The sequence below is a fragment of the Cellulosimicrobium sp. SH8 genome, assembly GCF_025818875.1.
GTDB lineage: Bacteria > Actinomycetota > Actinomycetes > Actinomycetales > Cellulomonadaceae > Cellulosimicrobium > Cellulosimicrobium cellulans_D.
Genome location: NZ_JAMXMH010000002.1, coordinates 113,865 through 170,917, shown reverse-complemented (window position 1 = coordinate 170,917; position 57,053 = coordinate 113,865). Strand labels below are relative to the sequence as shown.

Sequence of the window (57,053 nt, the reverse complement as noted above, 5' to 3'; positions counted from 1 at the left end):
GCCGTGCTCGCCGCGGCCGTCGCGGCCCGGACCGAGCGCATCCGCGTCGGCAGCGGCGCGGTGCTGCTCAGCACGACGAGCCCGCTCGTCGCCGCCGAGCAGTTCGGGACGATCGCCGCGCTGCACCCGGGCCGGGTCGACCTCGGGCTCGGGCGGGCCTTCACGCCGCCGAAGGGGACCGGCGGCTCCGACGGTCCGCTGCGGGCCGCGCGGTCCGTCCCGACCGGGCCGCGCGTCGTCGAGGGGCTCTACGTCCCCGGTGCGCCGCCGTCGAACCTCAACGACTCCGTGCTGCGCGAGCGGATCCTCGCGCAGAAGCGCATCGTCGGGGCGTCGCGCACGCCGGTCAGCTTCCGCGACGAGCTCGACCTCGTGCTCGGCCTGCGTGCCGGGACGTACCGCGACGAGCACGGGACGCCGTACGTGAGCCCGCCCGTCGAGGGCGCCGACTGGGACCTGTGGGTCCTCGCGTCGAGCCCCGGCGAGAGCGCGCGCGTCGCGGGCGAGCTCGGGCTGCCGATCGCCGCGAACTACCACGTGGCGCCGTCGGCGACGATCGACACGGTCGCCGCCTACCGCGAGGCGTTCCGTCCGGGCGTGCTCGACGAGCCGTACGTCGTCGTGTCCGCCGACGTGCTCGTCGCCGACACGATCGAGCGGGCCCGCGAGCTCGCGACGCCGTTCGCCGACTGGGTGCTCTCCATCCGCAGCGGCGCCGACGGCGCGATCGCCTACCCCGAGCCGGGCACGTCGCCCGCGTGGGAGGACCGCCCGGAGGCCGAGCGCGCGCTCGTCGCCGACCGCGTCGACACGCGGATCGTCGGAGACCCGGAGACGGTCGTGCGGCGGCTCGAGACCCTGCGCCGCGCGACCGGCGCCGACGAGCTGCTCGTCACCACCGCGACCCACGACGCCGACGACGCCCGCCGCTCGTTCGAGCTGCTCGCCGAGCACTGGTTCGCCGCCGGCTCCACCGCCACCACCGACGTCGTCCCTGCGCTCGCCACCACCCGCTGACGACCCACCTCGAAGGAGACACCATGACCACCCCGCCCCTCCAGACCGCGGCCGACGCCGCCACCAAGGTCGCCGACGGCGCCCTGCTGATCGACGTGCGCTCGGCCGGCGGCCGCGCCGCGCACGGTGAGATCCCCGGCGCGACGCTCGCCGACCGCCACGACCTCGACGCCCTCTTCGGCCCCGCCGACAACCCGGCGATCTCGCTCGACACGCCCGTCGTCGTCGTGTGCGGCTCGCCGAACGGCTCCGGACCCGTCGCCGAGGCGCTCGCCCAGCGCGGCTACACGAACGTCTCGCACGTCGACGGCGGGTTCCCGGCCTGGAAGGACGCCGGCCTCCCGGCGTCCGACCCGGTCGACGCCCCCGCGGAGCCGACGGCACCCGCCCGGTCCTGAGCCCACCGACCCCACCCGCACCACCACACCCCACGGAGAACCCTCATGCCCGTCGAGTTCCTCGGCATCGCCACGACCAACGACGCCTCGGAGACCACCGAGCGCACGACCGCCGCGTTCGACCCTGCCTACCTCGAGCACATCGTCCGCGCGCACGAGGACAACGGCTGGACGCGCGTCCTCTTCGCCTACGGCTCCTCCGGTCCCGAGCCCGCCGCCCTCGCCGCCTACACCGCGGCGCGCCTGCAGTCGATCGAGCTGCTGCTCGCGCACCGGCCCAACGTGTCCTACCCGACCTACGCCGCCAAGACGTTCGCCACGCTCGACCAGCTCTCCGGCGGGCGCCTGTCCGTCCACTTCATCACCGGCGGCAACGACCACGAGCAGGGCCGCGAGGGCGACACGCTGACCAAGGACGAGCGGTACGCGCGCACCCACGAGTACATCCAGATCGTCAAGCGGGCGTGGGCGAGCGCCGAGCCGTTCGACCACCACGGCCCGTTCTACGACTTCGACGACTTCGTCCTCGACGCCAAGCCGTTCGAGGGACGCACGCCGACCATCTCGTTCGGCGGGTCGTCCGACGCCGCGTTCCGCGTCGGCGCGGCCGAGGCCGACATCTACGCCGTCTGGGGCGAGCCCCTCGACCGCACCGCCGAGCAGATCGCGCGCGTGCACGCCGAGGCCGCCGCCGCGGGCCGCGCGACGCCGCCGCGTATCCACGCCGCGTTCCGGCCGATCGTCGCGCCGACCGAGGAGCTCGCCTGGGAGAAGGCGCACCGCGTCCTCGACCGGATCGAGGCGCGCAAGGCGGCCGCGGGCGGGCAGCTCAGCCGTCGGCACCCCATCGACAAGCCCGAGAACGCCGGGTCGCAGCGACTCCTCGAGATCGCCGCCCAGGGCGAGCGCTTCGACACCGCCCTGTGGACCGCGACGGCCAAGGCCACCGGCGGCGCCGGCAACTCCAACGCGCTCGTCGGCACGCCCGAGCAGGTCGCGGAGGCCCTCCTCGCGTACTACGACCTCGGCGTCCGCGTCATCTCCGCCCGCGGCTACGACCTGCTCGACGACGCGATCGACTTCGGCCGCTACGTCATCCCGATCGTCCGCGAGGAGGTCGCGAAGCGCGACGCCGCGACCGCGGAGGCCGCCGCGGCCTGACGGTCCGCGACCGAGATCGGCAGAGAAGGACGAGGTCGGCAGCCCCGGCCGAGATCGGCACGTGCACGTGCCGACCTCGACCGGCGCTGCCGATCTCGGTGGCGCGCCCGCCCGGCCCGACCACGAACGACGACAGCAAGGAGCAGGACCGTGCGGTTCCAGGTACTCGACATCGTGTTCAACCCGCCCCATCCGGTGACCGGGGAGGCGGTCGCGCCGTCCGACCGGTTGAACCGGGTCGTGGAGACGGCGGTGCTGGCGGAGGAGCTCGGGTTCGACTCGTTCGCGGTGGGGGAGCGGCACGCGGGGGAGGTGCTGTCGTCGGCACCGACGGTGATCCTCGGGGCGGTCGCGGCGCGGACGTCGCGCATCCTCCTGAGCACCGGCGTGACGGTGCTCTCGCTGCTCGACCCGATCCGCGTCGCCGAGGACCTCGCGACGGTGGACCAGCTCAGCCGGGGGCGGCTGGAGATCGTCATCGGCAAGGGCAACGAGGTGCTCCAGTACCCGCTGCTGGGGCTGGACATCGACAAGCAGTACGAGTACCTCCAGGAGAACTACGAGCTCCTGCGGCTGCTGCTGTCCGAGGAGGACGTGAGCTGGACCGGGCGGCACCGGCACGCGCTGGAGCACGCGACGACGCTGCCGCGTCCGTTCGCGGGGCCGTTCCGCATCTGGCACGGGTCGGCGACGTCGCAGTTCGCGGTGGATCTCGCGGCGCGGTACGGGGACCCGATCGTGAGCGCCAACGCGCTCCAGCCGCGCGAGAACTACCAGGTGCTCATCGACCGCTACCGCGAGCAGTACGCGGCGCACGGGCACGACCCGGCGTACGGGTTCGTGGGGTCGGGCTCGGGCGGGCTGTTCCTCGCGGACACGACGGAGGAGGCGATCGAGCAGTACCGCCCGATCTACGAGGGCCAGGTCGCCGCGGCGGCGCGTCGCGGCTACGGACCGGACGCCGTGGGGAAGGCGCCGAGCTTCCGGACGGTCGAGGACGCCGTCGAGCGCGGGCCCGCGCTCGTCGGCTCACCCGAGCGCGTGGCGGAGAAGATCCTCGACTACCACGCCTCCTACGGGCACGACCTCCAGTCCGTCTCGGTGAACCACCTGATCCCCGCCACGCAGCAGGAGGACGTCCTGCGCCGGTTCGCGGAGGAGGTGGTCCCCGTCGTGAAGGCCGAGGTGAAGACCGACCTGTGGGGCCCGGCCGACGCCCGCCGCGCGGCGGGCTTCACCGCTTCCTGACGCGGGCCCACCGGTTGTGGGCGGGAAATGGGCCCGGTTCCCGCGGCGGGACCGGGCCCATTTCATGCCCACAGCGAGTGGGGAGGCGCCGTTGCGGGAAACATCCGTCCGGCAGGCGGGACGGTCGTCTCGAAACTTGACTCAACCGGTCGGGATTGTCTTTCCTGCTCCCAGGTGACGAGCGTCAGCACCCAGGCCCGGCTCGCTGACCAGCAACCCTTCGACGTGACGGGGTGCTCCGGGAACGACCTGACCGCGTGGCTCCCGCCGCGCGGTAAGCACGGCACCCCGGTGGGTTCCCCCGCCGCACCGGCCCTCGGCCCGGCGCGGACGACCACCGGCGCCGGACGACCGCCGGTCCTCAGCCGGCACACGAGGAGAGCAGCACGACATGATCCCCACACCTCACCGACGCCGGTCCCTGACCGTCGCCGCGGCGGCCGCCGCGACGGGCCTCCTGCTCAGCGCGTGCGCGGGCGGCGGCTCCGGCGCGTCCGACGGCGACGGGTCGCCGAGCCCGTCCGGCGAGCCCGTGGCGGGCGGCGACCTGACCTTCGCGATCACGGTCGACTCGCACTGCATCGACCCGCAGCAGGTCGGCAACAACGACGCCATCGCCGCGGCCCGCCAGACCGTCGCGTCGCTCACGGCGCAGGACCCGGAGTCGGGCGAGATCCTGCCGTGGCTCGCGGAGAGCTGGGAGGTGAACGACGACGCGTCGAGCTACACCTTCCACCTGCGCGACGACGCGACCTACGCCGACGGCACGCCGATCGACGCCGAGTCGGTCAAGACCAACTTCGACGCGATCGTCGCCCTCGGTGCGACGGCGTCGCTCGGGTCGCAGTACCTCGTCGGCTACGAGGGCACGACGGTCACGGACCCGCAGACCCTCACGGTCGACTTCGCGGCGCCGAGCGCCCAGTTCCTCCAGGCGACGTCCACGTTCTCGCTCGGCCTGCTCGCGCCGTCGTCGGCCGACCTGAGCGTCGAGGACCGTTGCGCCGGCAAGTTCGTCGGCTCCGGCCCGTTCTCCGTGAAGTCCTACACGCAGGACCAGGAGATCGTGCTCGAGAAGGTCGCGGGCTACGCGTGGGGCTCGGAGGCGAACGACCACCAGGGCGAGGCCTACCTCGACACGGTGACGTTCAAGGTCATCCCCGAGGCGAGCGTGCGCAGCGGCAGCCTGGTCTCCGGCCAGATCGACGCCACCGCCGCGATCTCGACCGTCGACCTCCCGCAGTTCGACGGCAACGGGTTCTGGCTCGAGTACCGCGCCAACCCGGGCGTCGTGTTCAACCTGTTCCCCAACGAGTCGAGCCCGCTCGCGGGCGACGAGGCCGTGCGGACGGCGATCCTCAAGGGCATCGACCGCGAGCAGATCGCCGACACCGTGCTCAGCGCGCAGGACGAGCCGGCCACCGGCGTCCTGTCCCACTCGACGCCCCTCTACGAGAGCATCGCGGACGAGCTCGCCTACGACCCGGAGGGCGCGAAGAAGATCCTCGACGACGCGGGCTGGGTCGAGGGCGCCGACGGCGTCCGTGAGAAGGACGGCCAGAAGCTCTCGACGACGGTGACGTTCTGGCAGGTGCCGGAGCCGCTCGAGCTGGTCCAGCAGCAGCTCGCGCAGATCGGCGTGGACCTCCAGCTCCAGCACGTGACCGTCGCGGAGTCGCAGGCGATCAAGGAGAGCGGCGACTTCGACTTCGACTACTACAACCTCACGCGCTCCGACCCGGACGTGCTGCGGACGATCTTCTCGGCCAACGCGCGCAACATCAACCAGCGCGACGCGGAGGAGGTCGACGACCTGCTCGACGCGTCGGCCGCGGCGACCGACCCGGCCGAGCGCCAGGAGCTCGTCACGGAGGCGTCGCGCCTGCTGGTGCAGAAGGGGCACGCGATCCCGGTCTACGAGCTCTCGACGACCATCGCGGCGGCCGACACGGTCCACGGCCTGACGTTCGAGGCGTCGTCGCGCCTCGACTTCTACGACGCCTGGGTCACCCAGGGCTGACCCGACGGGTCCGCCTGCCCGACGTCGCGGCGTCGGGCAGGCGGACCGTCTCCCCACGGAAGGAGGACCGACCCATGGGCCGGTACGTCCTGCGTCGCGCCGGGCAGGGGCTGTTCGTGCTCTGGGCGGCGTTCACGATCTCGTTCTTCGTCCTCTACCTGCTGCCCAGCGACCCGGCCGCGCTCATGGCGAGCGGCGGGGGCGAGGCGGACCAGGTGGACCCCGCGCTGCTCGACGCGCTGCGCGCGCAGTACGGCCTCGACCGGCCCGTGCTCGTGCAGTACGCCGACGCGCTGTGGCACGCGCTGCGCCTCGACTTCGGCACGTCGTACTCGTCGGGCGCGCCCGCGACCCAGCTCGTGCTCCAGGCGCTCCCCGAGACGCTCCGGCTCACGGCCGCGGCGCTCGTCCTCGCCGTCGTGGCGGGCGCAGGCATCGCGATCGCGAGCACGTTCCCGCGCGCGGCCTGGCTGCGCCACGCGCTCGCGTCGCTCCCGCCGCTCGGCGTCGCCCTGCCGCCGTTCTGGCTGGGCCTGCTGCTCCTGCAGTGGTTCTCCTTCCAGCTCCCGGTGTTCCCCGCGATCGGCAACGAGGGCGCGATCAGCCTCGTGCTGCCGGCGATCACGCTCGCCGTGCCGGCGAGCGCCGCGCTCGCCCAGGTGCTCGCGCGGAGCCTGCGGGGGACGCTCGGCGAGCCGTACGTCGAGACGGCGCGCGCGAAGGGCGCGAGCCGGGCGCGCGTGCACTTCGGCCACGCGCTGCGCAACGCCGCGATCCCCGCGCTCACCGTGCTCGGGGTCCTCGTCGGCGGGCTGCTCGGCGGCACGGTCGTCACGGAGACGGTGTTCTCGCGCGCGGGCCTCGGGCGGCTCACGGTCACGTCGGTGGACGCGCAGGACATCCCCGTGGTGCAGGCGGTCGTCGTCCTCTCGGCGCTCGTGTTCGTGGTCGTCACGCTCGTGGTCGACCTGCTCTACCCCCTGCTCGACCCCCGGATCGATGCACGACAGAAGGCGGTGGCCGCATGAGCACCAGGCCGGGAGTGCGCATCGTGCTCCGGGACGAGGCCCGGGTCGCGGACCGTGCCGTGGTGGCCGACGCGCCGCCCTCGGGCACGCTCGCTCCCGAGGCCCCGCCCACCGACGCGCCCGAGGTGCGCACGCCCGAGGAGATCGAGGTCGCGGACCGCGAGGACGCCCGCGCGATCATCCGGTACGGGCGGGTACGCGGCGCCGGCCCGGCGGGCCGGTGGCGCCGCGGGGTGCGGTACGCCGTGCGGCGTCCCGGGCTGGTCGTCGCCGTGCTCGTCGTCCTGGTCGTCACGGCGTGGGCGGTCGTCCCGCAGCTCTTCACGTCGTACGACCCCCTGACGGGCGTGCCCGCCGACCGGCTGCAGCCGCCGTCGGGCGCGCACCTGTTCGGCACCGACCACCTGGGACGCGACGTGTACGCGCGCGTCGTCCACGGCGCGTCGGCCTCGCTGAGCGCGACCGTGATCGCGGTCGCGGTCGGGCTCGTCGCCGGTTCGCTGCTCGGCCTGCTCGCGGGGTTCGTGCGCGGGTGGGTGGACGACGTCGTCGGCCGGTTCGTCGACGTGCTGCTCGCGATCCCCAGCATCCTGCTCTCGCTCGCGATCATCACGGCGCTCGGGTTCGGGACGGTCAAGGTCGCGATCGCCGTGGGCATCACGAGCGTCGCGACGTTCGCGCGCGTCATGCGGGCCGAGGTCCTGCGGACCTCGACGTCGGTGTACGTCGAGGCGGCCCGCGCGTCGGGCGTGCGCTGGTACGGCGTGCTCGGGCGCCACGTGCTGCCCAACTCGACGGGACCGGTGCTCGCGCTCGTCGCGCTCGAGCTCGGGACGGCCGTGCTCGCCATCTCGGCCCTGAGCTTCCTCGGCTACGGGACGCCGCCGCCCGCGCCCGAGTGGGGGTCGCTCGTCTCGGGCGGGCGCGACTACCTGGCCACCGCGTGGTGGCTCACGACCATGCCGGGCCTCGTGATCGTCGCCGTCGTGCTGTCGGCGAACCGCATCGCGCGGGCCCTGGAACGGACCGGAGGGGACGCATGACCGCCACGACGCCGACCACCCAGGAGCGTCCCGGCCCGACGCCGGCCGAGGTGCCCGCGCTCGAGATCCGCGGGCTCGAGGTCGCCTACCGCACGCGCGACGGCGGCTCGTACGCCGCCGTCCGCGGCGTCGACCTCACGGTCGGGGCGGGCGAGGTCGTGGCGCTCGTGGGCGAGTCCGGGTCGGGCAAGAGCACGACGGCGCACGCGGCGCTGCACCTGCTGTCGCGCGGGGGAGCGGTGACGGGCGGGACCATCCGGCTCGGCGGACGCGACGTCGGCGACCTCTCCGAGAAGGAGTGGCAGCAGGTGCGCGGCCGCGACGTCGGCCTCGTGCCGCAGGACCCGACGGTCTCGCTCAACCCCGTCACGCGCGTGGGCGACCAGGTCGCGGAGGTGCTCGTCATCCACGGGCTCGCGCGGCGCAAGGAGGCGCGCGAGCGGGCGGTCGAGCTGCTGCGGCAGGCCGGGATCGACGACCCGGAGGCCCGCGCGCGGCAGTACCCGTCGCAGCTCTCCGGCGGGATGCGCCAGCGCGTGCTCATCGCGATCGCGGTCGCCGCGCGCCCGAGGCTCGTCGTCGCCGACGAGCCGACGAGCGCGCTCGACGTGACCGTCCAGCGCCGCATCCTCGACCACCTCGACGGCCTCGTGCGCGACCTCGGCACCGCGGTGCTGCTCATCACGCACGACCTCGGGGTCGCGGCGGACCGCGCCGACCGGATCGTCGTCCTGGAGCGCGGGGTCGTCGTCGAGGAGGGCACGGCCGAGCAGGTGCTGAACGACCCGCGCCACCCGTACACCCAGCAGCTCATCGCGGCCGCGCCGAGCCTCGCGAGCTCGCGCCTCGTCGCGGGCAGCACCCCGGAGGCGGCGCCGGGCGACGGCGTCGTCCCGCGCGCTGACGCGAGCCGCGCCGCGGTCGCGAGCCGCGCCGCCGACCAGCGGCTCGCGGTGCCCGACGGCGCCGGCCCGAACACCGCGAGCACGCCGGTCCTCGCGGTGCGCGACCTGCGCAAGGAGTTCACGCTGCCGCGGGGCGCCGCGCACCGGACGCTCGTCGCGGTGGACGGCGTGAGCCTCGCCGTCGGGCGGGGCGAGACGTACGCGCTCGTGGGGGAGTCCGGCTCCGGCAAGAGCACGACGGCGCGGCTCGCCCTGCGCCTCGAGCGCCCCACCGCGGGCACGGTCGAGTTCGCGGGCGAGGACATCACGACCGCGCGCGGCGAGCGGCTGCGGTCGCTGCGTCGCGGCTTCCAGGTGGTCTACCAGTCCCCGTACGCGTCGCTCGACCCGCGGTTCACCGTCGAGCAGATCGTCACCGAGCCGCTGCGGGCGTACCGGGTCGGGTCGCCGTCCGCGCGGGCGGACCGGGCACGTGCGCTCGTCGAGGACGTCGCGCTCCCGGCCGACGTGCTCCGACGGGGACCACGCGAGCTCTCGGGCGGGCAGCGGCAACGCGTCGCCATCGCGCGGGCGCTCGCGCTGAACCCTGCGCTCGTCGTGCTCGACGAGCCCGTCTCTGCGCTCGACGTGTCCGTGCAGGCACAGATCCTCGAGCTGCTCGTGCGGCTCCAGGCCGAGCACGGGCTCGCGTACCTGTTCATCTCGCACGACCTCGCGGTCGTGCGGCAGGTGTCCGACCATGTCGGCGTCATGCACCGCGGGCGCGTCGTCGAGCAGGGGGCGGCCGAGCAGATCCTGCTCGACCCGCAGGAGGAGTACACGCGCGAGCTCGTCGCGGCCATCCCCGGCCGACGCGCGCTCCAGGACGCGTCCCGGGCGTCGTCCACGACCGCAGGGAGCGCACGATGACCGTCGCCGCCGCACGACCGGCAGCACCCGGCGACCGGCCCGGAACCAGGCCGACACCCGGGCCGCACGTGCTCGCGGATCCGGCTCCCGCGCCGTCGCGCACCGAGCTCGCGGGACGCACGACCGAGCTGCTCCAGGCGATGATCCGCAACGCGTGCGTCAACGACGGCACCGTCGGCTCGGGGCACGAGGCGCGCAACGCGCGCGCCGTCGCGGACGCGCTCGACGGCCTCGACCTGGAGGTCGAGTGGGTCGAGCCGCGCCCCGGCCGCACGTCGCTCGTCGCGCGCCTGCGCGGCACCGACCCGGACGCGCCGTCGCTCGCGCTCGTCGGGCACACCGACGTCGTGCCCGTCGAGCCGGAGGGATGGACGCGCGACCCGTTCGGCGGCGAGCTCGTCGACGGCTGGGTGTGGGGCCGGGGCGCGATCGACATGCTCGGGCTCACGTCGGCGTTCACGGTCGTCACGCGCGCGATCGCGGCGAGCGGGCGGCGGCTGCGCGGCGACCTCGTGCTCGCCGCCGTCGCCGACGAGGAGCACGGCAGCACGTGGGGCGTCGACTGGATCACGCAGCACCAGTACGACCTCGTGGACGTCGACGCGGTCCTCACGGAGTCGGGCGGGGTCCCGCTGGGGTCCCGCGGGAGCCGCACGATCGCGGTGGGGGAGAAGGGCGGCGCCGGGCGCCGGCTGCGCGTCGTCGGGCGTCCGGGGCACGGGTCGGGGCCGTACGGGTCGCTCAACGCGATCGTGCTCGCGGCCGAGGCCGTGCGGCGGATCACCGCGCACCGCGGGCCGGTCGTCATCGGCGACCTGTGGCGCCGCTACGTCGACGCGCTCGACCTCGCGCCCGACGTGCGGGCCGCGCTGCTCGACCCCGCCCGGATCGACGACGCGCTGCCCGAGCTCGGTGCCCTCGCGTCGGTCGCGCACGCCACGACGCACACCACCGTCGCGCCGACCGTGCTGCACGCCGGGTCGAAGCCCAACGTCATCCCCGGGCTCGCCGAGGTCACGCTCGACATCCGCGTCCTCCCGGGCGCGACCCCGCAGGACGTGGCCGACCTGCTCGACGACGCCCTCGGCGACCTGCGCGAGCACGTGCACGTCGAGGGGGACTGGTTCGGCGAGGCGTCGCAGTCGCCCACCGACGGCGCGGCGTACGCGGCGATCGAGCGGGCGGTGCGCGCGCACGCGGGCGCCGACGTCGTGCCGGTCCTCGGCACCGGCGGCACGGACGGGCGCTTCTTCCGCCGCCGCGGCGTGCCGGCCTACGGGTTCGGCCTGCTCAGCGAGCAGTGGGACCCCGGGGTCTTCCGGTCCCTGTTCCACGGGAACGACGAGCGCGTCGACGTCGAGTCCCTCGGCCTCACGGCCACCGCGCTGCACGACGTCGTCACGAGCTACCTCGGGTGAGCGGTCGTCCGGGTGACGGTCTGCCGTGGCGGTGACGGCGGACGGTCGGGCGTCGCGGGCCGTGCTGCGGGTCTGCCTCGCGACCGGGTTCGTCACGCTGCTCGACTCGGCGATCCTCACGGTCGCGGCACCGGCGCTGCGCAGCGAGCTCGGAGCGACGACCGCGCAGCTCCAGTGGATCCTCGCCGGGTACTCCCTGACCTTCGGGCTCGCGCTCGTCCCGGCGGGCCGCCTCGGCGACCGGCTCGGTCGCGGCGGGCCGCTGGCCGTCGGCCTCGCCCTGTTCGCCGTGGGGAGCCTCGTCGGCGCGACGGCCGCCGACGCCGACGTGCTCGTCGCCGCACGCCTGCTCCAGGGCCTCGGGGCCGGGACCGCGAACCCGCAGGTCATCGGGCTGCTCCAGGACCACTACGCCGGACCGGCCCGCGCGCGTGCGCTCGGGGCGTACGCCTCGACGGGCGCGTTCGCCATGGTCGTGTCCCCGCTCGTCGGCGGCGGCATCCTGTCCGCCGTCGGGCCGCCAGCGGGGTGGCGCGCCGCCGTCGGGCTCGCCGCGCCCCTGGGGCTCTCCGTGGCCGTCGTCGCCCTGCGCGTGCTGCGTCGCGGCTCGACGCGAGCGGGTGGCCTGACCCCGCCCGGCGCGCCCGGTCGCGACGGCGGTGCCGGGGACGGCCGGGCAGCAGGTCGTCGGGCCGGCGGGGGCCTGTCCGCGAGCCGCGCCCGCGGTGGCCGCGTCGGCGGCGGGTTCGACGCCGTCGGGCTGGTGCTCGTCACGCTCGTGACGCTCGGGCTGCTCGTCCCGTTCGTCGCCGAGGGGCCGCGAGCCGTCGTGCTGCCGCTGTCGCTCGGGGTGCTCGTGGCCGCCGTCGGGGCGCTCGTCGTGTGGGAGCCGCGCTACGCACGGCGCGGCCGGACACCGGTTCTCGCGCCCGTCCTCCTGCGTTCCCCGACCTACGTGCTGGGCTGCGTCGTCGCGGCGTTCAGCTTCGGGGCCGCGCTCGGGTACTCCGCCGTCCTCATGCTCTTCCTCCAGGACGGCGCGGGCCTCAGCCCGGTCCAGGCAGGCCTGGTCACGACGCCGGGCGCGATCGCCTCGGTCGTGGCGGCGAACCTCTCGTGGCGGCTGTTCCGCCGGTTCGGCCGCCGCGGCGTGACCGTGGCCGTCGGCGCGAAGGCGCTCGTGGCCGCGGCCACGGCCCTCGCGGTGGCGGTCGCGCCCACGGCGGCGGTGGTCGCCGTGCTCGTCCTGTCGCAGGTGCTGACGGGCGTCGTCGCGGGGCTGACGATCTCGCCCAACCAGACGCTGACGCTCGAGGGTGCCCCCGGCACGGAGCGCGGCGTCGCCGGCGCGGCGCTCCAGCTCGTGCAGCGCGTCGCCGCGACGGTCTGCATCGCCGCGATGACGGGCACGTTCGTGGCCCGGACCGGCGGCGCGGTCCCGGGCGTCCTCGACGCCCACCGCGACGGACTCGTCGTCGTGAGCGCCGCCGTCGCGGCACTGGCGCTCGTCGCGTGGGCGGCGTCCCTGCTCGACGAACGGCTCGCCCGTCCTTCGACGAGGTAGAGCCGCAGGTCGCGAGGTAGAACACCAGGGGTTCTACCTCGCGACCTGCGGCTCTACCTCGCGCGGCCGGGCGGGTCAGGCCTCGCGGTTCTCCGAGGAGAGGAACCAGGCCTGCTTCTCCAGGTCGGCGATGATCTCGTGCAGGATGTCGGCGCTCGTCGGGTCCTCGGCGTCGACGCCGTCGTGCACCTCGCGCACGACCTCGACCGTCTGGGCGAGGCGCTCGACGATGGCGTCGACCGTGTCGCCGACGGAGACGAGGCCCGCCGGGTACGGCGAGAGGTCGGTCGTCGTGGCGACGGTCTCGGTGCGGCCGTCGGGCACGACCTGGAGCGCGCGCATGCGCTCGGCGACGGTGTCGCTGTGCTCGCGCGCGACGTCCACGACGTCGTCGAGCTGGAGGTGCAGGTCGCGGAACCCGCGGCCCGTGACGTTCCAGTGGGCCTGCTTGCCCTGGACGTGCAGGTCGACGAGCGCGACGAGCACGCGCTGGAGGTGGGAGCGGAGCGCCTCCGACGCCTCGAAGCGGGCGGTGGCGCGGTGGATGGTGGGTGCGGACATGGTGCTCCTCGCTCTCTCGGGGGTCTCCCGGAACGTGCGGCGGTCACCCGGCTTCCGTCGGTGCCGACTCGTGACTCGTTCTCTTGAACGATTCCAGACTAGGCACCATTCCCCGTCCCCGCCAGCAAGGACAGGCGTGCCTGACCTGCGCCGACACGTGTCGGCGGGCACCGCGGCGGGGGGCGCGTCACGTTCTCTCGCCAGGTGAGAGGACCGGCCCTCGCTCTTGCCGCGGGGCGCTCGCGGTGGTCCGCTGGCGGCATGACCGACGACCTCGCCCCCGCCGCCCCGCACCTCCTCCCGCCGCGCACGCTCGGCTCCGGGGACGCCGCCCTCACCGTCTCGGCCGTCGGGTTCGGCGGCATGTCCGTCACGGACGCCTACGGACCGGCGGACGCCGTCGAGGCGGAGGCCGTGCTGCGCCGGGCGCTCGAGCTCGGCGTCACGCTCGTCGACACGGCCGACGTCTACGGGCACGGCCGCAACGAGGAGCTCATCGGCCGGGTGCTGGGCGCCCACCGCGACCAGATCGTCCTCGCGTCGAAGTTCGGGCTTCCCCCGGCCGGCGGCCACCCCGACGGCCGTCGCGTCGACGGGCGCCCCGAGTACGTGCGCGCCGCGATCGACGCGAGCCTGCGCCGCCTCGGTACCGACCGGCTCGACCTGTACTACCTGCACCGCATCGACCCGCAGGTCCCGATCGAGGAGACGGTCGGGGCGCTCGCCGAGCTGGTCGAGGCGGGCAAGGTCCGGACGATCGGGCTCTCGGAGCCGTCGGCGGCCACCGTGCGCCGCGCGCACGCCGTCCACCCGGTCACGGCCGTGCAGAGCGAGTACTCCCTGTGGACGCGCGACCCGGAGGACGAGGTGCTGCCCGTCCTGCGCGAGCTCGGCATCGGGTTCGTGCCCTTCTCGCCCCTGGGCCGCGGCATCCTCACGGGCACCGTGGACGCGACCGACGGCTTCGCCGAGGACGACGTGCGCCGTTCCCACGCCCGCTACGCCGGCGAGGCGTTCGAGCACAACCGCGGCCTGGTCCGCTCGCTCGAGCAGCTCGCCGCCGAGCGTGGCGTCACGACGGCGCAGCTCGCGCTCGCGTGGCTCCTCGCCCAGGGTGACGACATCGTCCCGATCCCCGGCACCAAGCGCCTCGCGTACCTGGAGCAGAACGTCGCGGCCGCCTCGGTCGAGCTCACCCCGGACGACGTCGCGGCGATCGGAGCGGCCATCCCGCGCGGGGCCGTGCAGGGCGTCCGTCACCCGCAGCCGGACCTGCTCGCGGGATGAGCGCCGACGCTGTGCCCGTGCCCGCGACACCCGCGCCCCCGCCCGACGAGGCGGCCGCCCGCCGCCCGCTCGCCGTGCACTGGTTCCTGCCGACGTCGGGCGACGCACGGGGGATCGTGGACGGCGCGCACGCGAAGGACACTCCCGGCCGGGCGACCGGGTTCCGCGCGCCGTCGCTCGACTACCTGGAGCAGGTCGCGGTCGCTGCCGACCGCCTCGGCTACGAGGGCGTGCTCACACCGACGGGCACGTGGTGCGAGGACGCGTGGCTCGTCACGTCCGCGCTGATCCGCAGCACGGAGCGGCTGAAGTTCCTCGTCGCGTTCCGCCCGGGCCTCGTCTCGCCGACGCTCGCGGCGCAGATGGCCGCGACGTTCCAGCGCCTGTCCGGTGGGCGGCTGCTCCTCAACGTCGTCACGGGCGGCGACGAGAACGAGATGCGCCGGTTCGGCGACTGGCTCGAGCACGACGAGCGGTACGACCGCACGCGCGAGTTCCTCGAGGTCGTGCGCGGCGTGTGGGACGAGGCGCCGCTCTCGTACGAGGGCACGCACTACCGGATCGCCGACGCCCGGGCGTCCGCGCCGCCGGACCCGCGCCCGGAGATCTACTTCGGTGGCTCGTCGGAGGCCGCCCTGCCCGTCGCCGCGGCGCAGGCCGACGTCTACCTCACGTGGGGCGAGCCGCCTGCGCAGGCGCGCGAGAAGATCGAGCGCGTGCGCGAGCTCGCCGCCGCGCAGGGGCGCACGATCCGCTTCGGGGTGCGCCTGCACGTCATCACGCGCGACCGGTCGGCCGACGCGTGGGACGTCGCGCAGCGGTTCCTCGACGACCTCACGCCCGAGCAGATCGCGGGCGCCCAGCGGCTCCTCGGCTCGTCCGGGTCGGTCGGGCAGCAGCGCATGGTCGCGCTCCACGGCGGCGGAGACCTCGCGGCCGCCCGGCGCGCGCGGGACCTGGAGATCCACCCCGGGCTGTGGGCAGGCGTGGGGCTCGTGCGCGGCGGCGCCGGGACGGCGCTCGTCGGCAGCCACGAGGAGGTCGCCGACCTGATCGAGGAGTACCGCGCGGCCGGGTTCGACGAGCTCGTCCTGTCTGGCTACCCCCACCTCGAGGAGGCCTACTGGTTCGCGGAGGGCGTGCGCCCGTTGCTCGACGCGCGCGGTCTCACCGCTCCCGCCACGCGCACCGGCAGCGCCGCGTCACGCACCCATGCCGTGCCGTTCTGAGCCGGTTGCCGGCCCCGTCGGCGAGGTCCGCGCGACGCCGTCGGGTGCGCCCGGACGGCGCGCCCGGACGCCGACGAGCGCCAGGACGAGCTGGGCGACCCAGAGCAGCAGGACCGCGGGCACGACGACGGCGCTCGCGACCTCGGCGGCGTGATAGCCGCGCGGGACCGGGACGGCCACCGGTATCGGCTGGGTGTACGTCAGGAGGAACCCGACGGGGATCGCCACGATCCACAGCGCGACGGTCACGACGGCGTAGGGGAGCGGGACGTCGTCGGCGGACCGCATGCGCCCGACCCACGTCCCCAGCAGGGGAGCGAGCGCGAGCAGGCCGGCGATCGGGATCGCCGCGACCACGAACCCTGCCATGAGCAGTCCGCCGCCCGCGGCGACGGCCCCAGCCACGAGGCACAGCGGGAGCACGAGCGCCGCCCAGAGCTGGCCGCGGAACGCGATCGTCCGCAGCCGTCGTGCTGTCGCCACCGGTCGCCCCCTCGTCGCCCTGACCCGCGTCGTCGCAAGCCGTCGTCGGCATGGTACGGCGGCAGCGCCGTCCGGGGGATGGTGAGCGCGACCCATGGCTCACGGCGTCGTGCGGACCTAGACTGGAGAGGTCCGGTGGGTCTCCCCGCGCAGAGGTCGGCTCCGATGTCGTGGCTGCTGATGGTCTGGTGCGCGACGGCGTGCACGGTCGCCGCCGCGTGGTGGGTGCTGCGCCGCGCCGGACGGCCCCCGAGCCACCGGACGACCAGCCGACCGCACCTGCTGCGGCGCCGCCCGTCGGCCCCCGACCCGCTCGCGACGCTCGCGCTCCAGGTCCGGCTGAGCGAGCTCGCGGCGGAGATGCGGCGCATCGAGGCGGACCCGGACGTCTACGCCCGTGCCCACCACTATCTCGCGGTCCAGGGCGCCTACGACGCGCTGCTCCGGGAGGCGTGCCGGCTCACCGGGCTCTCGGTCGAGGACGCCCCGCTGCGGGCCGGGTTCCGCACGGGCGACGACGAGCGCTTCCGCGAGGAGCTCGAGCTCAGCGCGCGCGGCTGGAGCTGGTGACCGGTCCACCCGTGCGGGGCGGCGCGGGACGGGCGAGGGGCCCGACGGCGGTGCGTCCGCCGTCGGGCCCTTCGCCCGTGGTGCGCCCGCAGCGTGCGGGTCAGAGCGCCGAGTGGTCCCCGATCCGGTGGTAGGTGCGGTCGTGGTAGACGAGGGGCGACGCCGTGTCGGTCGCCCCACGCAGCGGGCCGGTGTCCGTGCCGACGCTCGACGCGAGCGCCCGCAGCGAGACGAGGTAGGAGTCGCCCACCGGCGTGCGCTGGACCACGCGGCCCCGGACCCACGAGAGGGCCCCGTCGATGACGGGTTCCCCGGTGCCGAGGCGCGACCAGCCGCCGTCGGCGAACCGGTCGATGCCGCTCGTCGCGAAGCGTGCCGAGACGTCGTCCTGATGGTCGGCGAGGAAGCTCACCGTGAGCGTGCGTGCCGCGGAGACCGCGGGCCACGACGACGACGTCGACGCGAGCGAGAACGCGAGCAGCGGGGGCGCGGCCGAGACGGAGATGACCGACGTCGCGGTGAACCCGACGAGGCGGCCGTCGTGCTCGAGCGCGATCACGGCGACCCCGGCGGGGTGGCCGCGGAACACGGACTTGTACTCGTCGGGGGAGAGCTGCGGCTCGTCCTGCTCTGCCAGGAGGGCCTCCAGGTGGGTGAGCTCGGCGGTCATCGGGCCACCCCCGCGAACGCGTCGGCGACGGCCTGGTCGGCGGGCGGCGGGTCGCCGCCGTCCACCCCGGGGAGCGGCGTCGCGGCGCGGCGCAGCGCGCCGCCCTCGCGGGCGAGCCACGCGTCCACGACCGGCCCCAGGTCCGCGAGCTGCGGCTCGGTGACCGTGAGGGAGCGGGTCGGGACGACGGCGCCGAGCTCGACGAGCACGGGCCGCAGGTGCACCTCGCCGACGAGCGCGTGGGCGGGGTTGCCGGACACGACGAGCGGCACGACGACGACGCCCGCGAGCCCGTCCGGGCCGTAGAGGTCGAGGAACGCCTTGAGGAGCCCGGTGTACGAGGCCTTGTAGACCGGTGTCGCCACGACGGCCACGGTCGCCGCGGCCAGCCGGTCGCGGGCGGCGTCCGCGCTGGGGTGCTCGGGGCCGAGGATCTCGCTGCCGAACGCCGCGAGGTCGATCGTCGAGACGTCGGTCGTGCCGAGGAGGGCGGCGACGCGGTGCGCCACGGTCTCGGCAGCCCCCAGCGTCCGCGAGCCGGGTCGCGGGTTGCCGGAGACGGCGAGGACCGTCGGGGAGAGGGAGCGGTGGGTCATGTGTACCTCGCAGTAGTCGTCGATCACGCTTGCCGCGCGGCCGTCCCGCGGGTGCGGGGCCGGTCGCGCGCGGCCTGGTCATCTCCCGGAGCACCCCGCCGTGACAGGGGGTTGCCGACCAGCGAGCCGGGGCTTGGCGCTGGTGCTCGTGACCTGGGGACGGGTATAGCAACGGCTTCACGAAAACCGCACCAGATCGATCGGGTTTCTCAGTGGGTGGACGGTTGTGTCGTCCGCAGTGCGCTCCTGGCGGGCTCGGGCCACGCCCTGGGCCGCGCACCGGACCTCCGGCGCGCCGTCCCCGGGTGCGCAGGGAGTGAGACGGCGGTACGGGAACTTCTGGCACAGGCGTACCGTCAGCAGGAGTTTCCGCGAGTCCAGACGAGGAGAGCCCATGGACAGCCGACTGCAGTCCGTCTACGACGAGGTCCTGCGTCGCAACCCCGGCGAGGCCGAGTTCCACCAGGCCGTGCGCGAGGTCTTCGACTCGCTCGGCCCGGTGCTGCGCAAGCACCCGCGCTACGTCGAGGCGGCCGTCCTCGAGCGCGTGTGCGAGCCCGAGCGCCAGATCATCTTCCGGGTCCCGTGGGTGGACGACTCGGGCCGCGTGCAGATCAACCGCGGCTTCCGGGTCGAGTTCAACTCGGCGCTCGGCCCGTACAAGGGCGGCCTGCGGTTCCACCCGTCGGTCTACCTCGGGATCGTCAAGTTCCTCGGCTTCGAGCAGATCTTCAAGAACTCGCTCACCGGCATGCCGATCGGCGGCGGCAAGGGCGGGTCGGACTTCGACCCCCGCGGCCGCTCCGACGGCGAGGTCATGCGGTTCTGCCAGTCGTTCATGACCGAGCTGTACCGGCACATCGGCGAGAACACCGACGTCCCGGCCGGCGACATCGGTGTGGGCGGACGCGAGATCGGCTACCTGTTCGGGCAGTACAAGCGGATCACCAACCGCTACGAGTCCGGCGTCCTCACGGGCAAGGGCATCTCGTGGGGCGGGTCCCTCGTGCGCACGGAGGCCACCGGGTACGGCACCGTGCTCTTCGCGCAGAGCATGCTCGCCACGCGCGGGCAGGACCTCGACGGTCGGCGCGTCGTCGTCTCCGGCTCGGGCAACGTCGCGACCTACGCGACCGCCAAGGCCCAGCAGCTCGGTGCGAACGTCGTGGCGTTCTCCGACTCCTCCGGCTACGTCGTCGACGAGGCCGGCGTGGACCTCGACCTGCTCCGCCAGGTCAAGGAGGTCGAGCGCGGCCGCGTCGCCGACTACGCGGCCCGCCGCCCGGGTGCGCGCGTCGTCACCGACGGCTCCATCTGGGACGTGCCGTGCGACGTCGCGCTCCCGTGCGCGACGCAGAACGAGCTCGACGAGAGCGCGGCCAAGCAGCTCGTCGCGAACGGCGTCGTCGCGGTCGCCGAGGGCGCCAACATGCCCACGACGCCCTCCGCCGTCGCGCTCCTGCAGGAGGCAGGCGTGCTCTTCGCGCCCGGCAAGGCCGCGAACGCCGGCGGCGTCGCGACCTCGGCGCTCGAGATGCAGCAGAACGCGTCGCGCGACGCGTGGTCGTTCGAGTACACGGAGGAGCGGCTCGCGCAGATCATGGCGGGCATCCACGACCGGTGCGTCGAGACCGCCGACGAGTACGGCGCGCCCGGCAACTACGTGCTCGGCGCCAACGTCGCCGGCTTCACCAAGGTCGCCGACGCGATCCTCGCGCTCGGCGTCATCTGACCGTCGTCTACCCTGGCCGACGGCCGCCGTCGCGCACGCAGCGCGACGTGACGGCCGCCGGACCGGACGACGGGAGAACGCAGTGACGACCACCGACCCCGAGGGCCCCGCCGCGCGCGCGGGCCGCGACGTCGTGCTCGAGCTCGCGGTGCAGGACCCGGAGGGCGTCCGGGTGGCCGCCGCCGTGGACGCTCGGCGGGTCGAGCTGTGCGTCGGCCTGGGCGCGACGGGCGGGCTCACGCCGAGCGCCGGGCTCGTGGAGGCGGCGGTCGTGGCCGCTGCCGACGCTGCGAACGGCGGTCCCGCCGTCGAGGTGCACGTCCTCGTGCGACCGCGCCCGGGCGGGTTCGTCCTCTCGGCCGCCGACCTCGACGTGCAGGTCCGCGACGTCCGGGCCGCGGTCGCGGCGGGTGCGGCGGGCGTCGTGGTCGGGGCGTTGACCCCGGACGGCCTCGTGGACACCCCCGCCGTGCGCGCCCTCGTCGAGGCCGCAGACGGCCGCGAGGTGACGTTCCACCGCGCGGTCGACGTCGTCGCGGACCCGCTGGCGGCCCTCGACGCGCTCGCCGCCGCCGGGGTGGTCCGCGTGCTCACGTCGGGCGGTGCGGCGCGCAGCATCGACGGCGTCGAGCGCCTGCGGGCCATGGCGGCGCACGCCCGCGGACCCCTGGGCGGCCGCGTCCAGGTCATGGCCGGCGGGGGAGTGCGGCCCCAGGACGTCGGCGCGCTCGTGGCCGTCGGCGTGGACGCCGTGCACCTCTCCGCGAAGCGCGTCGTCGCGGACGACGCCGGGCCCGGGGGCGGCGGCGACGCCGGCTACGAGGTCACCGACCCCGAGGTCGCCGCGGCGGCGCGCGCGGCGATCGACGCCGCGCTCTAGCGACCTCTCCGGCCGGTCCCCGTCACGCGGGGGCCGGCCGTCGCTGTGCCCGAGGGCGGCCCGGATCGGGCATGTCTCAGTTAGGTAACTTTCCTGTCGTATTCGTCGATGGCCTCGCATCGATTAGTTAGTGTTCCTGCCACACGCCTCCGGGCGCACGACGAACGACGCGACGACGCGTCGTCCACGCGAAAGGACCGATGATGATTCGAAGCACGGCGCGCAAGCGTCTGCTCACGGCGGTTGCGCTCGTGACCGGCGTGACCCTCATGGCGACGGGCTGCTCCGGCTCCGGGAACGGCGACGGCGACGAGACCGCCGACGGTGGGCGCACGCTCAACGTGTGGGCCGGTACGCAGACGCCGATCGTCGCGAACTTCAACCCGTACTCGCCGAACCCGCTGCACGCGGCGAACGGTGCGATCTACGAGCCGCTCTTCTACTACAACAAGGCGCAGGCCGGCCCGCCGGAGCCCCGCCTCGGCGAGTCGTTCGAGTGGTCGGAGGACGGCACCGAGCTCACGGTGAAGCTCCGCGAGGGCGTCAAGTGGACCGACGGCGAGGACTTCGACGCCGACGACGTGGTCTTCTCCCAGACCAACGAGGCCGCCAAGCGCGACTTCGTGATCTCGGTCGAGGCCGTCGACCCGTACACCGTGACGTGGACGTTCGACTCGCCGCAGTTCACCTCCGAGGTCCAGATCCTCGGCACGTCGCTCGTCGTGCCGGAGCACATCTGGTCCGAGGTCGACGACCTCGTGACGTTCGCGAACGAGAACCCGGTCGGCACCGGCCCGTTCAAGGCCGACGCGGTCACCGAGGCGGCCTACACGGTCGTCGCGAACGAGGACTACTGGGACGGCGCCCCCAAGGTCAAGAAGGTCCGCTACCTCGGCATCGACGCGAACCAGAGCGCCGAGGACCTCATGACCACGGGGAAGGTCGACTGGACCGCGATGTTCGTCGCGGACCCAGACCGCATCACCGAGGACGGCCGCCTCACGATGCTCAACACGCCGCAGGACCCGACGACGATCTACACCTGCGTGTCGGTCGACCTCGGCTGCACCGGACCGCAGACCGACGTCGCGGTGCGCCAGGCGATCAACCTCGCGATGGACCGTCAGGAGATCAACGAGAAGGCGTTCGCGGGCCTCGCGGCGACGGCGTCCCCGACGTTCGCGCTGCTCGGCCGTGACGACCGCTGGATCTCGCCCGACGTCGAGGCGGAGAGCCCGCAGACGGCCGACGCCGCGGCGGCGTCGAAGGTCCTCGAGGACGCCGGCTACACCAAGGGTGCGGACGGCATCTACGAGAAGGACGGCCAGAAGGTCGAGCTGACGCTCATCACGGTCGACGGCTGGAACGACTACAACGCCGTCGGCGACCTGCTCGTCGAGCAGGCGAAGGCCGCCGGCATCTCGATCGTCCACAACAAGGTCACGCAGCAGGAGATGTCGGACGCGCGCGTCGCGGGCACCTACCAGCTCATGGTCGGCGGCATCACGGGCCCGTCGCTCGACGACCCGTTCAGCATCTACCGCCAGTGGATGACGACGGACTACACGCGTCCGGTCGGCGAGGTCATGGAGTCCGGCCTCTTCAACTACGTGCGCTACACGAACCCGACGGTCGACGCCGCGGTCGAGGCGGCCGCCTCGACGAACGACGAGGCCGCGAAGCAGGAGCAGTACGCGGTCATCCAGGAGGAGATCGTCCGCGACCTGCCCTACATCCCGGTGGTCGTGAACGCCTCGCAGACGTTCATGGACACGAAGGACTTCACGGGCTGGCCGACCGAGGACGACCTCTACGCCTTCCCGCCGTCGTGGAGCACGGTCTCGCTGGGCGTCGTGCTCTCGAAGCTCGAGCCGACGAGCTGATGCGACCGCGCCGAGGAGGAGGACCGGGGAACGAGGGACACGCATCATGAGGTACTACGCACGACGGATCACGTTCTACGTGATCACCCTCTGGGCAGCGGTCTCGCTGAACTTCCTGATCCCGAAGCTCATGCCTGGCGACCCCAAGCAGATCTTCATCGACAAGTTCCTGCGCAAGGGCGGCGAGCTGACGCCCCAGATGCAGAACAGCATCGACCTCCTCTTCGGCGCGGACGGCGACGCCTCCCTGTGGGACCAGTACGTGGACTACTGGGGGCGTCTGTTCCAGGGAGATCTCGGGATCTCCATCACGTACTACCCCCAGCCCGTCACCGAGCTGATCGGCCAGGCCCTCCCCTGGACGGTCGGGCTCGTGGGACTCGCGACGATCATCTCGTTCGTCCTGGGTGTCGGGCTGGGGGCGTGGGCCGGCTGGAAGCGCGGCACGTGGGTGGACAGCATCATCCCCGCGTCGACGCTCCTCCAGGCGGTGCCCTACTTCTGGCTCGCCCTCATCCTCGTCTCGGTCTTCTCGGTCTCGACCGGGTGGTTCCCGCGGATCGGCAGCTACGACATCTTCGGCTTCGACAACGGACCCGAGTGGTCGTGGGCGTTCGTCGGCAGCGTGATCTACCACGGGTTCCTGCCCGCGCTGACGATCGTGCTCTCGTCCGTGGGGGGCTGGCTGCTCGGGATGCGCAACATGATGGTGTCCACGCTGTCCGAGGACTACGTCACGACGGCCGAGGCCAAGGGCCTGCGCCGCATGCGCGTCGCGATCACCTACGCGACCCGCAACGCCGCGCTACCGTCGTTCGCCGGGTTCGGCGTCGCGCTGGGGTTCGTCGTGGCGGGGTCGGTGGTCATGGAGCAGGTGTTCAGCTACCCGGGTCTGGGCAAGCTCCTGTTCAACGCGGTCCAGGCGAGCGACTTCGCGCTCATGCAGGGCACGTTCCTCGTGATCACGCTCGCCGTGCTCGCCGCGAACTTCCTCATGGACATCATCTACGGATTCATCGACCCGAGGGCGCGCGCCAATGTCTGACAACATCCGCGACACGGAGATCGTGACCCCCGCCGCCGACGCGGCACCCGTGGCCACGGTCGTGGCCGACGGCCTCGCGCCGGCGACGACGACCGAGGGGATCGTCCCGGACGTGCGGGACGTTCCTGCGGCGCTCGACCAGGACGCCCCCGCCGCGCCCGCGCGCCGGGGCCTGCGGGCGATGCTCCCGCGCCGGTCCGGCAAGCTCACCGCGGGGATCGTCCTCGTGGTCGGCATCCTGCTGTTCACGTTCGTCGCGCCGTTCTTCACGCAGGACCCGCGCTCGACGGCGAACGCGCGGTTCCTGCCGCCGAGCGCCGAGCACCTGCTCGGCACCAACCACATCGGGAACGACATCTTCGCCCAGGTGGCGTACGGCGGGCAGGGCTCGCTCATGGTGGGTCTCGTCGCCGGAGCGATCGCGCTCGTGCTGTCGATCGTGTTCGGCATCGTCGCGGGGTACCGCGGGCGGTTCACCGACGAGGCGCTCTCGCTCGTCACGAACATCATGCTCGTCATCCCGGGCCTGCCGCTCATCATCGTCATCTCGGCGTACCTGCAGACGAGGTCGCTCATCATCGTGGCCGTGATCCTCGGCCTGACGGCCTGGCCGGGCGCGGCGATCGTCCTCCGGATGCAGGCGAAGTCGCTGCGCGCCCGCGACTACGTGTCCGCGGCGCGGGTCGCGGGGGAGAAGACGCCGCGGATCATCCTCGTGGAGATCTTCCCCAACCTCCTGCCGCTGCTCACGGCGCAGTTCCTCGGCGCGGTGCTCCTCGCGATCCTCGCCGAGGCGGGGCTGTCGTTCCTCGGGCTCGGCCCCTCGGGCTCGATCACGTGGGGCACGATCCTCAACCAGGCGAGCGCGAACAACGCGCTGAGCCTCGGCATGTGGTGGTGGTTCGTCCCGCCGGGCCTGCTCATCGCGCTCTTCGGCTGCGGGCTCGCGCTCATCAACTTCAGCCTGGACGAGATCATCAACCCCCGGCTGCGCCTGGGCCCGGCCGCGGTCAAGAGCGTGCGCAAGGCCCGCAAGGCCGGCCTCGCCGCGGACGCGGACCCCGACGGCGCGGGTTCGGACGCCACTGGCGCCGACGGCGGCGACCCTGACGGCACGGACACCGACGCCGACGACGCGAAGGAGACGGTGGGCGCATGACCGCCACGACCACGGCTACCGGGCCGCTGACCAGCGCGGGCCACGCCGCCTACCTCGTCGGCAAGGAGCCGGTGCTCACCGCGCGGCACGTCTCGATCGACTACGAGGTCGAGCCGGTCGTCCACGCCGTCAAGGACGTGTCGCTCACGCTGCACCGTGGCGAGATCCTCGGCCTCGCGGGCGAGTCGGGCTGCGGCAAGACGACGCTCGCATACGGGATCAACCGCCTCCTCAAGCCCCCGGCGCTCCTCACGTCCGGGACGGTGACGTTCCACGACCAGGACGGCGACGACGTCGACGTCGTCGCGCTCTCGGGCGACGCCCTGCGGGCGTTCCGGTGGGACAAGGTCTCCATGGTGTTCCAGGGCGCGATGAACTCGCTCAACCCGGTCATCAGCGTGCGCGACCAGCTCGGGGACGTGCTCAAGACCCACCGGCCCGGGATGTCGCGCAAGGACCGGTCGACCCGGTCCGCGGAGCTCCTCGAGCTCGTGGGGGTCGACCCGCTGCGCCTCGACAGCTACGCGCACGAGCTGTCGGGCGGCATGCGGCAGCGCGTCATGATCGCGATGGCGCTCGCGCTCAACCCGCAGGTCATGATCATGGACGAGCCGACGACGGCGCTCGACGTCGTGGTCCAGCGCGGGATCCTGCGCGAGATCATGCGGCTGCGCGAGCAGCTCGGGTTCGCCGTCGTGTTCATCACGCACGACCTCCCGCTCCTGCTGGAGATCAGCGACCGCATCGCGGTGATGCTCCGCGGCGAGATCGTCGAGATCGACACGGCGGAGTCGATCTTCGAGGGCGCCCAGCACCCGTACACGCGACGCCTGCTGGGCTCGTTCCCGAGCCTCACGGGCGACCGCGGCTCGTTCGTCCGCACGGGCGAGGGCACCGGCGAGAGCCAGGAAGGACCGCACGCATGAGCACCCTCGAGGTCCGCAACCTGGTCAAGGACTTCTCGATCCGCAAGGGGCTGCGCCGCACGCGCCTGCGCGCGGTGAACGACGTGTCGTTCACCCTGGAGCCGGGCAAGACGATCGCGGTCGTCGGGGAGTCCGGCTCGGGCAAGTCGACGGTGGCGCGCATGATCGCCCAGCTCGAGACGCCGACGTCGGGCGAGATCCTGCTGGACGGCACACCGTCCGCGACCCGCGGCCGGGGCCTCGACGCCTACCGGCACGACGTGCAGATGGTGTTCCAGGACCCGTTCGCGTCGCTCAACCCGTTCCACACCGTGGGCCACCACCTCGAGCGGCCGCTGCGCCTGCACAAGGTCGCCCGAGGCCGGCAGGCGCTCGACGCGCGGGTCCACGAGCTCCTGGAGCGCGTGAACCTCACGCCGGCGCCCGTGTTCGCGGCCAAGCAGCCGCACGAGATGTCGGGCGGGCAGCGCCAGCGGGTCGCGATCGCCCGGGCACTCGCGCCGGGTGCGCGCTTCCTCGTGGCCGACGAGCCGGTGTCGATGCTCGACGTGTCGATCCGGCTCGGGGTGCTCAACCTGCTGGCCCGGCTCCAGCGGGAGGAGAACCTCGGGGTCCTCTACATCACGCACGACCTCGCGACCGCGCGGCACTTCAGCGACGAGATCCTCGTGATGTTCCGCGGGAACGTCGTCGAGCGAGGCCCGTCGGACCAGGTGATCCTCGACCCGCAGCACGACTACACCAAGCTGCTCCTCGGTGCGGCGCCCGAGCCGCAGAATCACGGGAAGCTGCGCGAGGAGGTGCGCCGCGAGCTCGCGGCGGCCGCGGCGGGGTCGGGCGACGGCGCCGACCGCGACCGGTTCGGCACGCGCGGCATGTGAGACCGGCGCACCCGCCGCCCGCTCGATCCGGGCGGCGGGTGTCGCCCCGACCGTACGCGTCGGTGGTGGCGCGTACCCGTCGCGCGGGCCAGGTCTGTCGGACGCCCTGGCCCGCGCGCCCTCCTGCGCGCTCGCCGTGGTCCCCGACCCGGACGTGGCGGCCCCGAGGAGACGACCGGCGGGAGACCGCCGGGCGGCGGATGGGTAGGGTCGGGCTCGTGCCCGCCCGTCATCTGCGCCTCGCCCGCCCCGCCGAGTCCCCTGCGCCGTCGCCCTCCGTGGACCCGGCCGCCACCGTGACCGGCGCGCTCGCGGCGCTGCGCCGCGAGATGGAGGTCCCGGAGTCGTTCCCCGCCGCGGTGCTCGCCGAGGCGGAGGCCGTCGTCCGCGACGGCGGCGTCGGCGTCGGCGACGGCCGTGTCGACCTGCGCGACGTCCCGTTCGTGACGATCGACCCGCCCGGGTCGATGGACCTCGACCAGGCGCTCCACCTCGAGCACGCCGGGGACGACCCGGCAGGTCCCGCGGGCGCGGCCTTCGTGGTGCACTACGCCATCGCGGACGTCGGCGCGTTCGTCGCGCCGGGCGGGGCGATCGACGCCGAGGTGCACGAGCGCGGGACGACCCTCTACGCGCCCGACGGCCGCACCCCGCTCCACCCCGCCGTGCTCTCCGAAGGTGCGGCGAGCCTCCTGCCGGACGAGGAGCGCCCGGCGGCGGCGTGGCGCGTCGTGCTCGACGCGCGGGGCGAGATCCTCGACGCGACGGTCCGCCGCGCCGTCGTGCGGTCGACGCGGCGGCTCACGTACGACGAGGCCCAGGCCGCGATCGACGCGGGCGGGTCCGAGGACGCGGGCGGGGCCGCGCTCCTGCTGCTCCGGGAGGTCGGCGAGCTGCGCCTCGCGCGCGAGCGCGAGCGCGGGGGAGTGTCCCTCGAGGTCCCCGAGCAGGAGATCGTCCCGCTCGACGACGGCACGTTCGGCCTCGTGTTCCGCTCGACCCTCCCGGCGGAGGGGTGGAACGCCCAGATCTCGCTGCTCACGGGGATCGCGGCGGCGCGCCTCATGCGCGCGGGCGGGGTCGGCGTCTTCCGGGCGCTGCCCGAGGCCGACCCGCGCGACCTCGCGCGCCTGCGGCGCACGGCGCGCGCCCTCGGGATCAGCTGGCCGCGCGAGACGGCGTACGCCGAGCTCGTGCCGACCCTCGACTCGCGCGTCCCGCGCCACGCGGCGTTCCTCAACGAGGCGACGTCGCTCTTCCGCGGCGCGTCGTACGAGGCGTTCGGGGGGACGGGGCAGGAGCCCGGCGTGCCCGACGACGCCGCCCACGCCGCGATCGGTGCCGAGTACGCGCACGTCACGGCGCCGCTGCGGCGGCTCGTGGACCGGTACGGCACCGAGGTCTGCCTCGCCCTGTGCGCGAGCGAGGACGTGCCGCGCTGGGTGCTCGACGCGCTGCCCGGCCTGCCCCGCACGATGGCGCGGACGGGCCAGCGCGCGGGCTCGTACGAGCGCGCGATCGTCGACGTCGTCGAGGCGGCGCTGCTGAGCGGGCGCGAGGGCGAGGAGTTCGACGGCGTCGTCGTCGACGTCGAGGACGACCGGGAGCGTGGCCGGCGCCTCGAGCGGGAGGGCGGTGACGCGTCGGGTGCGCGGCGCGGCCAGGTGGTGCTCACCGACCCCGCGGTCCGCGCGCCGGTCGAGAGCACCGAGGGCGCCGACCTCCCGCTCGGCGACCCCGTGCGCGCGACGCTGCGCGAGGCGTCGGTGGTGGAGCGCCGCGTCCGGTTCACCGTCGGCTGAGGGTGGGCGGGGCGACCTAGGCTGGTCCTCGTGCCTGCCCGACGACGTACCGACCCGGCCGCCGGCCGCCTCGCCCTGGCGGCGTGGCGCGCCGACCCCGCCGACCGCAAGGCCGTGACGACCGCGGTGCGGTTCACGCTCGAGGAGCTCGCGGACGTGGCGCCCGGGCACACGGTCGAGGTGCGCGTGCCGCCGGCGGGCGCGGTGCAGGCGGTCGAGGGCCCCCGGCACACGCGCGGGACGCCGCCCAACGTCGTGGAGACCGACCCGCAGACGTGGCTCGGCCTCGTGACCGGCACGCTCGCGTGGGCCGACGCCGTCGCGGCCGGCCGTGTCCGGGCCTCGGGCGAGCGCTCCGACATCTCGTGGCTCCTGCCGCTCCAGGCAGCACGCCCTCGCTGAGGTCGCGGTCCGGACCGTGCGTCCGGGACCGGCGTGTTACCGGTGCGTAACGTTCTCGCCCCCAGGTCTGGCGGCGCGCGACGCGGAGGGCTAGCGTCCGATGATGATCGGCCGCCGTCCGTGCGGGCGCTCGCGGCACGACGACGTGCGGCGACGTTCTCGCGGCGGTGACGTGGCAGCAACCGCCCGTTCATCCAGGTGGGGTGCGATGTCCTGCGGAGGCAGGGCGTCGACCCGTCCGAGTCGTGGACTGGATCGACGGACGCGCGACTGCTGCCCGGCCGTCCGCACGAGATGAAGGAGTCAGCGTGACCGACCACCAGCACCTGCGGCGACGGAGGGTGGTGGCGGGCACGTTGACCGTGGCCCTCGCCGCGCCGCTCTCCGTCGCGGCGGCCACCGCCGCGAGCGCGGCACCCGACGGGTCGGGCCTCGTCATCAACGAGGCCTACCTGAGCGGCGGCAGCGCCAACGCCCCCTACACCCACAAGTTCGTCGAGCTGTACAACCCCACGCAGGCGGCGATCGACCTCTCCGGCATGTCGCTCCAGTACCGCTCGGCGACGGGGACGGGCGCCTTCACCGGCGTCACGCCGCTGACCGGCACGGTCGCGCCCGGGGGCTACTTCCTCGTGCAGGGCGGCTCCAACGGGTCGACCGGCGCGGCGCTGCCGACGCCGGACGCGACCGGGGGCCTCAACCCGTCGGGCACGACGGGCACCCTCGCGCTCGTGCGCTCCACCTCGGCGGTCACGCTGCCCGCGGGCAACGCCGCGGGCGCCGCGAACGTCGTGGACCTCGTCGGGTACGGGACCTCGAACACGTTCGAGACCGCCGTGAGCCCCGCGCCGTCGGCCAACAACGTGCCGGCGTCGATCAACCGCACCGGGTTCGCGGACACGGACGACAACAGCAAGGACTTCACGCTCTCCAGCACCGTCACCCCGCAGAACAGCGGTGACGACGGCGGCGGCCCGGGCCCCGAGCCGGGCGAGGTCGTCCCGATCGCGGAGATCCAGGGCACGGGCGCGGCGAGCCCGCTCGTCGGCCAGACCGTCACGACGCGCGGCGTCGTCACCGCGACCTACCCCACGGGCGGCTACGACGGCTTCTACCTGCAGACCGAGGGCACGGGCGGCGACCTCGACGCCTCGCACACGGCGTCGGACGCGATCTTCGTCTACTCCAAGGCGGGCGCCGCGGCCGTGCAGGTCGGCGACCACGTCGAGGTCACGGGCGCCGTGTCCGAGTACTTCACGCTGACCCAGATCACGCCCGCCGCGGGTGGCTGGACGGTCCTCGACGAGGCGGCCGAGGCGGTCAAGCCCGCGAACGTCGCGTTCCCCGCGACCGACGCCGCGCGCGAGGTGCTCGAGGGCATGCTCGTGCAGCCCGCGGGCGACTACGTCGTCGCGGACAACTACGACACGAACTTCTACGGCTCGTTCCTGCTCGCCGCGGGCACGGAACCGTTCGTCCAGCCGACGTCGGCCGGGCGACCGGGCAGCGCGGAGGCCGCGGCCGCGGTCACCGACCGCGCGGCACGGGCCGTCGTGCTCGACGACGGGGCGACGACCAACTTCAACAACACGGCGAACAAGGGCATCCCGCTCCCGTACCTCACGGGCGGGGCACCGGCGCGCGTCGGTGCGGGCGTGTCCTTCACGACGCCCGTCATCCTCGACTACCGGTTCGACGCGTGGACGTTCCAGCCGCTCACGCAGCTCACCGCCGGTGACGGCGGGAACACCGCCACGGTGCAGCCGGCCACGTTCGCGAACACCCGCGAGGACGCCCCGGCCGAGGTCGGCGGGGACCTGTCGGTCGCGACGTTCAACGTGCTCAACTACTTCACGACGACCGGCGACCAGCTCACGGGCTGCACGTACTACACCGACCGCGCGGGCAACCCGATCACGGTCAACCGTGGCTGCGACGCCCGCGGCGCGGCGAACGCCGAGAACCTCGAGCGCCAGGAGACCAAGATCGTCGCCGCGATCGACGCGCTCGACGCCGACGTCGTCGCGCTCATGGAGATCGAGAACTCGACGCCGTTCGGCAAGGACCGCGACCAGGCGCTCTCCGACCTCGTCGACGCGCTCAACGACGCCGCAGGTGCCGACGAGTGGGCCTTCGTCCCGTCGCCGGCCGCGCTGCCGGACGAGGAGGACGTGATCCGGCTCGCGTACATCTACCAGGTGGACGCGGCCGAGCCGGTCGGGGACTCGCGGATCCTGCTCGACGACCCGGCGTTCGTCAACGCGCGCGAGCCGCTCGCGCAGGTGTTCCAGCCGGTCGGCGGGATCTCCGAGGGCGACGACGCGGCGAGCGACGACGTGCTCGTCGTCGCGAACCACCTCAAGTCGAAGGGCTCCGGCACGCCCGTGCTGCCCGGCGACGAGGACTCGGGCGACGGCCAGGGCGCGTTCAACGCGTCGCGCGTCGCGCAGGCGACGGCGCTCGTCGGCTTCGCCGAGGATGTCGCGGCGGACGCGGGCACGGACAAGATCCTGCTCGCGGGCGACTTCAACTCGTACTCCCAGGAGGACCCGCTCGAGGTCCTCAAGGACGCGGGCTACACGGACCTCGGTGAGACGACCGGGGAGCACACCTACCTGTTCGACGGGTACGTCGGGTCGCTCGACCACGTGTTCGCCTCGGCGGGCGCGGCGAGCGCCGTCACCGGCACGGACGTGTGGAACATCAACTCGGTCGAGCCGATCGCCAACGAGTACAGCCGGTACAACTACAACGCGTCGATCCTCTACGACACGACGCCGTTCCGGTCCTCCGACCACGACCCGGTCCTCGTCGGCCTCGCGCTCGGCGACGCCGGGCCGGGCACGACGCAGCTCGACCTGCTGGCGATCAACGACTTCCACGGTCGCATCGACGCCAACACCGTGAAGTTCGCGGGCACGATCGAGCAGCTGCGCGCGGCGAACCCCGACGGGACGGCCTTCGTCTCGGCGGGCGACAACATCGGCGCCTCCCTGTTCGCGTCGGCGCTCCAGCAGGACCAGCCGACGATCGACGTGCTGAACGCGCTCGACCTCGCGGCCTCCGCCGTCGGCAACCACGAGTTCGACCAGGGCTTCGCGGACCTCACCGGCCGCGTGAGCGACGAGGCCGACTGGGCCTACCTGGGCGCGAACGTCTACGACAAGGGCACGACCAACCCGGCCCTGCCCGAGTACCAGGTGGTCGAGATCGACGGGCTCGACGTCGGCTTCGTGGGCGTCGTGACCGAGGAGACCCCGACGCTCGTCACGCCGTCGGGCATCGCGGACCTCGACTTCGGGGACCCGGTCGAGGCGCTCAACCGCGTCACCGCCCAGCTCCAGGACGGCGACCCGGCGAACGGCGAGGCGGACGTGGTCGTGGGCCTCGTCCACGAGGGTGCGTCCGCGGGCACGCCCGACGGCGCGACGCTCGAGGAGGAGGTCGCCGCGGGCGGCGCCTTCGCGGACATCGTCAACGAGACCGACGCGCGCGTCGCGGCGATCTTCACGGGCCACACCCACAAGCAGTACGCGTGGGACGCGCCCGTCCCGGGCGTCCCGGGCAAGACCCGCCCGATCGTCCAGACCGGGAACTACGGCGAGTTCATCGGGCACGTGTCGCTCACCGTGGACACCGCGACCCACGAGGTCACGGCGTACACGGCGCAGAACGTCGCGCGCACGACGACCGACGACGCGACGCTCGTCGCGACGTACCCGCGGGTCGCGGCGGTCAAGACGATCGTCGACGCGGCGCTCAAGCAGGCCGAGATCATCGGCGCGCAGCCGGTGGGCGAGGTCACCGCGGACATCACGACGGCGTTCGCTGGCGGCTCCTACACCGGTCCCGGCGGGACGTACGTGGGCTCGGGCCCGCTGCCGACCACGGGCCGCGACGACCGCGCCTCCGAGTCGACGCTGGGGAACCTCGTCGCCGACTCGCTCCTCGCCACGCTGTCCGACCCGGCGCGTGGCGGGGCCGACATCGGCGTCGTCAACCCGGGCGGGCTCCGCAACGAGCTCTTCCACAACGGCGACGGCGTCATCACCTACGCCGAGGCCAACGCGGTCCTGCCGTTCGTCAACAACCTGTGGACCGTGACCCTCACGGGCGAGCAGGTCGTCGAGATGCTCGAGCAGCAGTGGCAGACGAACCTGGACGGCACGCGCCCGTCGCGTCCGTACCTCGCCCTGGGGCTCTCGGACAACGTGTCGTGGACGGCGGAGACCGCCGACCCGCTCGCGGCGCCCGGGAGCAACGTCTCGTCGGTGACGATCGACGGTGAGCCGATCGACCTCGCGGGCGAGTACCGCGTGGCGACGTTCTCCTTCCTCGCGACCGGCGGCGACAACTTCCGGGTGTTCACCGAGGGCACGGACCCGCGCGACTCCGGTCTGGTCGACCGGGACGCGTGGATCGCGTACCTGCAGCAGAGCTCGCCCGTGTCGCCGTCGTTCGACCGGTCACGCGTGGTGGTCGACGCGCTGCCCGGCACCGTGACCGCGGGCGACGACGTGAGCGTGGGGCTCTCGGGCCTGAACCTCACGTCGCTCGGGTCGCCGGCGAACACGACGGTGGACGGCTACCTCGTCGCGGCGGACGCCACGTTCGACCCGGCGAACCCGGGCACCCCGGCGGGCACCGCCACGGTGACGGGCGGGGCGGCGACGCTGACGGCGACGGTCCCGGCCGACGCCGCGGCGGGCGACTACGACCTCTGGGTCGTGGCCGCGCCGAGCGGCACGACCGCCCGGATCCCGGTCACGGTCGAGGCCGCGACCCCGACGGTGGTGCTCGAGAACCTCGAGGCTTCTGCCCGCTGCATGGGGAAGTTCGTCCACGTCGCGGTCCGGGCGACCAACGGCGAGGACGTCCCGGTCGAGGTCGTCGTCGAGACGCCCTACGGCTCCAAGCGGTTCCCGAACCTCCAGCCGGGCAAGAACGCGTACCAGTCGTTCAACACCCGGGCCACGTCGGTCGAGGGCGGGACGGTGACCTTCACCGCCACGCTGGACGGCGTGACGCAGGAGTACGAGGTCCCCTTCCAGGGCCAGACCTGCGGCTGACGGTTCGCTGACGCCGTGCGGCGCCGCCCACGAGGCGGCGCCGCGTCCCGCGACCCGGGTCCCGTCCGACGGGCCCGGGTCGCGGTGCGTGCGGGACCGACGCCGTGGGCCGCCCGTCCCGCTCCCCGAGAGACGGAGCTCCCAGCAACCGCGGGTAGGGTCGTGGCCGTGAGCTCCGAGCAGTCCCCCGTGCCCGACGACGGCGCCCCCGACCGGTCCACGACGCCGGACACCGCCGACGACACCGCCAACGACACCGCGTCAGACGCCGCGCCCGACGCGGTGCGTGAGGCCGTGCCGACGGTGCCCGCCGAGGCGTCCGACGACTCTGCCGAGGCGTCGGACGAGGTCGAGCTCGAGACCGTCGTGGACCCGACGACCGTCCGCCGCGCGCCGCGCTACGGGGCGTTCTTCACGGTCGGCGTGGTGCTGGGCACGGTGCTCGGCCTCGGGATCGGCGGCGCCTGGCTGCAGTCGCCCGCCGCCGCCCCGGTCTTCAAGCCGGGCGTGTACTTCACCGTCATCGTCGTCACGTGCGCCGCGCTCGGCGCGGCCGTCGCCGGCCTGTGGGCGGTTCTCGCAGACCGGCGGAGCCTGCGCGGGCGTCGCTGACCCGTCCCGTCACCGGGCGCCGCGCCCGGGCGTCAGCCGGGTCCGTCGTCCCCCACGTGCCAGCGCTCGCGCACCCGGGCGCGGTAGCGCGCCGCCCGCGCCACGCCGACCACGACGACGCAGAGCGCCGCGAGGGTCACGGTGACCAGGACCGCCGCCGTGGCGACGAACGGCACCCCGTCGACCAGGAGCGCGACGCCGCCGCCCGCGAGGCCGGCCAGGACGGAGGGCGCGAGCATCCCGGAGCCGGCCAGCAGCACGAGGGCGACCGTCGTGGACGCCGACCACGGCGACAGGAGCTCCCGGACGACGTCGTCGGCGGGCGGCGCGGACGGCTCCGGGGAGCGCAGGAGCACGAGCCCCGCGCGGCGCTGCCGTCCGTGTCGTGACACCGGGAGCAGCAGCCACACCGCGCCGAGGAGCAGCGCAGCCCCGACCAGCGCACCGCCCACGCCGACGAGGACGTCGATCGACACCTCGCCCACCGGCCCGAAGTGCCGGTCCGGGCCGAACTTGCGGGGGTGTCGCATCCACAGGCCGATCAGGAACAGGACGACGCCGAGCATGCCGGCGCCGCCCAGCACGGCGGCCGTCCGGTCGTTCCGCAGCGCGACCCGCCCGTCGGGCCGCGCGGGCGCGGACGGGCCGAGCGCGGCGCGCCGACGACGCTCGGCCTCCTGGGCGAGGCGCACCTCGTTCGGCCCCCACGTCGTGCGCACGACGTCCTGCCAGGCGGACCAGCGCGCGCGCAGCCCGGGCAGGAGCAGCAGGCCGGTCGCGCTCACGACCCCGACCACGGCGGAGACCACGACGGTCGGGGTGCGCTCGGCGTCGTCAGGGTCCATCGCGAAGAGCCCGACCGCTCCGGCGAGGAGCGCGAGCACGAGGTACGTCCAGACGAGCCCGGCGAGCGCCCCCGCCGGGCTCGACTCCGCCACGCGCCGCCGCACCGAGTGCGGTGGGACGTCGGTGCGGGGTCGCCCCTCGCCCAGCAGGGTGTGGGTGACGGCGAGCGTCGCCGCAGCGTGCACCGGCACGAAGACCGGCACGGCGACCGCGAGGACCAGGACCCACCAGCCGATCGTCGAGCGCAGGACCTCGTCGGCCTCGTACCGCCCGCCGGAGACCAGCTCACCACCGACGAGCCCGAGCCCGAGGAGGACGAGGAACCCGAGGACCGTGCCGACGAGGAACGCCCCGGCGCCTGCCGTGAGGCCGTCGAGCCGGGCCGGGCCCGCGGCGGCGCGGACCTCCACGAACCGGTAGGCCGCCCGCTCGCGGCGGTGCCGAGGTCGGTCGTCGCGGTCCCGGCCGTCGCCGTCCCGAGGGGAGCGGTCGACGCGGGAGGGAGCCACGCGGGCAGGATAGCGAGCGGTTCGTGGCGTCGGGGCGGCACCCGGGCCGCGACGGGGCCGCGTCGGGCCCCGTCGGGGCGGTGCGGGAGCGCAGGGTCAGCCGGGGACCGACGCGCCGACCGGTCGGGGAGCGACGGACGTCGGCGCGCCCGCGGCCGGGGCGAGCCGGACGGCGACGCCCGGCGCGAGACCCAGCGTCCGGGCCTCCGCGCGGGTCACGACGACGGACACCACCTCGTCCTCGGTGGCCACCTCGGCGCGCACCTCGAAGCCCACGCGCGTCGTGCGAGTCACGACCCCGGTCACGGGGCCGCCCGGACGGGACGGCACCGCGCCGTCCGGGGTGCCCTCCGTGGCGCCCTCGGGCAGCACCTCGACGTGCACGTCGTGGGGTCGCACGAGCACGCCGCCGAGGCGCGTCACCGGCCCGAGGAAGCTCATCACGAAGTCGTTCGCGGGGCGGTCGTAGAGGTCGTCGGGCGTGCCGACCTGCTCGATGCGGCCCTCGTTGACGACGACGATCTCGTCGGCGACCTCCAGCGCCTCCTCCTGGTCGTGCGTGACGAACACCGTGGTCACGGGGATCTCGTCGTGCAGGCGGCGCAGCCAGTCGCGCAGCTCCTTGCGGACCTTGGCGTCGAGGGCGCCGAACGGCTCGTCGAGCAGGAGGACGCTCGGCCGGATCGCGAGGGCGCGCGCGAGCGCCATGCGCTGGCGCTGCCCGCCGGAGAGCTGCGACGGCAGCCGGTGCGCGAAGCTCTCGAGGTGCACGAGCCGCAGCAGCTCGTCGACGCGCTCGGCGATCTCGGCCTTCGGCGTGCGGCGGATCTCGAGCCCGAACGCCACGTTCCGTGCGACGGTCAGGTGCTTGAACGCGGCGTAGTGCTGGAAGACGAAGCCCACGTTGCGGCGTCGGGCCGGCAGGTTCGTCGCGTCGCGGCCCTCGATCTCGATCTCGCCGGAGTCGGGCACCTCGAGGCCGGCGACGACGCGCAGGAGCGTCGACTTGCCGCCGCCGCTCGGGCCGAGCAGCGCGGTGAGGCGACCGGTGGGGACGGACACGGAGACGTCGTCGAGCGCGACGAAGTCGCCGAAGGTCTTGCGGACGTTGCGGATCTCGATGCTCATGCGTCGGCCTCCGTGGTGGCGGCGGTTCGGGGGGCGGGGCGGCGGGTGCGGTGGCCGGCGGCGTCGTCCGAGCGCAGGAAGGTCACCGCGACGATGCACGCGACGGACACGGACGCGAGGAGGAACGCGACCGCGTAGGCCGTGCCCTGCTCGAAGTCCTGGTAGCGCTGCTCGACGAGGAGCGTGGACGTCTGGGTGCGGCCCTCGAAGTTGCCGGACACCACCTTGACGGCACCGAACTCGCCGAGCGCCCGGGCGAGCGTGAGCACGACGCCGTAGACGACCGCCCACTTGATCGCGGGCAGGGTGATGCGCCGGAAGGTCTGGAACCAGCTCGCCCCGAGGCTCGTCGCGGCGAGCTCCTCGTCGGTGCCGAGCTCGGTGAGCACGGGCACGACCTCGCGGATCACGAGCGGGAGGCACACGAACGCCGTCGCGAGGACGATGCCGGGCGGCGCGAAGATCACCTGGAGCCCGGCGTCCTCGAGCGCGCCACCGAACCAGCCGTTCTTCCCGTACACGAGGACGAGCGAGAGCCCGACGACGATGGGGGAGACCGAGAGCGGGAGGTCGAGCAGGGCGTTGAGGAGGGCCTTGCCCGGGAAGTCGTAGCGCACGATGAGCATCGAGATCCCGACGCCGAAGACCGTGTTGACGAGCACCACCTGCACCGCGACGGCCGCGGTGAGCTGGAGGGCGAAGACCACGGACGGATCGGTGAGCGCGCGCTGGAAGGTCTCGAGGCCGTCCGCGAACGCGCCGCGCACGACGAGCGAGACGGGCCACCCGACGAGCAGCACCAGGTACACGACGACCACGGCGCGCAGCGTGCGGCGCACCCAGGGGGAGCTATCCACGGCGGGCCACCCTTCGCTGGAGGAGCTGGATCGTCGCGATGACGAGGAGGGACACGAGCAGGAGCACCGACGCGACGGCCGCCGCCTGCTCGGGCTGGCCGTTCTCCAGGTAGCTGAGGATGCGGACCGAGCCGACCTCGGTGCGCATCGGCAGGTTGCCGGAGAGCAGGACGAGCGCGCCGTACTCGCTGATCGCGCGCGCGAACGACAGCGCCGCGCCTGCGGTGATCGCGGGGGCGAGCGCGGGGAGGACGACGCGGCGGAAGGTCGTGAAGCGGGTGGCGCCGAGCGACGCGGCGGCCTCCTCGACGTCGCGGTCGAGCTCGGCGAGCACGGGCTGCACGCTGCGGACCACGAAGGGGAGGGTGACGAAGAGGAAGGCGAGGAAGACCGCGGCGCGCGTGTTGGCGACGTCGATCCCGAGCGGGCCCGACGGCCCGTACAGCGCGAGCAGCACGAGCCCGGCGACGATCGTCGGGAGCGCGAACGGGATGTCGATGAGGACCTCGAGGAGCCGCTTCCCGGGGAACCGGTCGCGCACGAGGACCCAGGCGATGAGCGTGCCCATGACGACGTTGACGGCCGTCACGGCGAGCGCCTGCGTGACGGTGAGGGTCAGCGCCGCGGCGGTCTGCGGCTGCGTGACCGCGGCGACGAAGGCGGGCCAGCCGCCGACCGACGTCTCGACGAGCACGGCGATCAGGGGTATGAGCGCGAGCGCCGAGAACCACACGAGCGCGACCCCGAGCCCGAGGCCCGAGGCCGCGGTCAGGCGGTAGGGGCCGTTGGGCGTCCGACGTGCCCGGCGGACCCGGCGGGGCCGGGACGCGGCCGGAGCCGGGCGGCGCTCGCGCGCCGCCCGGCCCGGTCGTTCAGCGAGGGTCGAGGACACGGGTCACTGCTTCCCGGTCTCGGCCTGGATCTTCGTCACGAGGCCCTCGTCGCCGAAGAACTTGTCGTTGGTCGCGGACCAGCCGCCGAAGTCGTCGGCGATGGTGAGGAGCGTCGGGACGGCCGGGAACGGGTCGCTCGGGTCGTTGGCGCCCTCGACATCGAAGTCGACGTCGCCGGTCAGGGGGCGGAAGCCCACGTGCGCGAACGCCTCCTGGCCCTCGGGCGTGAGCACGAAGTCGAGGTAGCTCTGGGCCTTCGGGTCGGCGTCGACCGTCACCGCGGCCGGGTTCTCGATGAGGAGCGTCTGGTCCGGGACCACGTAGTCGAACGTCTCGCCGTTCTGCCGCGCGAGGATCGCCTCGTTCTCGTAGGAGAGGAGGACGTCGCCCGTGCCAGACGTGAACGCGGTCGTCGCGTCGCGACCGCTGCCCGGGAGCGCGACGGCGTTGGTGAAGAACTTCCGCAGGTACTCGGTCGCGTCCTCCTCCGAGCCGCCGTTCGCGATGACGCTGCCCCAGCCGGCGAGGATGTTCCAACGGGCCGAGCCGGACGAGCCGGGGTTGGGGGTGACGATCTCGACGCCGGGCTGGACGATGTCCTCCCAGCTCTGGATGTTCTTCGGGTTGCCCTCGCGCACCACGAGCACGACGACCGACTGGCTGACGATGCCCTTGTTCTCGCCCGCGTTCCAGTCCTCGGCGACGAGGCCGGCGTCGACGAGGCGCGTGACGTCGCCCTCGAGCGAGAAGTGCACGTAGTCGGCCTCCAGCCCGTCGGCGACGGCGCGGCTCTGGTCGCCGGAGGCGCCGTACGACGTCTCCCACGTGACGCCCTGGCCGTCCTCGGTCTCGCCCCACAGCTCCTGCGCGGCGTCGTTGCCCGCCTTGGGCACGGCGAAGCCGACCAGGGAGAGGGTCGTGGGCTCGACGTCGGAGCTCGCGTCGCCGCTCGCGTCACCACCGCCGGACCCGTCGACGACGGTCGGCGCGCAGGCGGTGAGGACCAGGGCGGTGGCTGCCGCGGCAGCCGCGAGGGTGATCGTCGTCCGGAGGCGTCGCATGGTGTCGTCCTTCGTCGGGGTCCCGGGGAAGCCGGGAACGGGTGGTCGTGCAGGGGCGGAGCGGGTGCTCGGTCAGGTGATCGAGCGGGACGGCCGAGGCAGCCTGCGCGATACTCGACTGCCGCGGTCGGGTAAGTCGAGATTCAAGCGCGGCGTTCCCACGCAGCGAAACCCCTGCCCGACAGGTGGGACGACGTAACGCCTCCGTGAACGCCTGCCCGACGGCACCGCGGTCGCGCGCGGGGGCCTGCCGTCCGCATGACCTCGCGCTTCGGTCCCGACGCGCCTGCTGTGGGACACTGAGGTACGTGGCCCCCCGCGGAGATGGACTTCTCAACCACGACCTCATGCCCGGCGAGAAAGGCCCCCAGGACGCCTGCGGCGTCTTCGGTGTCTGGGCGCCCGGCGAAGAGGTCGCCAAGCTCGCCTACTTCGGGCTGTACGCGTTGCAGCACCGAGGCCAGGAGTCGGCCGGCATCGCCACCAGCAACGGTGAGCAGATCCTGGTCTACAAGGACATGGGACTCGTCTCCCAGGTGTTCGACGAGACGGCCCTCAACGCCCTGACGGGGCACATCGCCGTCGGGCACTGCCGGTACTCGACCACGGGCGGCGTGACGTGGGAGAACGCCCAGCCGACGCTCGGCGCCACCGCGTCCGGGACCGTCGCGCTCGGGCACAACGGCAACCTCACCAACTCCGCGGAGCTCGTCAACCTCGTCGCGGAGCGCTACGGCAGCCAGCGCCGCGGCGAGCTCGCGCGCGGCAACACCACGGACACGGCGCTCGTCACCGCGCTCCTCGCGGGCGACGCGGACCACACGCTCGAGGCCACGGCGCTCGAGGTGCTGCCGCGCCTGCGCGGCGCCTTCTCGCTCGTCTTCATGGACGAGCGCACCCTCTACGCCGCACGCGACCCGCAGGGCGTGCGCCCGCTCGTCCTCGGCCGCCTCGAGCGCGGCTGGGTCGTGGCGAGCGAGACGCCGGCGCTCGACATCGTCGGCGCGTCGTTCGTGCGCGAGGTCGAGCCGGGCGAGCTCATCGCGATCGACGCGGACGGTCTGCGCTCGCAGCGCTTCGCGCCGGCCGAGCGTGCGGGCTGCGTCTTCGAGTACGTCTACCTCGCGCGCCCCGACACCTCGATCAACGGTCGCTCCGTGCACGCCGCGCGCGTCGAGATGGGCCGCCAGCTCGCGCGCGAGCACTCCGTCGAGGCCGACCTCGTCATCCCCGTCCCCGAGTCCGGCACGCCCGCCGCGGTGGGCTACGCCGCCGAGTCGGGCATCCCGTTCGGCCAGGGGCTGACCAAGAACGCCTACGTCGGGCGCACGTTCATCCAGCCGTCGGACACGCTGCGCCAGCTCGGCATCCGGCTCAAGCTCAACCCGTTGCGCGACGTCATCCGCGGCAAGCGCCTCGTCGTCGTCGACGACTCGATCGTGCGCGGCAACACGCAGCGCGCGCTCATCCGCATGCTCCGCGAGGCCGGTGCGGCGGAGGTGCACGTGCGCATCAGCTCGCCGCCCGTGAAGTGGCCGTGCTTCTACGGCATCGACTTCGCGTCGCGCGCCGAGCTCATCGCCAACGGCCTCTCGCCCGACGAGATCGGGCAGTCGCTCGGCGCCGACAGCCTGGGCTACATCTCGACCGAGGGCATGATCTCGGCGACCGAGCAGCCGTCGTCGCAGCTCTGCACGGCGTGCTTCACCGGGAAGTACCCCATCGAGCTGCCGCCGGACGACCAGCTCGGCAAGCACCTCCTCGAGCAGGCCGAGCTCCCGCTCGGCGCGCCCGAGGACGGGCTGCGCAGCCTGGCGGTGACCGCCGGCGGGGCCGGCGCGCTCCAGCACCCGTGAGCTCACCCCTGATGCCGAACCGAGTCCACCCGCACCACCGGCGCGTGCGCCGCGAGACCTCCTTGGAGCCGACACCGTGACTGCCGACTCGCCCCAGACGGGCCTCACCTACGCCGCCGCGGGCGTCGACACCGAGGCCGGTGACAAGGCCGTCGAGCTCATGAAGGACGCCGTGCGCCGCACCCACGGGCCGCAGGTGCTCGGTGGCGTCGGTGGCTTCGCGGGTCTCTACGACTTCTCCGAGGTCGCGACCTACCGCCGCCCCCTGCTCGCGACGTCGACCGACGGCGTGGGGACCAAGGTCGCGATCGCCCAGGCGCTCGACGTCCACGACACCATCGGGTTCGACCTCGTCGGCATGGTCGTGGACGACATCGTCGTGGTGGGCGCCAAGCCGCTGTTCATGACGGACTACATCGCGTGCGGCAAGGTCGTGCCCGAGCGCATCGCGGGCATCGTCCGCGGCATCGCCGCGGCCTGCGAGGTGGCGGGCACCGCGCTCGTGGGCGGCGAGACCGCGGAGCACCCTGGTCTGCTCGGCGCGGACGAGTACGACGTCGCCGGCGCGGCGACGGGCGTCGTCGAGGCCGACAGGCTGCTCGGCCCCGAGCGCGTCCGCGAGGGCGACGTGCTCGTCGCGATGGCCTCGTCGGGCCTGCACTCGAACGGGTACTCGCTCGTGCGCGCCGTGCTCAAGCACGCGGGCTGGGGCCTCGAGCGGCACGTGGACGAGCTCGGGCGCACGGTCGGCGAGGAGCTCCTGGAGCCCACGCGCGTGTACGCGAGCGACTGCCTCGCGCTGGCCGCCGACGACGCCGCGCAGGTCCACGCGTTCACGCACGTCACCGGCGGCGGGCTCGCCGCCAACCTCGCGCGCGTGCTGCCCGCCGGGCTCGTCGGCGTCGTGGACCGCGCGAGCTGGGACGTCCCGCCGGTCTTCCGCCTCGTGCGCGAGCTGGGTGGCGTGCCGCGCGGCGACCTCGAGAACACGCTCAACCTCGGCGTCGGCATGGTCGCGGTCGTCGGCGCCGACGGCGTCGACGCCGCGCTCGCCCGCTGCGCCGCGCTCGGCGTCCCCGCCTGGGTGCTCGGCGCGGTCGAGGCCTTCGACCCGGCTGCTGCCCAGGACGTCGCGGACGGCGACCTCGTCGCCGGCACCAAGGGTGTCCAGGCGGGCGCCGTGCGCCTCGTCGGCGACTACCGCGCCTGAGCTCCGCTCTCCCCGGGCGGGTCCGGCACCTGTCTACCCGCTCGGGGATGTCGTTCCGCGCCGGGTCGCGACGACGTCAGGGCATGACGACGGCCACGGTGCGGAGACCTCGGGGCGGGGCGCTGGTCCGGTGCGCGAGAGCGCGCGGGTCACGAACGACGACCGCGCCGTCGCCTACCGAGGGCAGGGGACGGCGCGGTCGAGGTCGAGACGCTTCCGCGCGAGATCGCGGAGAGGAAGGAGGTCGACGACCGTCAGCGGTCGTCGGACCAGTCGTTGTAGCGCTGGTCGTAGCGCTCGAGGTCGTCCGACGACTCGGCGCCGAAGCGCGAGTCCGTCACGACATCCGTGTGGCTGTGACCGGTGAGCTCTTGCTCGAGCGCACTGTAGTTCGTCTCGGGGCTGTAGTACTTCAGCGCGCGAGCGACCTTGGTCTGCTTTGCCTTCTGACGGCCGCGGCCCATGGCTCCGACCCCCTCAACGTAGAAGCGGGGCGGCTACGTGCTCAGACGTGCGGCCCCGGGGTGTAGTTTCGTCTGTTCAGGGTCCAACGGTACATGCTCAGGGCCTATTCCATCCACTCAGAGGACCGCGACGGGCTGCGGACGTGCCCACCGTCACAGAGTCTCCACGAGCGGGGGTACGTGCCCGCGTCCGGAGGGGCCCTGCGCGTGGTCGAGGAGCCCGGGCCTCGCACGGCTCGTAAGCCGCACGAGCGCCTATCCGGCCGATCCGACCATAGGCGGCCTAATTCACCCGTCCGTCAAGTCGCCCGAAATCCGCATGCTGCGACAATGGAGGGTACTGGCGTCGTGCTGTCGTCGTGATCCGGGGTATCTGCCGGACCAGCGCGTACCAGGAGGAGGTGTCGTGATGTCCATGCACGGAGAGTCCGAGGTTCTGCTCACGCCCGCCGAGGTCGCCAGCCTGTTCCGCGTCGACCCCAAGACGGTCACCCGCTGGGCGAAGGCGGGCAAGCTCTCGTCGATCCGCACGCTCGGGGGGCACCGCCGCTACCGCGAGTCCGAGGTCCGGGCGCTGCTCGGCGCCGCCAGCGAGCCCGCGGAGGGCACCGACAAGTCCTGAGCCGTCCTCGCGCCTGCGCCGCCGGCACGGCCGGCGCGACGGACACGGCACGGCACGTCCTGACGGGTTCGACCTGGAGGACGTGCAGGGAAGTGCGCTAGGAGCGCCGCCGCAGGATCGCCGCGGCGACGAGCGCGACACCGGCCACGACGGCACCCAGCAGCAGCTTGACGTTGCGCGAGCGGTCTGGGTCCTCCTCGGGCAGCCCGCCTCCCGTGAGGAACGCCCCCGTGTCGGTCGCGGCCTGCTTGGCCTGCTGCGCCGCCTGCTTGGCCTGGACGCGCGGGTCCAGGCGCGTCGTGAGCTCGTCGATCGTCCCTGCGAGCTCGGCGCGCGTGCGGGCGATCTCGTCCTCGAGCTGGGACTGGGTCAGCGGGGGCACCGGGGCCCCGTCGGTTCCGCTCACGGGCGCAGCCCTTCCTTGATGGTCGCGACGTCTTCCTTGATGCTGTCGACCGCCCCGGTCGGGGTCGGAGGGACGCCTCGCTGGAGCTGCTTGACGCCGACGAACGCGAGCGTACCGGCGACGAGCACGAGCACCAGGCCGACGATCAGCGCGGCGAGCCACAGCGGCATCACGGTCGCCAGGCCCTCCATGGCGGAGTGGAAGAGGAAGCCGATGCCGTAGAGGACGAGCACCCCGCCCACCACGAGGAGCCCGATGCCGATGCCGGCGTGCTTGGCCTTCGTCGTGAGCTCGGCCTTCGCGAGCGCGATCTCGGACCGGACGAGGCGGGTCGCCTGCTCGGACAGCCGCTCGACGAGCTGCCCGACCGTCGGCTTCTGCTCCTCGGGCGGGATGCGCCCGTCGATCCAGTCGCTCATCTCTCCGCCTTTCCGCAGGTGACCCCACCACTCAACCGGCACCCGGGTCGGTGCGCAACTTCCCGAGGGCCTGCGGCGCACGCGGGGGGAGGGGCGCACCACGTCGTCGGTGGGATGCAGAAGACCCCCGCCCGGATCCCGGGCGAGGGTCTCTTCGGTGGCTCCGACCGGCGTCGATCCGGTGACCTTTCGATTTTCAGTCGAACGCTCTACCAACTGAGCTACAGAGCCATGGGGGAAGAGCCCGGCCGGCCGATGCCGACCGGGCTCTTCGCCTCACGCGACCCTGACGGGACTTGAACCCGCGACCTCCGCCGTGACAGGGCGGCGCGCTAACCAACTGCGCTACAGGGCCTTGCTGTTCTTTCGCGAGACACACCCTAACACCAGGGGACCCGGTGGTTTTCACCAGTGAACCTGGTGGTGTGGTGGCCCGCTTTCGAACCGAGAGGATCGTACCGTACCGAGGAGCCGATTCGTAAATCCGCTGGTAGCCACCGCTCCCGGTGCGATCACGCGTACCCCCAACGGGATTCGAACCCGTGCTACCGCCGTGAAAGGGCGGGGTCCTAGGCCGCTAGACGATGGGGGCTCAGGAACGTGCGCCAGTGTACAGCGGCGCGACCGTGACCTCCCGGTCGGAACGTGGCGGCCTCCTCGGCCGGGTCTCCCGGTGGCCGGCGCCGCCGAGGGTGCCGCCGACAGGGGAGGATGGTCGCGTGGTGGAGATGACGCGGGCCGAGTTCGAGGACGCCGTGCGCGACGGGCTGGACCTCGTCCCGCCGGACCTCGCGGCGCAGATGGACAACGTGGTGGTGCTCGTCGAGGACGACGCGCCCGCCGACGACCCCGAGCTCCTCGGTCTCTACGAGGGGGTGCCCCTCACGGAGCGCGACCACATGTGGGCGGCGGGGGCGCTGCCCGACCGCATCACGATCTTCCGCAACCCCACGCTCGCGATCTGCGAGACGCGCGAGGACGTGGTCGAGGAGGTCGCGGTGACGGTCGTCCACGAGATCGCGCACCACTTCGGCATCGACGACGACCGCCTGCACGAGCTCGGCTGGGACTGAGGTCGCGCGGCGCGCGGGCGCCGATCGCTACGATCGGGTGGTGACGACGAGCGCCGCGAGCGACCCCCGGCACGACGGCGCGCACGACCACGAGGCGGTCGCGCGGCTGCTCCACGCGCTCGCCGACCCGAGCCGGCTCGCGATCGTGCACCTGCTGACGGGCGCCGAGCGACGCGTCGTCGACGTCACGCGCGAGCTCGGGCTCGCCCAGTCGACGGTCTCCGCGCACCTGACGACCCTGCGCGACGTGGGCGTCGTCGCCGTGCGGCGCGAGGGGCGCTCGTCCTGGTACCGCCTCGTCCGGCCCGAGGTGGCGCACCTCCTCGCCGACGCCGAGCACGTCGCGCTCGCTCCCTGACCCCACCTCGTCCCCGGCGCCCTCGGTGGGTGCCGCCGTGCGACGGAGCAGGGCTGGTATTCATCGCTGGTGACCGATATCATCGCCAATGAACGATGAATAGGAGGGGTGATGGGAGCCGGTCACGACCACGGTGCGGGGGACGTCGCCGCGCCCGACCACCGCGCACGGCTCGCGGTCGCGTTCGGGATCACCGCGACGATCCTCGTCGCGCAGGCCGTCGGCGCGGTCCTCACGGGGAGCCTCGCGCTCCTCACGGACACGGCGCACATGCTCACCGACGCGACGGGGCTCGCCGTGGCGCTCGTCGCGGCGTCGCTCGTGCTCCGGCCCGCGACCAAGCGCCGCACCTGGGGCTTTCGCCGCGTCGAGGTGCTCGCGGCGCTGGCGCAGGCGACGCTCCTCCTCGCCGTGGGCGCGTACGCCGTCGTGGAGGGCGTCCGGCGCCTCTTCTCCCCGCCGGAGGTCCCCTCGTCGGAGCTGCTGGTCTTCGGGATCGTCGGCCTGGTCGGGAACGTCGTCGCGATCGCCGTCCTCGCGTCCGGGCGCCGGGCGAACCTCAACCTGCGTGCGGCGTTCCTGGAGGTCGTCAACGACGCGCTGGGCTCGGTCGGGGTGATCGTGGCCGCCGTCGTCATCGCGACGACCGGGTACCAGCAGGCGGACGCGATCGCCGGCCTGTTCATCGCGGTGCTCATCGTGCCCCGCGCCTTCCGGCTCCTGCGCGAGGCGACCGCGGTCCTCATGGAGTTCACGCCCGCGGGGCTCGACCTCGACGACGTCCGGGCGCACATCCTCTCGCTCGACCACGTCGAGGACGTGCACGACCTCCACGCGTCGACCGTCGCGACCGGCCTGCCGACCATCTCGGCGCACGTCGTGGTCGACGACGCGTGCTTCCGGGACGGGCACGCGCTCGAGATCACGGAGCGCGTCCGTTCGTGCGTCGCGCACCACTTCCCGGTGTCCGTGGAGCACTCGACGTTCCAGCTCGAGACGGCCACACTCCGCGACCGCGAGGCGCACGGTCACGCGTAGGAGCGCACGGCGGGCGAGCCGTGCGGCCCCACTAGGGTGGGTGCCATGACGATCCTCGTGACCGGCGGAGCCGGGTACATCGGCGCGCACGTGGTGCGCCTCCTGCAAGAGCGCGGCGAGAAGGTGGTCGTGGTCGACGACCTCAGCACCGGTCGCGCGGCCCGGGTCGGCGACGCGACGCTCGTCGAGGTCGACGTGGCGTCCCCGGAGGCTGTGGACGTCCTGACGCGCGCCCTCACCGAGCACGACGTGCGTGCGGTGATCCACTTCGCGGCGCGCAAGCAGGTGGGGGAGTCGGTCGAGAAGCCCGCGTGGTACTACCAGCAGAACGTCGGCGGGTTCACGAACCTCGTCACGGCGATGCAGGCGGCCGGCGTCGACCGCCTCGTGTTCTCGTCCTCGGCGGCGACCTACGGGATGCCGTCGGTCTCGCTCGTCGAGGAGAAGCTGCACGCCGAGCCGATCAACCCGTACGGCGAGACCAAGCTCGTCGGCGAGTGGCTGGGCCGCGCGGCCGGTCGCGCGTGGGGCCTGCGGTTCGTCGCGCTGCGCTACTTCAACGTGGCCGGCGCGGGCTGGCCGGAGCTCGGCGACCCCGCCGTGCTGAACCTCGTGCCCATGGTGCTCGACCGCCTGGAGCGCGGCGAGCAGCCCAAGATCTTCGGCGACGACTACCCGACGCCGGACGGCACGTGCATCCGTGACTACATCCACGTCCTGGACCTCGCGCACGCGCACCTCGCGGCGCTCGGGTACCTCGACGTCGAGGAGCGCCCGTTCGACGTGTTCAACGTCGGGACGGGGCAGGGGTCGTCGGTGCGGGAGGTGATCGACGAGATCGGGCGCGTGAGCGGGCTCGACGTCACGCCGGAGGTCCTGCCGCGGCGTGCGGGCGACCCGCCGCAGCTCGTCGGCGACCCGCGCCGGATCAACGAGCTCTTCGGCTGGACCGCGACGAACGGGCTGCCCGAGATCATCGCGTCGGCCTGGGAGGCCTGGCAGGCGGGCCCGCGGCGCATCGAGGTCGCGGCACCCGACGGCGCGGAGGACGCTCCCGAGGTGTGAGTTTGCGCGTCTCGTGCGACCCTACATTCCTCAGCATGCTGAGGAATGACCGGGGAGGTGCCCCGGCGACGGGAGACGGGACCACCAGTGCGCGACGAGAGCGACCCGGCACGGCTGTACGACCTGACCGCCGCGCGCACGAGCCGGGTCGTGCTCGCGTCCTACTCGACCTCGTTCGGGCTGGGCGCGCGCCTGCTCGACGCGCCGACACGCGACGGGATCGACGCCGTCTACGGCCTCGTCCGCATCGCCGACGAGGTCGTGGACACGCGCCGCGGCGACGGCGCGGCCGATCTCCTCGACGAGCTGGAGACCGAGGTGGCGCGCGCGCTCGACCGCGGGTGGTCGACCAACCTCGTCGTGCACTCGTTCGCGCTGACCGCCCGCCGGTGCGGCATCGGCCACGGCGAGGTCGACCCCTTCTTCGCGTCGATGCGCACGGACCTCACGGTGCGCGTGCACGACCGCGAGAGCTACGAGCGGTACGTGTACGGCTCGGCCGAGGTCGTGGGCCTCATGTGCCTCGCGGTCTTCCTCAACGCGCGCCGCCGCGCCGGCGAGCCGCCCCGGGTCGCGGACCCGGTCCTCGTCCGCGGGGCGCGGGCGCTCGGCGCCGCGTTCCAGAAGATCAACTTCCTGCGCGACCTGCGCACCGACCACGACGAGCTCGGGCGCGCCTACCTGCCCGGCGTCGTCCCGGGGCGGCTGCGCCGTCGCGACGTCGAGGCGTTCTGCCACGAGGTCGACGAGGACCTCGCCGCGGCGCGCGCGGCGCTCCCAGGGCTCCCGGTGCGGCCGCGGATCGCCGTCGCGGCGACGGTCGCGGTCTACGAGCGGCTCCTCGCCCGCCTCGCGGCGACGCCTCCGGAGGACATCCTGCGGGCGCGCGTGCGCGTCCCCGACACCGTCAAGGTCGCGCTCGCGGCCCGCGCCGCCGGCGGACAGCTCCTCGGCCAGGTGGCGTCCGGCCGGTCCCCGCGCCCGCGGAAGGTGCTCGCGTGAGGGCACCCCGCGTCGTCGTCGTCGGGGGCGGGATCTCGGGGCTGGCCACCGCCGCGCTGCTCGCGCGCGGGGGTGCGACCGTCACGCTGCTGGAGCGGCACGAGGACCTGGGCGGCCGGGCGGGCACGCTCGAGCTGGACGGGTTCCGCTTCGACACCGGCCCGTCCTGGTACTTCATGCCGGAGGTGTTCGAGCACTTCTTCGCGCTCCTCGGCGCGCGCGTCGACGACCACCTCGACCTCGTCCCGCTCGACCCGGCGTACCGCGTGTTCTTCGAGCCCGACGACCCGGGCGGTGCGCCGTCCACGTTCGAGCTCTCGGCGAGCCCGGGCGTGAACCGTGCCCGGTTCGACGCGATCGAGCCCGGGGCGGGCGACCGCGTGGCCGCGTACGCGGCCGAGGCGAGCGAGGCGTACGGGCTCGCGCTCGACCACTTCCTCTACACCACGTTCGAGCGGCCCGACCGCGCGCTCGCCCCGCAGGTGCTGCGCCGTCTCCCGCGCCTCGCGGCGCTGCTGCGCGCGTCGCTCGCGGACCGCGCCGCGCGCGCCGTGGAGGACCCTCGGCTGCGACAGCTCCTCGGGTACCACGCCGTCTTCCTCGGCTCCTCGCCCTACCGCGCCCCCGCCCTGTACTCGCTCATGAGCCACCTCGACCTGGTCGACGGCGTGCAGTACCCGCGCGGCGGCATGCACACGCTGATCGAGGCCGTGGCCCGCCTCGCCCGCGAGGAGGGCGCGGAGCTTCGGACGGATGCCGACGTCTCCGGGATCGAGGTGGTCCCCGGTGCCCGACGGCGCGGGCGCGTCACGGGCGTCCGCCTCGCCTCGGGGGAGGTGGTCGCGGCGGACGTCGTCGTCTCGGCCGCGGACCGGCACCACACCGAGACCGCCCTCCTGGACCCGGCGTGGGCCGACCTGCCCGCCGCGTCGTGGGAGGACAAGGGGCCGGGGATCTCGGCTCTGCTCGTGCTCGCGGGGGTGCGGGGCGAGCTGCCCGAGCTCGCGCACCACTCCCTCTTCTTCACGCGCGACTGGCCCGCGAACTTCGACGCAGTGCTCGGCACCGACCGGCGCAGCGACCCCGCGGGGCTGCGCGTCCCCGACCCCGCGTCGCTCTACGTGTCGCGTACGTCCGCGACCGACGGGCCCTCGTCGGACGCGCCCGCCGCCCCGCCGGGGCACGAGAACCTCTTCCTCCTCGTCCCGTTCCCCGCCGACCCGGCGCTCGGCGGCGACGCCGCGTCGCGCCGCACGCTCGACGCGCTCGCGGACCGCTACCTCGCCCAGGTGGGCCGATGGGCGGGCGTCGCGGACCTCCCGGGCCGGGTCGTCACGCGGCGCGTGCTCGGGCCCGCCCACTTCGCGACCGAGCTCTCGTCGTGGCGCGGCGGCGCGCTCGGCATGGAGCACACGCTCCGGCAGTCCGCCCTGTGGCGGCCCGGCACCGCGTCCCGCCGTGTCGACGGGCTCTACCACGCGGGCGGTGGCACGATCCCGGGAGTGGGACTGCCGATGTGCCTCATCAGCGCCGAGCTCGTCGCGAAGCGCCTGCTCGGCGAGACGTCGTCGCGCCCGCTGCCGACGCCGCTGCGCCCCGGCTTCCTCGCGGCGAGCCGACGGCCCGAGCGGGTCCGGCCGTCTGGTGCGCGACCGGTCGAGGTCCGCCGGTGACGGGTCTGGTCTACCTCGGGGCGCTCGCGGTCTCGCTCGCCGGCCTCGCGGTGCTCGACCGGCGCTTCCGCCTCGCGTTCTGGGCGGACCCGCGTCGCGCCGCGCTCACGGTGGGGCTCGGCGTCGTGGCGTTCCTCCTCTGGGACGCCGCGGGGCTCGTGCTCGGCATCTTCGCGCGCGGGGAGAGCCCGTGGATGACGGGTCTCCTGCTCGCGCCCGACCTCCCCGTCGAGGAGGCGGTCTTCCTGACCCTCCTGTGCTACACCGCGCTGCTCGTGTGGCGCGGCGCCGAGCGCGCGCTCGCCGCACGACGGAGCCGGGCGGAGGACGGCGCGTGACGAACCTCGTGCTCAACGTGACCGTCCTGGCGGTCCTCGTCGCCGTGTCGTGGCGCGTGCTGCGGCGCCTGCGGCCCGGCCCGCTCGTGGTGACGGCCGTCGTGCTGTGCGTGCTCACGCTCGTGTTCGACACGCTCATGATCGCCGCCGACCTCTACGTCTACGACCCGGACAAGATCCTCGGCGTCTACCTCTGGGGCGCGCCGCTCGAGGACTTCGCCTACGCGCTCGCCGCCGCGCTGGCGATGCCGGTGCTGTGGACGGTGCTCGGGTCGCGCGGCCGCGCCGCCCGTGACCGCCGACCGGACGAGGAGGCCCGGTGAAGGACGTGCTGGCCGCGTCCCGGCCCTTCTCGTGGATCAACACGGCCTACCCGTTCGCGGCGGGCTACCTCGTCGCGACCGGGGGCCGGGTCGACCTCGCGCTCGTCGTCGGGACGCTGTACTTCCTGGTCCCGTACAACCTGCTCATGTACGGCGTGAACGACGTCTTCGACTACGCCAGCGACCTGCGCAACCCACGCAAGGGCGGGATCGAGGGGGCCCTCGCGGACCCCGCGACGGCGCGCGTGACGCACCGGCGCGTCCTGCGCGCGTGCGTGGCGACCAACGTGCCGTTCCTCGTCGCCCTCGTGCTCCTCGGCGACCCGCTCGCCGGGCTGGTCCTCGCCCTCGTCGTGCTCGGCGTCGTCGCCTACTCCGCCCCGGGGCTGCGGTTCAAGGAGCGCCCGTTCCTCGACTCGTTCACGTCGGCGATGCACTTCGCCGGGCCGCTGCTGTACGCGCTCGTCCTCGTCGACGCGGACCTGTCGGCGCGCTCGGTGTGGCCCGTGCTCGTGGGCTTCGTCCTGTGGGGCATGGCGTCGCACGCGTTCGGCGCCGTGCAGGACGTGCGCGCGGACCGGGAGGGTGGCATCGCGTCCGTCGCGACGGCGGTCGGCGCGCACGCGACCGTGCTCGGCGCGGCGGCGGCCTACGTCGCGGCCGCGGCCGTCCTCGCCGTCCTGCCCTGGCCCGGCGTCCTCGCCGCGCTCCTGCCGCTCCCGTACGCCGCCAACGTGCTGCGGTTCCGCGACGTGCGCGACGACGACTGCGAGCGCGCGAACGCCGGCTGGCGCACGTTCCTGTGGCTCAACCTCGTGACGGGCTTCCTCGTGACGATGCTGCTCGTCGCGACGGCGCTCGCCTGACCCGCGGCGGGACCCGACGGGCGGCGGTCGGCGGCGGCGTCGCCGTCCGGGGACGACGACGGCCCCGGTCCGCGAGGTCGTCGCGGCGCCGGGGCCGTGGTCGGGGGAGCGGGAGCCTCAGGAGAGGTCGCCGTACTCCCAGTGCCAGGGCTCGTTCTTCGAGCCGCCGGCGCGTGCCCACTCGGGGTTGTCCCAGCCGTAGGCAGGTGCGTTGGCGCGCATCCACTCGTACTGCGCGGTGCCGTACCCCTGGATGCCGCCGCCGAGGTCGAGCGCGAGCGCCCAGCCGTGGTTCGACATGCCGGGGGGTGCCGCGAAGTAGCCGCGCGACGCCTTGACGGCGACCTGCGAGGCGTAGGAGCGGTAGGAGTCCGTCACGGAGAGATTCACGCCGAACGTCTCGACGAACTTCTGGTTGAGCGCCTCGATCTGGTGCGCGGCGTCGCAGCGGAGCTGCTCGCCCGGCGCGAACGACAGCTCGCACAGCGCGCTCGCGGGGATCTGCCCGTTGCCGAAGCCGGCCGTGGACGCGGCCCACTGGTCGAGCTGGGCCGCGACCTCCGCGGCCGACGGCGGACCGGGCACGACCTGGACGGTCACGCCCGAGCCGGCCGCGTCGAGCAGCGTGGCGAGCTCGGCCGTCAGCGCGGCGATCTCCTCGGTGGACCCCGCGGGCGCCGGCGTCTCGGCGGCGTCGGTGGCGGCGTCCGTCGCCGTCCCGGTGGTGAGGTCGGGCGACGCGGTCGCCGAGTCGGCAGCCGCGGCGTCCTCCTCGGGGGACTCGGTCGAGGTGTCAGCGCTCGTCGCGGCGTCGTGCGCCGCCGCCGTCCCCGCCTCGTCCGAGGACTCGTCCGACGCCGTGGCCAGGTCCGGCACGGTCGGCTCGAGCGTCGGGAGGGCGGCGAGGTCCTCGAGGGACGTGCGGGCCGAGGACCGGCTCGCACGGTCGGAGCCGCGCTCGGCGAGGTGCGGCACGCTCGCTTCGAGGGTGTCGGACGCGGTCAGCAGCGCGTCGCCCTCGGTGTCGACCGCGGCGTTGTCGTCGGCAGCCTCGTCGTCGGCGGTGTCGGCCGCCGTGTCGTCCGCGGTCCCGCCCAGCCCGGAGTCGGCGAGCGCGGGCAGGCCGGCGAACGCCGACGAGCCGTCGGTCGGGGAGGCCGCGGTGACGGCCGTGCTGAGCCGGGTGCGCGCGTCCTCGATCTGGGCGATCTGCTCGGGAGTCAGCCCGGCGGCGCCCTCCCCGGTGAGGAACTGTGCCCGCACGAGGGCGTCGCCCGCCGCGTCGACGGTGGCGGGGTCGGCCGCGATCGCCCCCAGGGCCACGGGCGTCGTGCCGGCAGGGGTCGACGTGGTCGGTGCCGCGGACGAGGAGTCGGCGGGCACAGCCGCCGACGGCGCACCGCCGTCGGCGAAGGCGGCCGCGGCGGTGCTCGCGGTGAGCGCGACGGCCGCCACGGCGGCGCCGGTCCCGAGGGTCCGGCGGCGCCGGGGCGCGACGCGGGCAGCGTCGTGCGCGCCGCGGCGTGCGGCGGAGGCGAGGGCTGCGGGGAGCGAGGCCCGGCTCGCGGTGTGGCGGCCCATCTAGCGCGCCTCGCCGGGGGCGGCGAGGCGCGCGCCGGTGGTGCTGGTCGTGTGCGGTGCGGTGCTCTGGTGCGGTGCAGTGGTCAAGCGAACGATCCGATCATCGGGCCGTGGTCGCGGGCGGTCGAACGCGGGAGCGCTCCCATCCCTGGTGCACCTGCGCAGGACGGAGCGCTGGGTGACCACGACGGCGTGCGGTCGGGGCGGGGCGCGTGCGCCCTCTCACCACGACGCCGGCTGGTCTGGTCGCAGGGTGGACCACGGAGACCGGTCGGCTGTTCCATCTTCAACTAGACAGGTGTCCAGCGGGGCGCCCTGACGGGGGGAAGCCTCGGGAATGGGGTGCCGACCGTGTGGTCAGGATGTGAAGAGGGTACGTGTCACCCGTCCCGCGTCCCGCGTGACCGCCGACCCGACCAGTGTGCCGAGCGCGATCCCGAACACGGCGACGACCGCGTTCGCGATCTCCTGGGCCGCCTCCGGGCCGCCGTTCACCAGGTCGGAGAGGCCCAGCAGGCTGAGCGCCCCGGGCACGAGGAGCCAGAACGCCGGGAGGGTCGTGACGGCGGCGGGCGGCCCGTGCGGCGTCCGCTCCACGAGCGCGGCGAGCGGAGCGATGACGAGGGCGCCCACGAACCCCGCGAGCGGTGCCGCGGCGAGCGCCCCGGCGAGCTGCGCCGCGTACGCGCCGAGCAGGACGAGCAGCACCCAGGGCAGCGAGCCGCGCGGCGACGAGGCGAAGTACATCTGCCCGAGCCCGACGGCGAGGATCCCCACCCACGGCGCCCACCACCCGAGCTGGTCCGCGGCGGGGGCGGCGACGAGCGGACCCGCGACCGCCGCGCCCGCGACGACCCCGAACACGAGCAGCAGGAGCTGCGCGACCCCGTACACGAGCCGGCTCGCGCCGGCGACGATCTGGTTGCTCGTCAGCTCGATCGCGGCCACCGTGAGCACCGAGCCGGGCAGGAACGAGACGAGGGGCGGCACGAGCACGCTCAGCGGGTCGTCGCCCAGCCAGGGGTGGACGACGTCGACCGCCAGGAGCGTCACGACGAACGCCGCGACGACGGGCAGGGCGGTGGCGAGCGTCGGCCACCGGGTCCCGAGCCAGCGCAGTGCGCCGACGAGGATCCCGAGCGCGAGGTAGACCGGCAGGAGCCGGGCGGTCGGGTTGAGCACGAGGCCGAACCCGATCGTGAGCAGCCCGTGGCCGACGATCGTGAGGACCGCGCCGAACCGCGGCGGGCGCTCGACGATCGCGCGCAGCTCGGCGCGGGCCTCGGCGAGCGGGACGTCGGTCGTGCGCAGGCGGTGCACGAGGGTCGTGAGCGCCCCGATCTGGTCGAGGTTGAGTCCGCTCGCGGCGGCGGCCGCGAAGTCGGCGACCGTGCCACCCGCGGTGCTGACCCGGACGAAGACGCCGGTCGGGAGGACGAGCGTGCCGACGGTCGACGCGCCCGAGCGCCGCGCGACGGCCTCCAGGTCGTCCCCGACGTCCGTCACGGAGCGCCCGGAGTCGAGCAGCGCGGTCCCGAGCTCGCGCAGAAGAGGGACGAGGTCGGGCGACACCTCGGGCGGCTCGGGATCGACCGCGGGGGGCGGCTCGTCGCCCAGCGCGCGCAGCACGCGTCGCACGACGGACGGAGCGCGTCGCACGTCCTCGAGCCAGCTCGTCGTCCGCCGGCGGGTCAGGGCGGGTCCTCGGTGCTCGCGGCGACGAGCGCGAGCAGGGCGCGCGCGTAGGCGTCGGCCGCGTCCGTCCCGGCGAACGTCGCGAGGTCGTCGAGCACCTCGGTGCGCACGACGTACCCGGCCGCCGACCGTTCCAGCGCGCGGAAGGTGCCCCCGAGCAGCTCGCGGAGCTGCTCCTCGAGCGGGTGCCAGAGCGCGTCCTCGAGCGCGACCGAGTCGAGCGCCCACTCGGTGGTCCCGTTGAAGCCGAGCACGACGCCGGTGTCGAACTCGTGCGGCTCGATCGTCATGTCGCTCACGGTGAAGACGTCGCCGTCGCCGCCCGTGGCGAGGAGGCGGAAGCGGTCGCCCGACGCCGGGGACCACCGCACGCCCGCGTCGCGCAGCGCGAGCGCGAGCTCCCACGAGATCATGCCTGCCACGGTAGGCCCGGCCCGCGCGGCCCGCGCGTCGGCCGTCGTCCCGACCCGCGGGACGATCCGTCCCGCGCCCGCGCAGGTTCACGACCCGGAAACACCTGCCACGTTCACTCGTCCCATGACCTACGACGTCCCCGAGGGCGAGCGGCGGACCGGCGGCGACCCCGCCCGTGCCCTGCCCCCGACCCCGCGTGCCCGTGCCGACCACCGTCCGCTCATCACCCCCGCCGCCGGGCCGGTGACCGTCGCGATCGAGCGGAGGGTCCTGCCCGAGAACGTCCCCGCGGTCACGCGCTGGGTGCAGACCGGTGTCAACCTCGCCAACCGCTACCCCGGGTTCCTCGGCTCCGGCTGGGTGCGTGCGTCCGCCGGGTCGCACGACTGGCACATGCTCTACCGCTTCGCCGACGCCACCACGCTCGACGCGTGGGAGACGTCGCCGGACCGGGTCCGCTGGCTCGCGCAGGGCCGCGACCTCGTCGAGGAGACGCGGGTCGAGCGGCGCACGGGCATCGAGGGCTGGTTCGACGCCCCGACGTCGACCGCGCCACCGGCGAGCGCGGCGGCGCCGCCGCGCTGGAAGCAGTCGGTGAGCATCTGGCTCGGGTTCTTCCCGGTCAACCTCGCGTTCACGCTGCTCGTCGGGAGCCTGGTCCCGGCCTGGGACGCGGTGCCGGTCGTCCCGCGCGTGCTCGCCACCACGCTCGTCCTCACGCCCGTCATGACCTACCTCGTGCTGCCGCGCGTGACGCGGCTGCTCGCCCCGTGGCTCGCCCGCCCACCACGGGGCGGGGAGCGTCGCTCCCGTCCCGCGGCCCGGAGGTGACCACCCGGAGCCCTGCCTAGCCTGGGG

Annotated in this window: 52 protein-coding genes, 3 tRNA genes and 2 riboswitches (1 of these 57 only partly in view); of the genes, 37 read left to right on the top strand and 18 right to left on the bottom strand. The window is 74.0% G+C overall.

The window, feature by feature from the left end; genetic code table 11:
- The 10 genes from NF338_RS03495 to NF338_RS03450 form a co-directional block, all read left to right on the top strand.
- Positions 1-1,017: the 3' portion of an LLM class flavin-dependent oxidoreductase gene (locus NF338_RS03495; RefSeq protein ID WP_264029519.1), read on the top strand. 231 nt of this gene lie to the left of the window's left edge; only the last 1,017 of its 1,248 coding nucleotides appear in the window; its start codon lies beyond the left edge, outside the window; the stop codon is at positions 1,015-1,017.
- A 23-nt stretch (positions 1,018-1,040) separates the two neighbouring features.
- Entirely contained in the window at positions 1,041-1,415 is a 375-nt protein-coding gene (locus NF338_RS03490) for a rhodanese-like domain-containing protein (protein ID WP_264029518.1), read from the top strand.
- A 45-nt stretch (positions 1,416-1,460) separates the two neighbouring features.
- Positions 1,461-2,576, top strand: coding sequence for an LLM class flavin-dependent oxidoreductase (locus tag NF338_RS03485; protein ID WP_264029517.1), 1,116 nt, complete (start codon positions 1,461-1,463; stop codon positions 2,574-2,576).
- 150 nt (positions 2,577-2,726) lie between these two features.
- Positions 2,727-3,824, top strand: a complete 1,098-nt coding sequence (locus tag NF338_RS03480) for an LLM class flavin-dependent oxidoreductase (protein WP_264029516.1) — start codon at positions 2,727-2,729, stop codon at positions 3,822-3,824.
- Positions 3,825-3,997: 173 nt separating this feature from the next.
- Positions 3,998-4,111: riboswitch (SAM riboswitch) on the top strand.
- 104 nt (positions 4,112-4,215) lie between these two features.
- On the top strand, positions 4,216-5,844 hold the full coding sequence (locus tag NF338_RS03475) for an ABC transporter substrate-binding protein (protein WP_264029515.1): 1,629 nt from the start codon (positions 4,216-4,218) through the stop codon (positions 5,842-5,844).
- Between the two features lie 74 nt (positions 5,845-5,918).
- Positions 5,919-6,872: an ABC transporter permease gene (locus NF338_RS03470; RefSeq protein WP_237841586.1), complete on the top strand. Its 954-nt coding sequence runs from the start codon at positions 5,919-5,921 to the stop codon at positions 6,870-6,872.
- Positions 6,869-7,915, top strand: a complete 1,047-nt coding sequence (locus NF338_RS03465) for an ABC transporter permease (RefSeq protein WP_264029514.1) — start codon at positions 6,869-6,871, stop codon at positions 7,913-7,915. Before NF338_RS03470 ends, NF338_RS03465 begins: the two co-directional genes overlap by 4 nt.
- Positions 7,912-9,729, top strand: a complete 1,818-nt coding sequence (locus NF338_RS03460; protein ID WP_264029513.1) for a dipeptide ABC transporter ATP-binding protein — start codon at positions 7,912-7,914, stop codon at positions 9,727-9,729. The genes NF338_RS03465 and NF338_RS03460 overlap by 4 nt, the downstream gene beginning before the upstream one ends.
- The gene (locus NF338_RS03455) at positions 9,726-11,147 is read left to right on the top strand and encodes a M20/M25/M40 family metallo-hydrolase (RefSeq protein WP_264029512.1); all 1,422 of its coding nucleotides are present in this window, start codon (positions 9,726-9,728) and stop codon (positions 11,145-11,147) included. Before NF338_RS03460 ends, NF338_RS03455 begins: the two co-directional genes overlap by 4 nt.
- A gap of 25 nt (positions 11,148-11,172) precedes the next feature.
- Entirely contained in the window at positions 11,173-12,711 is a 1,539-nt protein-coding gene (locus NF338_RS03450) for an MFS transporter (RefSeq protein WP_264029511.1), read from the top strand.
- 75 nt (positions 12,712-12,786) lie between these two features.
- On the opposite strand, the gene NF338_RS03445 is transcribed toward NF338_RS03450, so the two are convergent.
- Positions 12,787-13,272: a Dps family protein gene (locus NF338_RS03445; protein ID WP_264029510.1), complete on the bottom strand. Its 486-nt coding sequence runs from the start codon at positions 13,270-13,272 to the stop codon at positions 12,787-12,789.
- Positions 13,273-13,533: 261 nt separating this feature from the next.
- Here NF338_RS03445 and NF338_RS03440 point away from each other — a divergent pair, with 261 nt between their 5' ends.
- Positions 13,534-14,559, top strand: coding sequence for an aldo/keto reductase (locus NF338_RS03440; RefSeq protein ID WP_264029509.1), 1,026 nt, complete (start codon positions 13,534-13,536; stop codon positions 14,557-14,559).
- A 17-nt stretch (positions 14,560-14,576) separates the two neighbouring features.
- On the top strand, positions 14,577-15,788 hold the full coding sequence (locus tag NF338_RS03435; RefSeq protein WP_264029508.1) for an LLM class flavin-dependent oxidoreductase: 1,212 nt from the start codon (positions 14,577-14,579) through the stop codon (positions 15,786-15,788).
- Here the strand turns inward: NF338_RS03435 and NF338_RS03430 are convergent.
- Positions 15,762-16,271 carry a hypothetical protein gene (locus NF338_RS03430; RefSeq protein WP_264029507.1) on the bottom strand — a complete coding sequence of 170 codons (510 nt, stop codon included), beginning with the start codon at positions 16,269-16,271 and terminating at the stop codon, positions 15,762-15,764. The genes NF338_RS03435 and NF338_RS03430 overlap by 27 nt on opposite strands.
- Before the next feature lie 165 nt (positions 16,272-16,436).
- Here NF338_RS03430 and NF338_RS03425 point away from each other — a divergent pair, with 165 nt between their 5' ends.
- Positions 16,437-16,841 (top strand): hypothetical protein, encoded by a 405-nt coding sequence (locus tag NF338_RS03425; protein ID WP_264029506.1) that lies wholly within the window; start codon positions 16,437-16,439, stop codon positions 16,839-16,841.
- Between the two features lie 100 nt (positions 16,842-16,941).
- Here the strand turns inward: NF338_RS03425 and NF338_RS03420 are convergent, their stop codons facing one another.
- Entirely contained in the window at positions 16,942-17,511 is a 570-nt protein-coding gene (locus NF338_RS03420; RefSeq protein ID WP_204539615.1) for a flavin reductase family protein, read from the bottom strand.
- Entirely contained in the window at positions 17,508-18,107 is a 600-nt protein-coding gene (locus tag NF338_RS03415) for an NADPH-dependent FMN reductase (RefSeq protein WP_264029505.1), read from the bottom strand. Before NF338_RS03415 ends, NF338_RS03420 begins: the two co-directional genes overlap by 4 nt.
- A 20-nt stretch (positions 18,108-18,127) precedes the next feature.
- Positions 18,128-18,261: riboswitch (SAM riboswitch) on the bottom strand.
- A gap of 240 nt (positions 18,262-18,501) precedes the next feature.
- Here NF338_RS03415 and gdhA point away from each other — a divergent pair.
- The 11 genes from gdhA to NF338_RS03360 all read left to right on the top strand — a co-directional run bounded on the left by gdhA (position 18,502) and on the right by NF338_RS03360 (position 34,498).
- Positions 18,502-19,839, top strand: a complete 1,338-nt coding sequence (gene gdhA / locus NF338_RS03410; RefSeq protein WP_204539621.1) for an NADP-specific glutamate dehydrogenase — start codon at positions 18,502-18,504, stop codon at positions 19,837-19,839.
- Positions 19,840-19,921: 82 nt separating this feature from the next.
- On the top strand, positions 19,922-20,719 hold the full coding sequence (locus tag NF338_RS03405) for a copper homeostasis protein CutC (protein WP_264029504.1): 798 nt from the start codon (positions 19,922-19,924) through the stop codon (positions 20,717-20,719).
- Between the two features lie 203 nt (positions 20,720-20,922).
- The gene (locus NF338_RS03400) at positions 20,923-22,602 is read left to right on the top strand and encodes an ABC transporter substrate-binding protein (protein ID WP_264029503.1); all 1,680 of its coding nucleotides are present in this window, start codon (positions 20,923-20,925) and stop codon (positions 22,600-22,602) included.
- A 46-nt stretch (positions 22,603-22,648) separates the two neighbouring features.
- Positions 22,649-23,647, top strand: coding sequence for an ABC transporter permease (locus tag NF338_RS03395; RefSeq protein ID WP_047231353.1), 999 nt, complete (start codon positions 22,649-22,651; stop codon positions 23,645-23,647).
- The gene (locus tag NF338_RS03390) at positions 23,640-24,806 is read left to right on the top strand and encodes an ABC transporter permease (protein ID WP_264029502.1); all 1,167 of its coding nucleotides are present in this window, start codon (positions 23,640-23,642) and stop codon (positions 24,804-24,806) included. The genes NF338_RS03395 and NF338_RS03390 overlap by 8 nt, the downstream gene beginning before the upstream one ends.
- The gene (locus NF338_RS03385) at positions 24,803-25,732 is read left to right on the top strand and encodes an ABC transporter ATP-binding protein (RefSeq protein WP_264029501.1); all 930 of its coding nucleotides are present in this window, start codon (positions 24,803-24,805) and stop codon (positions 25,730-25,732) included. Before NF338_RS03390 ends, NF338_RS03385 begins: the two co-directional genes overlap by 4 nt.
- A complete protein-coding gene (locus tag NF338_RS03380; protein ID WP_264029500.1) occupies positions 25,729-26,613 on the top strand; it encodes an ABC transporter ATP-binding protein in 885 nt (294 codons plus the stop codon). The genes NF338_RS03385 and NF338_RS03380 overlap by 4 nt, the downstream gene beginning before the upstream one ends.
- 218 nt (positions 26,614-26,831) lie before the next feature.
- A complete protein-coding gene (locus tag NF338_RS03375) occupies positions 26,832-28,415 on the top strand; it encodes an RNB domain-containing ribonuclease (RefSeq protein WP_318782942.1) in 1,584 nt (527 codons plus the stop codon).
- A 30-nt stretch (positions 28,416-28,445) separates the two neighbouring features.
- Complete coding sequence (locus NF338_RS03370) at positions 28,446-28,817, top strand: sterol carrier family protein (protein WP_264029499.1); 372 nt, start codon at positions 28,446-28,448, stop codon at positions 28,815-28,817.
- Between the two features lie 308 nt (positions 28,818-29,125).
- Positions 29,126-33,886 carry an ExeM/NucH family extracellular endonuclease gene (locus tag NF338_RS03365; RefSeq protein ID WP_264029498.1) on the top strand — a complete coding sequence of 1,587 codons (4,761 nt, stop codon included), beginning with the start codon at positions 29,126-29,128 and terminating at the stop codon, positions 33,884-33,886.
- 168 nt (positions 33,887-34,054) lie between these two features.
- Positions 34,055-34,498, top strand: coding sequence for a hypothetical protein (locus NF338_RS03360; protein ID WP_264029497.1), 444 nt, complete (start codon positions 34,055-34,057; stop codon positions 34,496-34,498).
- Positions 34,499-34,530: 32 nt separating this feature from the next.
- Here NF338_RS03360 and NF338_RS03355 read toward each other — a convergent pair whose 3' ends face one another.
- The 5 genes from NF338_RS03355 to NF338_RS03335 form a co-directional block, all read right to left on the bottom strand.
- Positions 34,531-35,853, bottom strand: a complete 1,323-nt coding sequence (locus NF338_RS03355; RefSeq protein WP_264029495.1) for a hypothetical protein — start codon at positions 35,851-35,853, stop codon at positions 34,531-34,533.
- A gap of 96 nt (positions 35,854-35,949) precedes the next feature.
- On the bottom strand, positions 35,950-36,981 hold the full coding sequence (locus NF338_RS03350; protein ID WP_264029493.1) for a sulfate/molybdate ABC transporter ATP-binding protein: 1,032 nt from the start codon (positions 36,979-36,981) through the stop codon (positions 35,950-35,952).
- Positions 36,978-37,838, bottom strand: coding sequence for a sulfate ABC transporter permease (locus tag NF338_RS03345; protein ID WP_264029491.1), 861 nt, complete (start codon positions 37,836-37,838; stop codon positions 36,978-36,980). Before NF338_RS03345 ends, NF338_RS03350 begins: the two co-directional genes overlap by 4 nt.
- Positions 37,831-38,730, bottom strand: a complete 900-nt coding sequence (gene cysT, locus NF338_RS03340) for a sulfate ABC transporter permease subunit CysT (RefSeq protein WP_264029490.1) — start codon at positions 38,728-38,730, stop codon at positions 37,831-37,833. The genes NF338_RS03345 and cysT overlap by 8 nt, the downstream gene beginning before the upstream one ends.
- A gap of 3 nt (positions 38,731-38,733) precedes the next feature.
- On the bottom strand, positions 38,734-39,792 hold the full coding sequence (locus NF338_RS03335; protein ID WP_264029489.1) for a sulfate ABC transporter substrate-binding protein: 1,059 nt from the start codon (positions 39,790-39,792) through the stop codon (positions 38,734-38,736).
- Positions 39,793-40,100: 308 nt separating this feature from the next.
- On the opposite strand from NF338_RS03335, the gene purF reads away from it, so the two are divergent.
- A complete protein-coding gene (purF, locus tag NF338_RS03330) occupies positions 40,101-41,648 on the top strand; it encodes an amidophosphoribosyltransferase (RefSeq protein ID WP_264029488.1) in 1,548 nt (515 codons plus the stop codon).
- A gap of 76 nt (positions 41,649-41,724) precedes the next feature.
- On the top strand, positions 41,725-42,858 hold the full coding sequence (purM, locus tag NF338_RS03325; RefSeq protein ID WP_264029487.1) for a phosphoribosylformylglycinamidine cyclo-ligase: 1,134 nt from the start codon (positions 41,725-41,727) through the stop codon (positions 42,856-42,858).
- 254 nt (positions 42,859-43,112) lie between these two features.
- Here the strand turns inward: purM and NF338_RS03320 are convergent, their stop codons facing one another.
- Positions 43,113-43,322 carry a DUF3073 domain-containing protein gene (locus NF338_RS03320; RefSeq protein ID WP_047231363.1) on the bottom strand — a complete coding sequence of 70 codons (210 nt, stop codon included), beginning with the start codon at positions 43,320-43,322 and terminating at the stop codon, positions 43,113-43,115.
- A gap of 409 nt (positions 43,323-43,731) precedes the next feature.
- Between NF338_RS03320 and NF338_RS03315 the strand changes: the two genes are divergently transcribed.
- Entirely contained in the window at positions 43,732-43,944 is a 213-nt protein-coding gene (locus tag NF338_RS03315) for a BldC family transcriptional regulator (protein WP_024839011.1), read from the top strand.
- A 97-nt stretch (positions 43,945-44,041) separates the two neighbouring features.
- Here NF338_RS03315 and NF338_RS03310 read toward each other — a convergent pair whose 3' ends face one another.
- The 5 genes from NF338_RS03310 to NF338_RS03290 all read right to left on the bottom strand — a co-directional run bounded on the left by NF338_RS03310 (position 44,042) and on the right by NF338_RS03290 (position 45,361).
- Complete coding sequence (locus tag NF338_RS03310; protein WP_087471010.1) at positions 44,042-44,350, bottom strand: DUF3618 domain-containing protein; 309 nt, start codon at positions 44,348-44,350, stop codon at positions 44,042-44,044.
- Complete coding sequence (locus tag NF338_RS03305) at positions 44,347-44,769, bottom strand: phage holin family protein (RefSeq protein ID WP_087471011.1); 423 nt, start codon at positions 44,767-44,769, stop codon at positions 44,347-44,349. Before NF338_RS03305 ends, NF338_RS03310 begins: the two co-directional genes overlap by 4 nt.
- A gap of 158 nt (positions 44,770-44,927) precedes the next feature.
- A tRNA-Phe gene (locus tag NF338_RS03300) sits at positions 44,928-45,000 on the bottom strand.
- Between the two features lie 50 nt (positions 45,001-45,050).
- A tRNA-Asp gene (locus NF338_RS03295) sits at positions 45,051-45,124 on the bottom strand.
- Positions 45,125-45,288: 164 nt separating this feature from the next.
- Positions 45,289-45,361: transfer RNA gene (locus tag NF338_RS03290), tRNA-Glu, on the bottom strand.
- Between the two features lie 136 nt (positions 45,362-45,497).
- On the opposite strand from NF338_RS03290, the gene NF338_RS03285 reads away from it, so the two are divergent.
- The 9 genes from NF338_RS03285 (at position 45,498) to NF338_RS03245 (ending at position 52,505) form a co-directional block, all read left to right on the top strand.
- Positions 45,498-45,842, top strand: a complete 345-nt coding sequence (locus NF338_RS03285; protein WP_087472743.1) for a metallopeptidase family protein — start codon at positions 45,498-45,500, stop codon at positions 45,840-45,842.
- A 40-nt stretch (positions 45,843-45,882) separates the two neighbouring features.
- Complete coding sequence (locus NF338_RS03280; RefSeq protein WP_264029486.1) at positions 45,883-46,200, top strand: ArsR/SmtB family transcription factor; 318 nt, start codon at positions 45,883-45,885, stop codon at positions 46,198-46,200.
- Between the two features lie 111 nt (positions 46,201-46,311).
- On the top strand, positions 46,312-47,238 hold the full coding sequence (locus tag NF338_RS03275; protein ID WP_264029485.1) for a cation diffusion facilitator family transporter: 927 nt from the start codon (positions 46,312-46,314) through the stop codon (positions 47,236-47,238).
- A 45-nt stretch (positions 47,239-47,283) separates the two neighbouring features.
- Positions 47,284-48,303: a UDP-glucose 4-epimerase GalE gene (gene galE, locus NF338_RS03270; RefSeq protein WP_264029484.1), complete on the top strand. Its 1,020-nt coding sequence runs from the start codon at positions 47,284-47,286 to the stop codon at positions 48,301-48,303.
- Positions 48,304-48,390: 87 nt separating this feature from the next.
- Entirely contained in the window at positions 48,391-49,305 is a 915-nt protein-coding gene (locus NF338_RS03265; protein ID WP_264029483.1) for a phytoene/squalene synthase family protein, read from the top strand.
- Positions 49,302-50,978, top strand: coding sequence for a phytoene desaturase family protein (gene crtI, locus NF338_RS03260; RefSeq protein WP_264029482.1), 1,677 nt, complete (start codon positions 49,302-49,304; stop codon positions 50,976-50,978). The genes NF338_RS03265 and crtI overlap by 4 nt, the downstream gene beginning before the upstream one ends.
- Positions 50,975-51,316: a lycopene cyclase domain-containing protein gene (locus NF338_RS03255; protein ID WP_264029481.1), complete on the top strand. Its 342-nt coding sequence runs from the start codon at positions 50,975-50,977 to the stop codon at positions 51,314-51,316. The genes crtI and NF338_RS03255 overlap by 4 nt, the downstream gene beginning before the upstream one ends.
- Entirely contained in the window at positions 51,313-51,639 is a 327-nt protein-coding gene (locus tag NF338_RS03250; RefSeq protein WP_264029480.1) for a lycopene cyclase domain-containing protein, read from the top strand. The genes NF338_RS03255 and NF338_RS03250 overlap by 4 nt, the downstream gene beginning before the upstream one ends.
- Positions 51,636-52,505: a prenyltransferase gene (locus NF338_RS03245; protein WP_264029479.1), complete on the top strand. Its 870-nt coding sequence runs from the start codon at positions 51,636-51,638 to the stop codon at positions 52,503-52,505. The genes NF338_RS03250 and NF338_RS03245 overlap by 4 nt, the downstream gene beginning before the upstream one ends.
- A 117-nt stretch (positions 52,506-52,622) precedes the next feature.
- Here the strand turns inward: NF338_RS03245 and NF338_RS03240 are convergent, their stop codons facing one another.
- The 3 genes from NF338_RS03240 to NF338_RS03230 form a co-directional block, all read right to left on the bottom strand.
- The gene (locus NF338_RS03240; protein ID WP_264029478.1) at positions 52,623-54,086 is read right to left on the bottom strand and encodes a D-alanyl-D-alanine carboxypeptidase family protein; all 1,464 of its coding nucleotides are present in this window, start codon (positions 54,084-54,086) and stop codon (positions 52,623-52,625) included.
- A gap of 357 nt (positions 54,087-54,443) precedes the next feature.
- A complete protein-coding gene (locus tag NF338_RS03235) occupies positions 54,444-55,745 on the bottom strand; it encodes a threonine/serine ThrE exporter family protein (protein WP_264029477.1) in 1,302 nt (433 codons plus the stop codon).
- A gap of 32 nt (positions 55,746-55,777) precedes the next feature.
- The gene (locus tag NF338_RS03230; protein ID WP_264029476.1) at positions 55,778-56,194 is read right to left on the bottom strand and encodes a pilus assembly protein CpaE; all 417 of its coding nucleotides are present in this window, start codon (positions 56,192-56,194) and stop codon (positions 55,778-55,780) included.
- A 124-nt stretch (positions 56,195-56,318) separates the two neighbouring features.
- Between NF338_RS03230 and NF338_RS03225 the strand changes: the two genes are divergently transcribed.
- Complete coding sequence (locus tag NF338_RS03225) at positions 56,319-57,026, top strand: antibiotic biosynthesis monooxygenase (RefSeq protein ID WP_264029475.1); 708 nt, start codon at positions 56,319-56,321, stop codon at positions 57,024-57,026.
- Positions 57,027-57,053 lie beyond the last annotated feature (27 nt).

What these genes read in the sequence shown, in the direction of transcription:
- NF338_RS03335 (WP_264029489.1), bottom strand. Translation starts at nt 39,792, where the DNA reads ATGCGACGCCTCCGGACGACGATCACCCTCGCGGCTGCCGCGGCAGCC.
- NF338_RS03230 (WP_264029476.1), bottom strand. Translation starts at nt 56,194, where the DNA reads ATGATCTCGTGGGAGCTCGCGCTCGCGCTGCGCGACGCGGGCGTGCGG.
- NF338_RS03305 (WP_087471011.1), bottom strand. Translation starts at nt 44,769, where the DNA reads ATGAGCGACTGGATCGACGGGCGCATCCCGCCCGAGGAGCAGAAGCCG.
- NF338_RS03485 (WP_264029517.1), top strand. Translation starts at nt 1,461, where the DNA reads ATGCCCGTCGAGTTCCTCGGCATCGCCACGACCAACGACGCCTCGGAG.
- gdhA (WP_204539621.1), top strand. Translation starts at nt 18,502, where the DNA reads ATGGACAGCCGACTGCAGTCCGTCTACGACGAGGTCCTGCGTCGCAAC.
- NF338_RS03350 (WP_264029493.1), bottom strand. Translation starts at nt 36,981, where the DNA reads ATGAGCATCGAGATCCGCAACGTCCGCAAGACCTTCGGCGACTTCGTC.
- NF338_RS03285 (WP_087472743.1), top strand. Translation starts at nt 45,498, where the DNA reads ATGACGCGGGCCGAGTTCGAGGACGCCGTGCGCGACGGGCTGGACCTC.
- NF338_RS03390 (WP_264029502.1), top strand. Translation starts at nt 23,640, where the DNA reads ATGTCTGACAACATCCGCGACACGGAGATCGTGACCCCCGCCGCCGAC.
- NF338_RS03240 (WP_264029478.1), bottom strand. Translation starts at nt 54,086, where the DNA reads ATGGGCCGCCACACCGCGAGCCGGGCCTCGCTCCCCGCAGCCCTCGCC.
- NF338_RS03225 (WP_264029475.1), top strand. Translation starts at nt 56,319, where the DNA reads ATGACCTACGACGTCCCCGAGGGCGAGCGGCGGACCGGCGGCGACCCC.
- NF338_RS03315 (WP_024839011.1), top strand. Translation starts at nt 43,732, where the DNA reads ATGTCCATGCACGGAGAGTCCGAGGTTCTGCTCACGCCCGCCGAGGTC.
- NF338_RS03445 (WP_264029510.1), bottom strand. Translation starts at nt 13,272, where the DNA reads ATGTCCGCACCCACCATCCACCGCGCCACCGCCCGCTTCGAGGCGTCG.
- NF338_RS03415 (WP_264029505.1), bottom strand. Translation starts at nt 18,107, where the DNA reads ATGACCCACCGCTCCCTCTCCCCGACGGTCCTCGCCGTCTCCGGCAAC.
- NF338_RS03440 (WP_264029509.1), top strand. Translation starts at nt 13,534, where the DNA reads ATGACCGACGACCTCGCCCCCGCCGCCCCGCACCTCCTCCCGCCGCGC.
- NF338_RS03475 (WP_264029515.1), top strand. Translation starts at nt 4,216, where the DNA reads ATGATCCCCACACCTCACCGACGCCGGTCCCTGACCGTCGCCGCGGCG.
- NF338_RS03425 (WP_264029506.1), top strand. Translation starts at nt 16,437, where the DNA reads ATGTCGTGGCTGCTGATGGTCTGGTGCGCGACGGCGTGCACGGTCGCC.
- NF338_RS03465 (WP_264029514.1), top strand. Translation starts at nt 6,869, where the DNA reads ATGAGCACCAGGCCGGGAGTGCGCATCGTGCTCCGGGACGAGGCCCGG.
- galE (WP_264029484.1), top strand. Translation starts at nt 47,284, where the DNA reads ATGACGATCCTCGTGACCGGCGGAGCCGGGTACATCGGCGCGCACGTG.
- NF338_RS03470 (WP_237841586.1), top strand. Translation starts at nt 5,919, where the DNA reads ATGGGCCGGTACGTCCTGCGTCGCGCCGGGCAGGGGCTGTTCGTGCTC.
- NF338_RS03395 (WP_047231353.1), top strand. Translation starts at nt 22,649, where the DNA reads ATGAGGTACTACGCACGACGGATCACGTTCTACGTGATCACCCTCTGG.
- NF338_RS03320 (WP_047231363.1), bottom strand. Translation starts at nt 43,322, where the DNA reads ATGGGCCGCGGCCGTCAGAAGGCAAAGCAGACCAAGGTCGCTCGCGCG.
- NF338_RS03380 (WP_264029500.1), top strand. Translation starts at nt 25,729, where the DNA reads ATGAGCACCCTCGAGGTCCGCAACCTGGTCAAGGACTTCTCGATCCGC.
- NF338_RS03490 (WP_264029518.1), top strand. Translation starts at nt 1,041, where the DNA reads ATGACCACCCCGCCCCTCCAGACCGCGGCCGACGCCGCCACCAAGGTC.
- NF338_RS03385 (WP_264029501.1), top strand. Translation starts at nt 24,803, where the DNA reads ATGACCGCCACGACCACGGCTACCGGGCCGCTGACCAGCGCGGGCCAC.
- NF338_RS03460 (WP_264029513.1), top strand. Translation starts at nt 7,912, where the DNA reads ATGACCGCCACGACGCCGACCACCCAGGAGCGTCCCGGCCCGACGCCG.
- NF338_RS03400 (WP_264029503.1), top strand. Translation starts at nt 20,923, where the DNA reads ATGATTCGAAGCACGGCGCGCAAGCGTCTGCTCACGGCGGTTGCGCTC.
- NF338_RS03275 (WP_264029485.1), top strand. Translation starts at nt 46,312, where the DNA reads ATGGGAGCCGGTCACGACCACGGTGCGGGGGACGTCGCCGCGCCCGAC.
- NF338_RS03455 (WP_264029512.1), top strand. Translation starts at nt 9,726, where the DNA reads ATGACCGTCGCCGCCGCACGACCGGCAGCACCCGGCGACCGGCCCGGA.
- NF338_RS03420 (WP_204539615.1), bottom strand. Translation starts at nt 17,511, where the DNA reads ATGACCGCCGAGCTCACCCACCTGGAGGCCCTCCTGGCAGAGCAGGAC.